Source organism: Stenotrophomonas sp. P2112, from assembly GCF_041897515.1.
GTDB lineage: Bacteria > Pseudomonadota > Gammaproteobacteria > Xanthomonadales > Xanthomonadaceae > Stenotrophomonas > Stenotrophomonas sepilia.
This window is the reverse complement of the sequence record NZ_CP169216.1, coordinates 279887-334358: the sequence shown is the minus strand read 5'-3', so window position 1 is coordinate 334358 and position 54472 is coordinate 279887. Positions and strand designations below refer to the sequence as shown.

Sequence of the window (54472 nt, the reverse complement as noted above, 5' to 3'; positions counted from 1 at the left end):
GGCTGGGGCCGGCACGAAGCTGTGCCCTGGCCGCCGGCCTGGAACTGGCCCATCGCTACCTGGCCGCCGAGCTTCAGCAGGGCGAGGCGGTCGGCAACAACCCAGCCGCGGTCGGCCGCTACCTGCAGCACCGCCTGCGCGGCCAGGCCCGCGAGATCTTCATGGCGCTGTTCCTGGACAACCGCCACCGGCTGATCGCCTGCGAGGAACTGTTCCAGGGCACCATCAATGCCGCCCCGGTCTACCCCCGCGAGGTGGTGCGGCGAGCCCTGCTGCACAATGCGGCAGCGGTGATCCTCAGCCACAACCACCCCTCCGGCGACCCGGAACCCTCCGGCGCCGATACCCGGATCACCGATGAACTGCAGCAGGCGCTGGCACTGGTGGACGTACGCCTGCTGGACCACTTCGTGGTCGGCGAAGGCCGCCCCGTTTCGTTTGCTGAACGGGGCCTGCTGTCCCCGCCCCAGCCACGCCTGTTCGGCTGAGCGGGCCTGACCAGGGCCGGGCAGGTACCCCCCACAGGCATGTTCTGGTCAGCGTGGGCGCGGGTATCTGCGCTAAAATGGGCGATTCCGCCGCTCATTCTCACAGCAGGCCTCGTGAAAAATCTCCTCCGCGCCCTGATCAGCCAAGGCATCGAAGCCTTGCGCGCCAATGGCACCCTGCCCGCCGACTCCCTGCCGCCGGACTTCGTGGTCGAGCGCCCGAAGACCCGTGACCATGGCGACTTCGCCACCAACGCCGCGATGCTGCTGGCCAAGGCCGCGCGCAGCAATCCGCGCGCACTGGCTCAGGCGCTGGTCGAGGCGCTTCCGCGCAGCGAGGACGTCAGCAAGGTCGAGATCGCCGGCCCTGGCTTCATCAACTTCCACCTGGCTCCGGCTGCGTACCAGCGCGAAGCCGCGTCGGTCATCAAGGAAGCCCACGACTACGGCCGCAACCTGTCCGGCAATGGCCGCACGGTGGGCGTGGAGTACGTGTCGGCCAACCCGACCGGCCCGCTGCATGTCGGCCATGGCCGCGCGGCGGCTATCGGCGACTGCGTGGCCCGCGTGCTCGACGCCAACGGCTGGAACGCCAAGCGCGAGTTCTACTACAACGACGCCGGCGTGCAGATCGAGAACCTGGCGCTGTCGGTGCAGGCCCGCGTGAAGGGCATTGCGCCGGACCAGGAAGGCTGGCCGGAAGGCGGCTACCGCGGTGAGTACATCGCCGACGTTGCCCGCGCCTACATGGCCGGCGCCAGCGTTGACCTGGAAGGCACGCTGGTGGTCGGCGCCAAGGACCCGGACGACATGCAGGCGATCCGTCGCTTCGCCGTGGCCTACCTGCGCAACGAGCAGAACCTGGACCTGGCCGCCTTCGGCGTCGACTTCGACATCTACTTCCTGGAAAGCTCGCTGTACGCCGATGGCAAGGTCGCCGAGGCCGTGGCCAAGCTGCAGGCCTCCGGGCACACCTACGAGGAAGGCGGCGCGCTGTGGCTGCGCAGCACCGATTTCGGTGACGACAAGGACCGCGTGATGCGCAAGTCCGACGGCACCTTCACCTACTTCGTACCGGACGTGGCCTACCACCTGTCCAAGTGGCAGCGCGGCTACGAGCGCGCGATCACCGAACTGGGTGCCGATCACCACGGCTCGCTGGCGCGCGTACGCGCCGGCCTGCAGGCGCTGGAAGTGGGCATCCCGCAGGGCTGGCCGGAATACGTGCTGCACCAGATGGTCACCGTCATGCGCGGCGGCGAGGAAGTGAAGCTGTCCAAGCGTGCCGGCAGCTATTTCACCCTGCGCGACCTGATCGAGGAGGCCGGCCGCGATGCGACCCGCTGGTTCCTGATCGCGCGCAAGCCCGATTCGCAGCTGACCTTCGACATCGACCTGGCCCGCCAGCAGAGCAACGACAATCCGGTGTTCTACGTGCAGTACGCGCACGCCCGCGTCTGCAGCCTGCTGCGCCAGGCCCAGGAAAAGGGCCTTGTGTACGAGCAGGGCAATGGCCTGGCCAATCTGGGCCGCCTGGCCGACGATGCCTCGCTGGGGCTGATGAACGAGATCTCGCGGTATCCGGAAGTGGTGGAAGCGGCCGGCGTGGCGCTGGAGCCGCACCTGGTGGCGCAGTACCTGCGTGAATTGGCGCATGCCTTCCACACGTGGTATCACGGGACGCCGGTGCTGGTGGACGACGCCACCGATCGCAACGCCAAGCTGACCCTGGCCTGCGCGGCGCGCCAGGTGCTGGCCAACGGCCTCGAACTCCTGGGCGTGAGTGCCCCGGAAAAAATGTAAGCATCAGGAGACGCAGTACACATGGCAGCACGACGCGGCAAAACCCAGGCACGACGCAACAGCAGCAGCCAGGGCACCCCCGGATGGGTGTGGCTGGTGGCCGGTGTGGCGATCGCCGCCGTGGTGTTCCTGGCGGCGCCGAACCTGTTCAAGGGCGAAGGCGATGGCTTCCTGCGTGCCGGTCCGCAGCCGAACCCGAACGCGCAGCCGGCCCCGGTCGCTGATGCCGACAGCGATGTCGGCAGCCAGCCGGCCGCGCAGCCGGCCACGCCGAAGCCGGCCGAACCGGAGAAGCCCGCCGCGACGCAGTACGACTTCTACACCCTGCTGCCGGGCAAGGAAGTGGAAATGTCCGACGCCGAACTGGCCGCCAGCGCGCGCGCCGAGGATCAGCGCCGGGCCAAGGCCGAAGCGTCGCGCGCGCAGGCCGCGCTGGAGGGCAAGCCGGTACCGCCGGCCAGTACGGCCACGCCGGCACCGACCGCAACGGCCAGCGTCGCAAGCACCGCGCCGGTAACCGCGACCAACCGTCCGTTGCCGGCACCGCTGAGCGAGCGCCCGGCCGCGGCAACCCCGTCGGCCAGCACGGCGGCCGCCACTCCGGCGCCGCGCGCGGAAAGCGCGCCCGCCGCATCGGCACCGCCGGCCGCAGCTGCACCAGCGGCCGCCGACAACGCCCGCTACATCCTGCAGGCAGGAGCCTTTGGGGCTTCCGGTGACGCCGAAGCCACCAAGGCCAAGCTCGCCATGATGGGCCTGGCGGCACGCGTGGAGTCGGCGCAGATCAACGGCAAGACCGTGTACCGCGTGCGCATGGGCCCGTACGGCAGTGCCGGCGAGTTGTCCGAAGCCAAGCAGAAGCTGGATGGCACCGGCCTGCAGGCGATGGCGATCAAGGCGCAGTAAGCCTGCCGATGTGAATGAAAAAGCCGGGCAGTGCCCGGCTTTCTTGTTTCTGTAGAGTCGAGCCATGCTCGACTCTGCAAAAAGCGATACAACTCCGGTCAGCCCTCGCGGGCGACCTGGAATCCGGCAAACGACTGGCTGACCGGCATCAGCTCCAGCCGGTTGATGTTCAGGTGCGGCGGCAGGCTGGCCACCCAGAAGATCTGCTCGGCGATGTCTTCGGCGGTCATCGGGTTGGCGCCGCTGTAGAGCTTGTCCGAGGCGTTCTGGTCGCCATGGGTACGTACCACGGTGAATTCGGTTTCGGCCATGCCCGGCTCGATCGTGGTCACGCGCACGCCGGTGCCGTGCAGGTCCGAACGCAGGCCCAGCGAGAACTGGCTGACGAAGGCCTTGGTGCCACCGTAGGCGTTGCCACCCGGGTACGGGTAGACGCCGGCCACCGACGAGATGTTGATGATCGCGCCCTTGCGCTCCACCAGCTGCGGCAGCAGCCGGTGGGTCAGGGTCACCAGCGCGGTGATGTTGGTGTCGATCATCGTGGTCCAGTCCGACAGCGTGGCGCTCTGTGCCGGCGCGGTGCCCTGCGCCAGGCCAGCGTTGTTGACCAGCAGGTCGATCTCGCCAAAGGCCGGCGGCAGCGCCAGCAGGGCCGCCTCCATCGCCACCGCATCGCGGATGTCGAAGGCGGCGGCGTGCACCACGTCCTTGCCGTAGCGCTCGACCAGCGGCTGCAGGCGTTCGCTGCGGCGGCCCGTGGCGATCACTTTCCAGCCGGCCTGGGCGAAGCGGTGGACGGCGGCGGCGCCGAAGCCGGACGTGGCGCCGGTAATCAGGACAGTGCGGGTCATCAGGCAACTCCAGGGGGGAAAAACCGGACGCCCATTCTGGCATTCCCGGCCCGTCCTGAGTTGCCCGCCGTCCAGCCGTCCCCCCGGCTCAACGCACGCGAAACACTCTGGCCTTGGGCAGGTCTTCGTCGACCTGCAGGAACCAGCGCCCGGCAATTCCAGGAACAACGGCGATCTGCGGCGACTGCAACACCTTGCGCAGCTTCATCTGTCCCTTCATCACCTGCCATTGCTGACCGTTATCAAGAGTGAACAGCGTGCCGGGCTGCCAGCCTGCGACCTCTCCGACTACACGGGCACTGACCGGTTCGTCATCCAGGCCCAGATGCATTGCTGCCGGTGCCGGCACATTGGCAGGCAGCGGCGCAGCGACCGGGGCCACCGCTGCCGTCGACGCAGCGGTCGTGCTCTCTGCCTCGCGCAGTACCCGGTTCAACGCCTGCAACTGCGCTGGGCTGAGCCCGACCTCGGCCAGTTGGGATGCACTGAGGCGCCGCTCGACGGGTACGAAGCGGTCCTGGGCGAAGGCAGCGAAGCTGCCGGCGAGCAGTAGTGCGGAAAACAGATACCGGCGCATGCAAGGGTCCCAGCGAACGAGTGCTCACGATGCTGCAGTTCGATGACAGTCCGGTGACACGCCAGGGGCCGGTACAATTGGGCCATGATCAACAATGATGTCCTGCGCAGCGTGCGCTACTCCCTGGACCTGGGTGACCAGCACGTGGTCGCCCTGTGCCAGATGGCCGACCCGGCCTTTGCCGTGGATACCGGGCAGGTGAAGGCCTGGCTGCGCCGCGAGGACGAAGCCGGTTTCGAGGCGATGAACGACAGCGCGCTGGCGCACTTCCTCGACGGCCTGATCGTGCACCTGCGTGGCCGCGACGAGAGCCAGCCGCAGCGCGCAGTGGAGACCCGCATCGACAACAACCTGGTGCTGAAGAAGCTGCGCGTGGCGTTCCAGCTGCGCGACGTGGACCTGATGGAGATCTTTGCCAGCGCAGGTTTCAATGTCTCCAAGTCGGAAGTGGGCGCGCTGTTCCGCCAACCCGGGCACGCCAACTACCGGCGTTGCCTGGACCAGATGCTGCGCAACTTCCTCAAGGGCCTGAGCCTGCGCCTGCGCGGTTGAGCACGGCGTCGACGAACGCCCGCGCCGCTGGTGTCGGCAGGCGCTGCCAGACTAGGTGCACGCGCCGGGTCGGGGTCGGCTGCAGCGGAATCTGCACCACGCCCTGAAACCCATCGGCGATCAATGCCGGCACGATGCCGACCGCCAACCCATGGCGGACGAAGCGCTCGACCAGTTCCATCAGGTTGACCTCGAAACGGACCGTGTGCGGCAGTCCGGCTGCGGCAAAAGCATCATCGGTCTGCCGGCGTGCGCCGGTGCCGCGCGGGAAGTCGACCAGTGCTTCATCCTGCAGTGCGGCCAATGGCAGCCGCTTGCGCCCGGCCAGCCGGTGCGATGGCGCCAGTACCGCCACCAGATCCTCCTCCTGCAGCACCTGATGGCAGACACCGTACAGCGCTGCCGAAGGCGCCAGGCCGACCAGTGCCACATCCAGCGCGCGCGACTGTACCTGCGCGATCAGGTCCTCGCTCTTGTCCACGCGCAACTGGAACTCCACCTGCGGGTGCACGCGCTGGAAGGCCGCCAGCATCGCCACAACGTCGATTCCGGTCAGCGAGGAAATCTGCCCGATGGCCAGCAACCCACGCACTTCGCCACTGACGGCGGCCACGTCGGCGCGCAGGTGGCGCAGGCTGGCCAGCACCTGGCGTGCGTGCACCAGCAACGCCTCGCCGGCGGCGGTGGCCCGCACCTGGCGCGGCAGGCGCTCGAACAGCGTGGCACCCAGTTCCTGTTCAAGATGGGCGATCTGGTGGCTGAGCGCGGACTGCACCACGTGGCAGCGCTCGGCGGCACGGGTGAAATTGCCCTCCTCGGCCAGCGCCACGGCGAACTCGAGCTGCTTGAGGTTCATACAACTATCTTGTTTTCAGATGGCATGGATGATGATGATTCATTTCCATCATGATCGCAGCAGGCGGACACTGTGCCCCCCCGCTTCCTGGAACATCGCGTGAGCCCGTCCCTTCCCCCTCTGCACCGTTGGCAGGTGCTGCTGATGTCGGTCGCCACCGGCGTGGCCGTGGCCAGCAACTACTACGCGCAACCGCTGCTGCACACCATCGCCGACGCCTTCGGCGTGCCGTTCGGCCAGGTCGGCATGGTGGTTACCGCCGCGCAGCTGAGCTATGCCGCCGGCTTGATCCTGCTGGTGCCGCTGGGTGACCTGTTCGAACGCCGCCGCCTGATCGTGGTGATGAGCCTGCTGTCGGCGGGCGGACTGGTGATCAGTGCCTGCGCACCGTCGCTGACCTGGTTGCTGGTGGGCGCCGCGATCACCGGCCTGTTTTCGGTGGTGGCCCAGGTGCTGGTGCCGTTCGCCGCCACGCTGGCCGCGCCGGAACATCGTGGCCGCGTGGTCGGAACATTGATGAGTGGCCTGCTGCTGGGCATCCTGCTGGCGCGCACCGTGGCCGGCCTGCTTTCCAGCCTGGGCGACTGGCGCCTGGTGTACGCGATCGCCGCTGCCACCCTGGTGCTGACCGCACTGGCATTGCAGCGCGGCCTGCCGCGATTCCACCACAGCGCCGGCCTTGGCTATTTCGCATTGCTGCGCTCCATCGGCGAGCTGTTCGTGCGGGAACCGGTGCTGCGCCAGCGCACGCTGCTGGGGGCCTGCAGCTTCGCCATGTTCGCGATCTTCTGGACCCCGCTCGCATTCCTGCTGGCACAACCGCCGTACGCCTACAGCGACGCCACCATCGGCCTGTTCGGGCTGGTCGGTGCGGCCGGGACGCTGGCGGCGGGTCTGGCTGGTCGCATGTCCGACCGTGGCCAGACCGGACGTGCCACCGCCATTGCACTGGCGCTGTTGCTGCTGTCGTGGCTGCCACTGGGGCTGTCGGCCCACTCGCTGCTGGCGCTGCTGGTCGGCGTGGTGGTGCTGGACCTGGCCGCGCAGCTGCTGCATGTCAGCAACCAGAACCTGATCTATGCGCTGCAGCCTGCGGCACGCAACCGCCTCAATGCCGGCTACATGACCGGCTATTTCATCGGCGGCTCGCTGGGCTCGTTGCTGTCTGCACAGGTCTACCAGCGCTTCGGCTGGACCGGTGTCTGCGTGGCCGGTGCCGCCGTAGCCGTGCTGGCCCTGCTGCTGTGGCTGCCCGGCGCGCTGCGTGCGCGCCAGGCGGCATCGTCGAATTAGAAACTGCCCTGCAGCGCCAGCTCCCAGCGTCCACCGGCGTTACCCGGGAACAGGCGCTTGGCCGCACTGTCGGTGTCGTGCACGGTGGCACGCAGCTCCCATGCCGGGGCCAGCGTGGCAATGGCACTGAGCTGGCCATGCAGGTAGTCCGGGCCCTGCGCGGTGGCCAGCCAGTACTGGCCCACCGCCGCTTCCAGGCGGACGCGTTCGTGCAGCGGCACACGCACACCCAGCTGGGCATAGGTGCCGCGATGGCCACCGGCCAGTGCATCGCTGGAATGGGCGACCTGCAGCCAGGCACGCTGCTTCCAGGTCAACGTGGTGTTGAGTTCGGTCCAGTCCAGCATGCGGCCGCTGCCCGGGTACACGTAGCGGGTCAGGTTCGCATCCAGGTTCCAGGCCGGCGCCAGTGCGCCGGACCAGCCGGCCACCAGGTCGAACTCGCTGCGCGCGCCATTGTCCGGTTTGAACGAAACGTTCGAACCCCACACGCTGGCGTACCATCCCGACGGGATCGAGACCTTCGCGCCGGCCTGCACCGCCGGGTCGCCATCGCTCTGCGAGCTGCCACGCCACACGTAGTCGCTGGTCAATGCAGCACTGCCACTGGCCTGCACCTGTGCCTGCGCGCTGCCGATCCCGAGCAGCCCTGCCAGGGCGGCCACCAGCGCCGCCATCGTCTCCTTGCTGTTCACTGCACTGTGTTCCTCGTCGAAGGCGATCGCGCCGCCGGGACGGCAGTGTCGGGGGCGCCGCCGTAACGGATCGAGGGCGCTGCCCGGCCTGCAGCGCAAATTCGGCGTAAATCCCGTGGATGGAGGCTACGTGCCAGCCGCGCGGTATCATGGCGCCTTGTTTCCAGGAACCAACCACGTGGACGCCATCCTGACCCCGGTATCGATCGGCGAGCTGATCGACAAGATCACCATTCTCGAGATCAAGGCCGAGCGCATCGACGATGCTGCCAAGCTGGCCAACGTGCGCACCGAACTGGATGGCCTGTTGCCCTTGCTGCAGCAGCAGCTGCAGGCGCAGCCGGCATTGGACGCGCTGAAGCAGCAGCTGAAGGCGATCAACGAACGCATGTGGGACATCCAGGACCAGCTGCGCGACAAGGAAGCGGCCCAGGAGTTCGACGATGCGTTCATCCAGCTGGCACGCGGTGTCTATGGCACCAATGGCGAGCGCGTGCAGGTGAAGAACGAGATCAACCGCGTGGCCGGTTCGGCGCTGGTGGAAGAGAAGCAGTACCAGGGCGAGTAAGGCCGCTCAGCCGCATTCGAGCAGGTGGCGGAAGCGGAACAGGTCACCATCCCCGCGGATGCCGAGCTTGCGGTAGGCCGACGTCTTCTGCGAGCTGATGGTGCTGGCCGAGCGCCCTGAGCGCAGGGCCATTTCACTGGTGCTGACGCCCTTCAGCACCAACCCGAGCACTTCACGCTCGCGCTGGCTCAGCGGCGTCAGCACCGGTGCAGATACCCGGCGTGTGCGTGGCAGCTTCAGCTCCTCGCGTAGTTCCGGTGGCACGAAGCGCCCTCCGCGAGCGACCACGTCAATGGCGCGCAGCAACGTCTCCGGTGGCATCGACTTGGACAGGAAGCCGCGCGCGCCGGCTCGCATCGCGGTGGTCACCGTACTGGCGTTGCAGTGCGCCGAGAGCACCAGCACCGGCAGCGCCGGCCAGCGCTGCGACAGCACGCGCAGCAGGGCCAATCCATCGCCCAGGTCGCCCATCGGCAGCGCATCGATCAGCAGCAGGTCGACACACCTCGGGCTGCGCTCCAGCAGCTGCAGCAGGTGCGCCTCGTTGGACAGGCTCACGCGCACCTGCACACCACTGTGTTGGCGGAGCAGAACTTCCACGCCCAACCGAAGTACCGGGTGCGGATCCAGCAGCGCCAGGCGTCGTGGCCGATCAGGCCGCAGGGGCGGGAGTGTCGGTGGCATCGCGGCCTGTCCAGGCAACATGGAACATCCACCGTAGGCCGGTGCCCGCAGCGGCGGAATCCAATTCCTTGCAATGCTCGGCCCGCGTGCGCCACCAGTCAGACGGCATTTTGTTTCGCGCCGCCACAAACGCAACAGGCCCGGCAAGAGCCGGGCCTGTCGAGACGCCTCCAGCGCGCAGGCGCGCCGGAACAGCAGTTACCAGCTGAAGCGCGGGCCGACGGTGTATTCCTTGTCGCCGTCGCGGTTCATCTTCAGTTCGCCGTTCAGGCCCCAGTTCTGGTTCAGCTTGACCTGGCCACCCAGGCGGCCGTACCACTGGCCTTCCGGATTCACGCCGTGCTTCTTGGCGTAGTCTTCGTAGCCAACCATGCCGTAGACCTCGGCGTGGGCGCCGAAGGCAGTGCGGATACCGGCTTCAGCGCTGTAGCCGTTGAAGTCCAGGCCATGCTTCTGGTCGAGCTTCTGATAGGCAACGCGGGCAACGAAGTCGGTGCTCGGAGCGATTTCAACGTTGTAGCCGGCACCGATCTTCCACTGGTCCAGCTTGACGTTGGTGTGGTCGAATTCCTGACGGCTGTACTCACCGAAAGCGTGGAAGTTCGGCAGGAAGCCGTACGAACCCTTCACACCCCAACCGTCGGACTTGAACGCGTCGTTGTCGGTCTTGGCGTAGTCGGCTTCGGCGTAGTTGTAGGACAGGTTCTCAGCAGCCGAGGCGGTGAACGGCAGGGCGGCGGCCAGGGCCAGAGCAATCAGCGAATTCTTCATGGGGGTACACCTTTACTTTCTTATGGTGTGCAGCAGCGCCAGGGCGCCATCGCATCGGGAATGTAAATTCTCCGTTATTCGCCACAACGCTCCCTGAAAACAGCAGCCTTCGCATTGCTGAATTTTTTGGGTTGATTCAGGCTGTATCTGGCATACGCGCGCGGCGCGCGTGCATTCGAGTTCCGCTGACCCTTGCAACAGGAGGTTGCCTTGCACGTGCCTGCCCCGCTGCGGTTCCCGCTCTGCGCTGTCGTCCTCGCCTTCATCGACGGGTGTTCCACTGTATCGGCTCAGCCACTGCAGCCTTCTGATTACCAGCGCGCCGAGCGCGTGCACGACAGCCACCTGCGCGGTGCATTGCGCAATGCCTCGGTCGTGCCGAACTGGCTGGCCGATGGCCGCTTCTGGTATGAGCGCGAGGATGCACGCGGTCGACGCCAGGCGGTACTGGTCGACCCGCTACAGGCCACTGGCGAGGTCCTGTTCGAGCCCGCCGCACTGGACAGCGCGGTGGCGCCCTTCGGTGCCAGCGGGCCACGCCTGCGACTGGCCAGCGTGCAGGCAACCGACGATGGCCTGCGCCTGCGATTCAGCGGCGAGGCGCCGATCGATTGCCGGTGGCCGCGCTGGCAATGCGCGCCGTCGCAGGATGCGATGCCGCCGGCAGATGCGTTGCTTTCGCCCGCTGGCGATGCCTGGCTGCAGGTGCGCGACCACAATCTGTGGCTGCAGTCGCCCGGAACGGCAGCACGGGCACTGACCACCGGCGGCGAACCCGGTCATGGTTATGGCGTACTGCCGGACTTCACCCTCCGCGGCATTCCGCGCCGCCAGGGCCGGATGCCGGTGCGGCCGTTTGCGGTCAGCTGGTCACCGGATGGCCGCTACGTGGCCGGCATCCGCTACGACGAGCGTGCGCTGCAGGACTACCCCTATCTGGAAAGCACGCCGGCCAACAGCGCGCGCCCACGCGTGCACACCGTGAAGCTGGGGGTACTGGGCGATGCACAGCAGGTGCGCGACAGCCTGTACATCGTCGATGTACGCAGCGGCCGGCAGCAGGACATCACCCTGCCCGAGGGCTGGAACATCCTGAGCGAGGCGGGCATCCTGGGCTGGGACGGTGGCCGGTTGTACGCCGCGATGGCGCACTTCGGCATGCCACGGCGCCTGCGCCTGGTAGAGATCGACGCCGGCAGCGGTGCGCTGCGCACCGTGCTGGAGGAGTCCAGTGATACCCGCCTGCAGCTCAACGTGTATTCCTACAACCGGCCAGCGGTGGCAATCCTGCCCGGCCGGGACACCGCCGTGTGGTTCTCGCAGCGCGATGGCTGGGGCCATCTGTACCGGGTGCGCCTGTCCGACGGCAAGGTGATGGGCCAGCTCACCGGCGGCCGGTGGGCGGTGCGGGACCTGCTCGGCGTGGACAGCGCAGGCGATTGGGCATACTTCAGTGCTGGCGGTGTCGAGGGCGGCGATCCCTACGTGCGTGGCCTGTACCGGGTACCGCTGCACGGCGGAGCGGTGCAGCGCCTGGCCGCCGATGGCGACGACCACCTGGTTGATGCGGGCACCGGCATGCTGTTCGGTGGACGTGCACCGCAAGCGCTGTCACCCGGCGGTGGCTACCTGGTGGATACGGTGTCCAGCCTCACGCAGCCGCCACGCACGGTGCTGCGCGCCAGCGACGATGGCCGCGAAGTGATGGTGCTGGAGGCTGCGGATGCGCAGGCGGTCATCACTGCTGGCTGGCGGCCGCCACGGCGCGAGCGGCTGCTGGCCGCCGACGGGCGCACGCCGATCTTCGCCACCATCTACCTGCCCCGCGACTATCGCGATGACGGCAGCTTCCCGGTGATCGACGCGATGTACGGCGGTGCTTTCATCAGCAATGCGCCGGTCACCTATGCCGAAGCGGTCTCGGCGCAGAACCCGGTATCCCGCGCCAGCCTCGCCGAGCTCGGCTTCGTGGTGGTCAGCATCGATGCCCGCGGCACCGGCGGCCGCGACAAGGCATTCCATGACAGCAGCTTCCTGCACGGCGCCGATGTACAGCTCGATGACCATGTGGCCGCACTGCGCCAGCTGGGCGAACGCTACCAGGGTATCGACCTGCAGCGGGTCGGCATCTATGGGCATTCGTTCGGCGGCTACAGCGCGGCGCGTGCCCTGCTGCGCTACCCCGCGTTCTACAGGGTGGCCGTGGCCTCGGCCGGCAGCCACAATTTCCAGGGCATGTACGGCGGCGCCCTGCACGGCATGGACCGGCTGTTCGGTGGCGTGGTGCCAGCTACAGCCATGGCCGATGGCGTGCCGGCCCCCTTTGCCGGTCTCGACAATGCGGCGCTGGCCAGCAACCTGCGCGGGCATCTGCTGCTGGTCTATGGCGAACTGGACGAGAACGCGCCACCCGCGCTGACCCTGCAGCTGGCCGCGGCCCTGAACAAGGCCCAGCGTCGCTACGACCTGCTGTACCTGGCTCGACAGGACCACGAACTGTTCCGCAACGACGCCACCTATACGCACCGCATGTGGGACTACTTCGTGCGCCACCTGGCCGGCCAGCAGCCACCGGATACGGCGCTGGCCCCGCTCCCGGGTGGCCCGGGCTGAACAGGCGTACGCGGGATGTCGATCCCCGCCGCGCTGGTTCGTCGTGTACTTGAAGGCCGTGCATGTGGCACGGTCCATCCGGAGGCTGGCAATGAGCTACATCGATGGTTTCGTCCTGGCGGTTCCCACCGCCAACAAGGAGAAGTTCCTCGCCCATGCACGCACAGGAGATCCGGTCTTCATCGAGTACGGCGCACTGCGCGTGGTGGAGTGCTGGGGCGATGACGTGCCGCACGGCAAGACCACCGATTTCTTCGGCGCGGTGAAAGCCACGCCGGACGAGACGGTGGTGTTTTCCTGGATCGAATGGCCCGACAAATCGACCCGCGACGCCGGTATGAAGAAGATGATGGAAGACCCGCGGTTTGATCCAACGAAGAATCCGATGCCGTTTGACGGTGCGCGGATGATCTACGGCGGCTTCGTGCCGATCTACGAGCTGACCCGCTGAACCCGGCGGACGTGCTCAGCGCGCGTCCGTTTCATCGCTGGCAGCGGCATGGCCGGCGCCCAGTGCGGCGCCGGCACCGAGGCCCATGCCGCCCATGCCAGCGCCCATTCCGCCGCCCCCACCTCCGCCACCACCCGCACGGCCGCCCTTGGCATCGCCATCGTTGCGCCCCTTGCCGCCACCACTGGCAGCGGGGCGGGTCGGCCCCTGCGGCGGAATCCGCAGGTCGGGAGGAATCGGCGCCAGGTCCAGCGCTTCGCGCACGAAGTCGCGCAGCGAGACCACCAGTTCGTGGGTATGCACCGGTCGCCCCTGTGCCAGTTCGTTGGCAGCGCGCGCGGCCAGCCGCACCTGTTCGTCGGTGCCCAGCAACAGGATGTCCGAGAGCGCGGCCTCGACCGCATCGCGGATGCGGCGCGTTCGATCTGAACGCGGTTCGGCGATGCCTTCGGCCGCTTCGCGCTGGCGCAGATCACGGCGATGGCTGGGATCCACGCCCAGTTCACCAGTGAATGAACCGCCCAGGGTCTTGTAGGCCGCCATCAGTGTGCGCAGCCGCTCGTTGATCTGCCGGTTCTCGCGCTCGCGACGCTGCTGCAGGGTCTGCATCACCAGCAGGCGGATGCCCACGCCCAGCAGGGTGATCAGGACCAGGCCGGCCAACGTGGACAGCACGCCCTGCCAGGAACTGAAATCGATACCGCGCATGCTGGGGCTCCGGCGGGAAGAATCTGCATCTTGCCCCAGACCGCGCCCCGAAAACGCGAAAGGCCCCACCACCCGGTGGGCGGCAGGGCCTTCGGTCACGGCGCGATTACTTGCGCTTGGCGACCTTGCGCACGGCCTTGGCCGGGGCCTTCCTGGCAACAGCCTTCTTGGCCGGAGCCTTCTTGGCGGCGACCTTCTTCAGCGGTGCAGCCTTCTTGGCGACGACCTTCTTGGTCGAAGCGACCTTCTTGCCGACAGCCTTCTTGGCAGCAGTGGTCTTCCTGGCAACGGCCTTCTTGGCGACGGCAGCCTTCTTGCCGACAACCTTCTTGGCGGCGGCGGTCTTCTTGGTGGCGACCTTCCTGGTGGCGGCAACCTTCTTGCCGACAACCTTCTTCGCAGCCACTGCCTTCTTGCCGGCAACCTTCTTGGCGGCGACGGTCTTCTTGGCCACAGCCTTCTTGGCGGTGGCGACCTTCTTGCCAACCACCTTCTTGGCGGCCGTGGTCTTCTTGGCAACGGTCTTCTTCGCGACAGCAGCCTTGTTGGTGGCGGCCTTCTTCACGGTGGCGACCTTCTTGCCGGCAGCCTTGGTGGCGGCCTTGGTGGCGGCCTTGGTGGTCTTCTTGGCAGCGGCGGCCTTCTTGGTCACGGCCTTGCCCGCAGCCGCCTTCTTCTTCGCCACTTCCTTCTTCAGGGCAGCAGCTTCGGCCTTGGCGTTCTTCTTGGCCGCTTCCAGCTTCTTCTTGGCGTTGGCAACTGTCTTGCCAACCGACTTGGCAGCCTTCTCGGCCTTCTTGGCAACGGTCTTCTCGACCTTGGCCACGGCCTTCTTGGCCTTGGCAACGCGGGTACCGGCAGCCTTGCTGGCGCGCTTGACGGTCTTCTTGACCGACTTCACTGCGTCTTCGGCGGCGTGGGCGATGGTCTCGCCGACGTTGGTGGCGGTTTCTTTCACGTTCTCGACAGCGTCGGTCACGACCGACACACCATTACCGTTGCTCATGTTGCCCTCCTGCGGGCCTTAAGTATCAAAACGGGGCGATGCTATACCGACATTGACGATCGTGGAACGGGGCATGTGCCAGCAATCGCATCTGTTGCGACGCCGATGGTGTACGCAGCAGCCCCCGTTGCCACCTGCGGTTCGCAGCAAACCCCTTTTTTTCAGTACTGCGCCACGCGAACCCAGCATTGCCTGGCCGTCGTCGCGCGCACATGCACGGGCGCAGCGTCCGGCATCCGTCGTGGCGCATTGCGGCACCCGCCTGCGCGGAACTGCGCAAGTATCCGCCTGTGCCAGTGCGGCGCGCGTTGGCCTTGAGTGGCGCACCCATCACCTGCCCGGGTGTCACCACAACCGCGCTTTTGGCCCCCGCGCTCCCACCTTCGAGGCCCCCGTTTTCATGGCGCATTTATCCAGATCGCGACACACTCATTCAGCTTGTTTTACCGTAGGCCCGAACAGCCCCCACCCACGCCAGCGAACCGACTCCCATGCGACCGCTTCCCACCCTGCTCACGCTCGCAATCGCCGCCGCCTTCGGTGGCTTCGTTGCCACCGGCATCAATGCCCACCTGGACAACCGTGCCGACGCCGCGCCGCTGCCGGCGGTCCTGCCGACCACCGCAGCGTTGCCGGCCTCGGTGGCCGGACAGGCGGTACCGTCACTGGCACCGATGCTGGAGAAGGCGATGCCGGCGGTGGTCAGCGTCAACACCAAGCAGGTGGTTCGCGTACGCAATCCCTTCTTCAACGACCCGTTCTTCCGCCGCCTGTTCCCGGACATCCCGCAGGAACGCATCAACGAATCGCTCGGCTCCGGCGTGATCATCGACGCCAAGGAAGGCCTGGTACTGACCAACCACCATGTCATCGAGAACGCCGATGACGTGCAGGTGACACTGGCCGACGGGCGCACGGTCAAGGCCCAGTTCCTGGGTTCGGACCGCGATACCGACATCGCCCTGATCCGCATTCCGGCGCAGAACCTGACCGACATCAAGCTCGGCAACAGCGACCAGCTGCGCGTGGGCGACTTCGTGGTGGCCATCGGCAACCCGTTCGGCTTCAGCCAGACGGTCACGTCCGGCATCGTCTCGGCGGTGGGCCGCAGCGGCATCCGCGGGCTGGGCTACCAGAACTTCATCCAGACCGATGCGTCGATCAATCCCGGCAATTCCGGTGGTGCACTGGTCGACCTGCAGGGGCAGCTGGTCGGCATCAATACCGCCAGCTTCAACCCGCAGGGCAGCATGGCCGGCAACATCGGCCTGGGCCTGGCGATTCCATCGAACCTGGCGCGCAGCGTGGTCGACCAGCTGGTCAAGCACGGCGTGGTGGTGCGCGGCACGCTGGGGGTGGAAAGCCAGAACCTGACCGCGCAGATTGCGCAGGGACTGGGCCTGGCCGAAACACGTGGTGCGCTGATCACCCGCGTGCTGGCCGGCTCGGCCGCTGCCGCAGCCGGGCTGAAGCCGGGCGACGTGGTGGTCTCGGCCAACGGCCAACGCGTGGACAGCGCCGAAGCCCTGCACAACGTGGAAGGCCTGGCCGCCGTCGGCAGCCCGATGACGCTGGACGTCCGCCGCGAAGGCAAGCCCGTGCAGATCAAGGCAACGCTGAAGGAACAGGCACGGGCGGTCACCGGCGAGAGCCTGGACCCGCGGCTGACCGGCGCCACCTTCGTCGACCTGCCCGAGTCGCTGCGGCAGTCGGGGGTCGGCGGCGTGCTGGTCAGCGAGGTCAAGCGCGGCAGCCGCGCGGCCAGCAACGGCCTGCAGCAGGGCGACATCATCACCGACGCCACCGTGGGTGAATTCGCCGACCTGGCCAGCTGGCGTGCCAATTTCCAGCAACGCCCGCCGACCCTGGTGGTGCGCGTGCTGCGCAACAATGGCCAGCAGCAGGGCCAGCTCGTGATGCGCTGATCGCCCTGCCGTAACACCCCCTATACCCCAGCAATGCTATTGCTGTCAGTCCAGGTCGGCACCGCCGACGCCCGTTCCCCCATCGCAACAGGAGTGATTCGATGAGCCCCACCAATACCGAGAACCTGAAGGAACACCTGGGTGAAGCCGGTTCCCACCTGAAGCAGGCCGCCACGGCCGCCGGCGGTGCGATCAAGGGCGCAACCGGTGCCGCGACCGACGAACTGCGCATCGGCAAGGCCAACGTCAAGGCTGAACTGTCCGACAGCGCGCTGTCCGGCCTGGCCGCCGCCGAGTTCGGCGGGGCCGCTGCCAAGGAACAGGTCGATGCACTGATGGACAAGGGCAAGGACCTGATCGACAGCGCCGCCGAGCTGATCCGCGAACGTCCGCTGGCCTCGTTCGGCGTGGCCTTCGCTGCCGGCTGGATCATCGCCAAGCTGGCCCGCAGCAGCAGCGACAAGTAAGCCGCGGCGTGAGCGAAGACAACGCGCAAGCCCCTGATCCGGCGGCCACCCCGCCGCTGGATGAGAGCATCCGCCAGGTCGGCGCGGCCGGTCGTGCCGCTGCCGATTCGGCCAAGCACTCGCTGCGTTCGCTGCGCCGGCTGGCCTCGGCCGACTTTGCGCTGGCTCGCAGCGCATTCGGCCGTGCACTGGCCTGGGCCGGGGTAGCGATCGTATTCGGTGCGTCGGCCTGGCTGCTGATGGCCGCCACCCTCATCGCCCTGCTGCAAAGCTGGGGCCTGAGCTGGCTGCAGGCGCTGCTGATCACCTCGCTGCTGAGCCTGGCCGTCACCGGTTATGCGATCTGGCGGGTGTCCTACTTCTTCCACCACACCGGCATGCACGCCACCCGGCGCCAGCTGTCCCGCCTGGGCCTGTTCGACGAGCCCAGCGAAGACGACCCCGATGCCGATGTGCAGCTGCCAGAGGGCAAGCCATGAAGTTCGGTGCGCTGCAGCGGCGGGTGAAGCGCTGCGAACAGGTGGTGACCGTGCGTCTGGTCGAGACCCAGGACCACTGGTCCACGCTCAGCCAGGTCTGGCGCCAGGGCTGGTCGCCACTACGCATCGTGGTAGTGGGCCTGGCCGGTGGCTTCATTGCCGGCAAGCTGGAAATGCCGGGCAAGGTCAACGGTGCGCGCTGGCTGCAGATGGTGGGTTCAGTGTCGAACCTGTTCGCCAGTGCGCAGGCAGCGTTCGCCACGGCGATGGCGGCGCAGGCTGCGGCTACCGCCGACGATGCGGCCGAAGAAGCCGACAACGCCAGCGAACAGGCACAGGCGGCCGCATCGGCATCAGCCGCACGGCCCGCGCCAGCGGCGGCGCCACGGGCCGCCGCAGAACCGGAGCCGCGCGAACCGCGCCCGGCCGAAGCCGCCACCGAACTGTCCGAACGTTGATCCATGGAATCCGCCGCGCCGATCGCGGCCGGCGGATAATGCGCTCCCCTTTCCGGCTGATGCGTCGATGAGCGAGTCCTCCCTGTCCCTGTCACCAGCCGATCCGCAGGACCCGGAGGCACCGCTGCCGCCTCCGTCTCGCCCACGCGGGCCGATGTCGCTGGTGGTGCTGGCGACCCTGGCGGTGGGCTACACGCTGTGGGCTGCGCAGGACATCATCCTGCCGGTGCTGCTGGCGATGTTCTTCGCACTGGTCGGCAACCCGATCCTGCGCCTGCTGCAGAAACTGTGGATTCCGCGCGCGCTGGGCGCGCTGCTGATTCTCGGCGCCGGCCTGGGCGTGACCGGTTCGCTGGCGGTGCAATTGATCGGCCCGGCGATGGAATGGGCGCAGGAAGCCCCGCAGCAGCTGCGCAAGGTCGCCCGCCAGGTGCAGGACCTGACCAAGCCGGTGCAGCAGGCCAACCAGGCGGCGGAGAACTTCGCGCGCGTCGCCGGCGGCGACAGCAACCACAAGGTGCAGGTGATCCGCACCCAGCTCGACGACCCGTACCGCATGCTGACCCGCGCGCCACGGCTTGCCGCCTCGGTGCTGGCCGTGGTGCTGCTGACCCTGTTCTTCATGATCTATGGGCAGAGCCTGCAGCGCGCGGCAATCGCGCTGTTCCCGAACCGCCAGCAGCAGCGCTTCACCGCCGACATCCTGCGGTCGATCGAGCGCGAGGTCTCGCGCTACGTGCTGACCATCAGCGTGATCAACACCCTGGTCGGGCTGGTGTTCGCAGGCGTGCTGATGCTGCTCGGCATCGGCCTGCAGGAGGCGCTGCTGTGGGGCACGGTGGCCGCGCTGCTGAACTTTGCCCCGTACGTCGGTCCGCTGATCGGCGTGGCACTGATGCTGCTGATGGGCTTCGTGGAATTCCGCGACCCGCTGCAGGCGCTGCTGCCGGCGGCCGCGTACCTGGCCCTGCACACTCTGGAAGGGCAGATGGTGACCCCGATCGTGCTGGGCCGGCGCATGAAGCTGTCGCCGCTGGTGCTGATCCTGGCGCTGATGGTGTTCGGCTGGGCCTGGGGCATGATCGGCCTGCTGCTGGCGGTGCCGCTGCTGGTCTGCATCAAGCTGGTGCTGGCACGGCTGGAAGGCATGCAGGGCTGGGCACGGCTGCTGGAATGAAAGCCCGCGCGGGCAGGCGTAGAATGGAGGGGTGAATTTCCCCGTCCAAGCCATCACTCTCGACCTTGACGACACGCTGTGGCCGTTCGCTCCGATTGGCGCCCGCATCGACCTGGTCCTGCACGAGTGGATGCGTGAACACAGCCCCGCCACCGCCGCGATGTATCCGGTGGCGGCAATGCGCGAACTGCGCGAGCGCCTGTACCACGCCCATCCGCACCTCCATCACGACCTGAGCGCACTGCGCCGGCTGACCCTGCACGAAGCGCTGCACGCCAGTGGCGCCAGCCTCGATCTGCTGGAGCCAGCGTACGAAGCGTTCTACGCCGCGCGCAACCAGGTCGAGTGCTATCCCGATGCGATCGATGCGCTGGCGCGGATTGCCGCGCGGGTGCCGGTGGCAGCGCTGAGCAACGGCAACGCCGATCTGGAGCGGATCGGCCTGGCGCATCATTTCGCCTTCCAGCTGGGCGCGCGCGAACACGGCGCGGCCAAGCCGGAGGCAAGCATTTTCCACGCCGCCTGCACCCGACTGGGTGTGGCGCCGGCACAGGTACTGCATGTCGGCGACCACGCCGAAATGGACGTGGCCGGGGCGATCGCCGCCGGCCTGCGCGGGTGCTGGATCAACCGCGAAGCAGCCACCTGGACCCATCCGAAACTGCAGCCGGACCTGCAGTTCGACACCCTCACCGGCCTGGCCGACTGGTTGGACGCCAACCTCGACGCCGCCGCATCCCGGAGTACCTGACGCATGAGCGAGATCACTGGTTTCACCGCCGACACCACCGCGGCGCTGCCGCTGTACGTGCTGGACCGCGAGCAGTTCGCCGCCTGGAAGGACGGCCAACCGGCCGCCACCCAGGCCTGGCTGGCCTCGCAGGGTTTCACTGCCGGTGCGCACAGCGTGGCCCTGCTGCCCGGCAGTGAGGGCCTGGCCGGCGCGGTGATCGGTGTCGGTGATCGCGCCGATGCCTACAGCTATGCGCATGCGCCGCACGCGCTGCCGGAAGGCAGTGTCTGGCAGCTGGCCAATGAACTGCCTGCCGCCGAACAGGCGCTGCTGCAGCTGGGCTGGGGCTTGGGCAGCTACCGCTTCGACCGTTACCGCAAGCGCAACCGCGCCCCGGCGCAGCTGGTGGCCGCACCGTCCGGCGAAGTGGCCGACCTGATCGCCGCCAGCCTGCGCGTGCGCGACTGGGTCAACACCCCGACCGAAGACATGGGGCCGCAGCAGCTGGAAGACGCCGCGCGTGCACTGGCCGATGCACATGGTGCGCAGGTCGAGGCGATCACCGGCGATGAACTGCTGAAGCAGAACTTCCCGGCCATCCACGCCGTGGGCCGCGCTTCGCACCGTGCGCCGCGCCTGGTAGTGCTGCGCTGGGGCAAGGAAACCGACCCGGCACTGGTGCTGGTCGGCAAGGGCGTGTGCTTTGATACCGGCGGCCTGGACATCAAGCCGGCCGACGGCATGCGCAACATGAAGAAGGACATGGGCGGCGCCGCGCATGCGCTGGCCCTGGCCGGCCTGGTGATGGCGCGCGGACTGCCGGTGCGCCTGACGCTGCTGGTGCCGGCGGTGGAAAATGCGATCGGTCCGGATGCGTTCCGCCCGGGCGAAGTGATCGCCACCCGCAAGGGCCTGAGCGTGGAGATCGACAACACCGATGCCGAAGGCCGCGTGATCCTGTGCGATGCGCTGACCTTCGCCGGTGAGCAGAAGCCGGACCTTGTGCTGGATTTCGCCACTCTTACCGGTGCCGCACGCATCGCGCTGGGTCCGGATCTGCCGGCGCTCTTCAGCAATGACGACACGGTGGCGCAGCAGTGGCTGCAGGCCGGCGACGCAACCCGTGACCCGGTCTGGCGCATGCCGCTGTGGCGGCCCTACCTGCGCTATCTGAGCAGCGGCATTGCCGACCTGGCCAATGCCGGTTCGCGCATGGCCGGCTCGGTGACCGCCGCGCTGTACCTGGAACGCTTCCTCGAAGACGGCCAGCGCTGGGCGCACCTGGACGTGTACGCCTGGAACGACGGTGAACGCCCGGGCCGTCCGGCCGGTGGCGAAGCGCTGGCGCTGCGCTCGGCGTGGGCGATGTTGAAGGCGCGTTACAGCTGATCGGGTGGGTGCCGACCTTGGTCGGCACGCCGTCCCCGGCAAACTTGACGAAAATTTGAATACCGGGCCTGGAAGGGTTCTGCGAGGATGTGTGGGTCGACCACCCACACGCTCCGTGAAGGCAGGACTCCGACCATGTCGCTCTTCGGCTACACCCGTGCCGGCCAGACGCCGGGCGCACCGCGCAAGCATTCCCCCCTGCTCTGGATCGCGCTGATCGCGCTCATCCTGGGTACCGTGGCGCTGGCCTTCGCCTGGCTGGCCGGCTGGATGGGCGACCGTCTCACCGCGCAGCGCTTCACCGACACCATCGAGGCCACCGGCCCGGCCCATCCGGGCTTCCGCCGTGCACACAGCAAGGGCGTCTGCGTAAGCGGCTGGTTCGAACCCAGCGCGCAGGCCCCTACCCTGTCCAGTGCCCGGGTGTTCTCGCAGACGCGTGTGCCGGTGATGGGCCGCCTGTCGATCGGTGGCGGCGACCCCTACGGCGCCGACAACACCGCACGCGTGCGCAGCCTGGCGGTGCAGATGGTCAGCGATGATGGCCAGGAATGGCGCATGGCGATGAACAGCTTCCCGTTCTTCGCGGTACCCACGGCCGAGGCGTTCTACGAGCAGACCCGCGCCTCGATTCCCGACCCGGCCACCGGCAAGCCGGACCCGCAGAAGATGGCGGCAGTGCTGGCGAAATACCCCAGTGCGCAGGCGTTCCAGCAGTGGGCGAAGACAGCGCCATGGACCAGCAGCTGGGCCGACACCACTTTCAACAGCGTCAACAGTTTCTGGTTCACCAATGCGCAGGGCCAGAAGCGTGCGGTGCGCTGGCGCTGGCAGCCGCTGGCGCCGGTGGTGGAGATGGATGCGGAAGCGCGCAAGCAGGCCAGCGTCGATTTCCTCAGCCAGGAACTGCAGCAGCGCCTGGCCCGCGGCCCGGTACGCTGGAACCTGGTCGTGACCACCGCCGAGCCCGGCGATGCCATCGATGATCCGTCGGTACCGTGGCCCGAGTCGCGTGACCAGGTAGTGGCGGGCGTACTCAGCCTGGACCGCATGCAGTCGCAGGAAGAAGGCGCCTGCGGCCAGATCAACTTCGATCCGCTGATCCTGCCCAGTGGGGTGCGCGGCAGTAATGATCCGATCCTGGCGGCCCGCTCGGCGGTGTACTCGCAGTCCTTCAACCGCCGTGAACGCGAGCGCGCCGCCGGCAATGTCGAACAACCGAAGGAGGCCGCACGATGAGCACCGGCAACGGCCACTTCAACCTGCTGGCGCGGGTGCTGCACTGGTCCATGGCGCTGATGATCGTCGCCATGCTGTTCATCGGCGTGACCATGGTCGCCTCGCTGCACCTGCGTCCCGCGCTGATCGACCTGCACCGCCCGCTGGGCATCGCGATCCTGTTGCTGGCGCTGCTGCGCCTGTACAACCGGCTGCGCCATCGCCCACCGGCGCTGCCTGCCGACCTGCCGGTCTGGCAGGGGGTAGCGGCCAAGGCCTCGCACTGGATGCTGTACGCGCTGATGCTGGCGATGCCGTTGATCGGCTGGGCGATGCTGTCGGCCGGCGGATACCCGATCGTGTTGTGGGGAGGGCTGCACCTGCCGCCGATCGTGCCGCACACCCCGGCGTTGTATGCCGCCTTGCGCAATGCGCACAGCCTGTTGGCGTATGTGCTGTTCGCTACGGTGCTGATGCATGTGGGTGCGGCGTTGTTCCACCTGTGGGTGCGGCGGGACGGGGTGTTCCAGGCGATGGCGCGCGGGAAGGAGTGATGATCGGGTTCGCCGGGAGTTCCCGGCGGATCGTTTCCGCGACCGCGGGGGGTGTCACTTTTCTTTTCGCGCGAAAAGAAAAGTAACCAAAAGAAACGCGCCGCCAGAGCGCGAGCCGGTGCTGCGCACCGGTGCCCTGTGCTTCTCGGTGAATCAGGGGACGGCGCCGAACTCGCTACGCTCAAACACCGGCGCCTCTTCGCCCCTGATTCCCCTGCGATGCTCGGCTCGCTCAAGGCGGAACCAACGTCAAAGGCAGAAGCTGCACCCAGTAGATCCACGCCATGCGTGGATGCTCTTGCTGTTGATCTTGACCTTCAAGTCCGCCTTGAGCGAGCCGAGCACCGCAGGGCCGGCGAGGGCGAAGAGGTGCGGGTGTCTGAGCGCAGCGAGTTCCCGCACCGTCCCTCGACGGACCGAGGAGCGCAGGGCACCGGCGTGCGAAGCGCGCCGGCTCGCGGCCGGCGGAGCGTTTCTTTGGTTACTTTCTTTGCGCGCAAAGAAAGTAACACCCACCCGCGGTCGCGGAAACGACATCACCAGGAAAGGCAGGCCGCCCCTACAGCCACCCCTTCTGCCGCGCCAGCCGGTACGCCTCGATCCGGTTGGCCACGCCCAGCTTGCCGATGCACTCGGACAGATAGTTGCGCACTGTGCCGTGCGACAACCCCAGCTGTTCGGCGATCTCGCTGGCGGTGCGGCCCTCGCCCGCCAGCCGCAGCACGCGACGCTCACGGTCGGTCAGCGGATCGGCCTGCGACCACGCATCCAGTGCCAGCTGCGGGTCGATCGCGCGGATGCCCTGCTTCACCTTGCGCAGTGCCTCGGCCAGGTTCTCGGCCGGTGCATCCTTCAGCAGATAGCCCAGCACGCCCGCTTCCAACGCACGGCGCAGGAAACCGGCGCGGGCAAAGGTGGTCACGATCACCACCTTGATCGGCAGCTCGTGACGCGCGATGCGCTGTGCAAGCTCCAACCCGGACAAGCCCGGCATCTCGATGTCGGTCACCAGGATGTCCGGCTGCAGCTGCTGCAGCATGCGCCACGCGGTTTCGCCGTCGGCGGCGCTGCCCAGCACTTCGATATCCGCTTCCAGGCCCAGCAGCGCCGACAGTGCGCCGCGTACCATCGCCTGGTCTTCGGCCAGCAGGATGCGGATCATGCGGCACCGTCCTGCACCAGCGACGGCGGCACGCCTGGCGGCAGCGGTGTGGTCGCGGCGGCCAGTGGCACGCGCACGGTCAGCACCGTACCCTCGCCCCTTGCGGACTGCACCTGCAGGCTTCCACCCAGGGCGGCCACGCGTTCGCGCATGCCGCACAACCCATTGCCCTCGGCCTGCACGCCGCCACGACCATCGTCGCGGATCTGCATCGCCAGCATGCGTCCCTCCAGCATGAACTCCACCCGTGCCTGCGTCGCCTGTGCGTGGCGCACGATATTGGTCGCGGCCTCGCGCAGCACCAGCGCCAGCCCACGTTCGACATCCACCGGCATCGCCGGTGGGGGTGCGTATTGAAGGTGGACCTGCTGGCACTCCAGCAGCAGCCGCGCCGACGCCAGCTCACCGGCCAGGTCACTGGCGCGGATGCCGGTGACCGCGCTGCGGACCTGTGCCAGCGCTTCGCGGGCGATGGCCTCGGCCTCGCCGATCTCCACCCGCGCGCGCGCGTCGCCGCGGTCGTGCAGCTTGCGCGCCAGCTCCAGCTTCAACGTGATCAGCGACAGGGTGTGACCGAGCAGGTCATGCAGGTCGCGGCCGATGCGTTCGCGCTCGGCAGTGGCCGCCAGCCGCCGCACCTCGTCCTGCGACAGCTGCAGTGCCGCATCCTTCTGCTGGTTGAGTGCCTCCACGTTCACGACCAGGCCGACGATATAGGACACGGCGGGGATCCAGACCAGGCTCTGCCACGGGTACTGGAACAGCAGGGCGAGGCTGCAGAACAGGAGGTTCAGGCCAGTGAGCTGCAGCAGATACTGCCACCACCCTCCGCGACCGCTCACCCGCAGCAGCACGCAGCCGAACACGAAGTAGGTCAGCCCGGACGGGTACCAGGGCAGCAGCACCAGCGACATCGCGATCAGGCCCAGGGCATAGCGCGGGGCGTGATGGCGCGGCGCCACCATCACCTTGGCGTACAGCAGCAGGAACACCGGGTAGCTGGCCAGCGTCAGCAGCAGCCAGCGCAGGGTGAAGCCATGGCCAAGCAAGGGCGTCAGGAAGATCCACACTGACCACAGCAGGTGGATTGCCTCGCCCCAGGGGGACTTTCCCCGGCGCAGCGTATCGGCCACCGCCGAGTCGGGCGCGGGGCGCAGCAGCGAGGCAAGCCAGATGGACGGCACGGGCGGTTCCAGGCGGGGACGATCGCCGCCGATCATGCCAGTTCAGCCGCCTGCGCGCAGGCGCCACCGTCGGCTGGGCGGCACTCGCGCAGCCGAGCGCAGATCACGGTACGCTTGGCGGCGCCGCTGCGGCGGGCCGGCAATAGGGCGATCGGATCCATGGGCGGTACCGGTAGCGGAGACGTTGCCATCCTGTGCCGTCGTGGTCACATTTCGCAGTTGCCGCCGTCAGTGTCATCGGATGACAGCTGTCACTGCCGTCATCGCTGTACCTGCCTTCATGCTGTGCCGCACGCTCCACCGCCGGAACCGCCGTCGTCCGCGCTTCCGGCCACACCCGCCCGAACGCCTGTGATGGAACGAATGAACGCTTCTGCCGAGCTGTTGAAGGAACTCCGTATCGACCGCAAGTCGCCGCCGCCGGCCTCCGGAGGCAATGGCGGTGGTCGCCGCTGGTTGTGGATCGCGATCATCGTGGTCGTGCTGCTGGTCGCCGCGGCCGTGGCCTACCTGTTCAGTCGCGCACCGGCCGTAGAGGTGGAAACCGCTCCGGCCGTGGCCATCCAGCAGGGCAGCGCCAGCAGTTCGGTGCTCGACGCCAGTGGCTACGTGGTTGCCCGTCGCATGGCCACGGTGTCGGCCAAGATCACCGGCAAGGTGCGCGAGGTGATGATCGAGGAAGGCATGCGGGTCGAAGCCGGCCAGGTGATGGCCACGCTCGACCCGATCGATGCCGACGCGCAGCGCAGCCTGTATGCCTCGCAGCTGCAGGCTGCGCGCAGCCAGGTGGCCGGCCTGGAGGCACAGCAGAAGCAGACCGCCGCCGAAGCCAGCCGCCTGCAGGCGCTGGTTGGCCAGCAGCTGGTCTCGCGCTCGCAGTACGACCAGGCCGTGGCCCAGCGCGACAGTCTGCGTGCGCAGCTGGATACCGCGCAGCGCAACGTCAAGGTTGCCAGCGACCAGCTGGCCATCGCCGATCTGGGCGTGGACAACAACATCGTGCGCGCGCCGTTCTCCGGCGTGGTCACCGCCAAGGCGGCGCAGCCCGGCGAGATCGTTTCGCCGCTGTCGGCGGGTGGTGGGTTCACCCGTACCGGCATCGGCACCATCGTGGACATGGACTCGCTGGAGATCGAAGTCGAGGTCGGCGAGGCTTTCATCGGCCGCGTGCAGCCGAAGATGCCGGTAGAAGCCACGCTCAACGCCTACCCGGAATGGAAGATTCCCGGCGAGGTGATCGCCATCATCCCCACCGCCGACCGCGGCAAGGCCACGGTCAAGGTGCGCGTGGCGCTGAAGGTGAAGGACCCGCGCATCGTGCCGGAGATGGGCGTGCGCGTCAGCTTCCTGGAACAGGCGCAGCCGCAGGCCGCGGCCAAGCCGCAGGGCGTGCGCGTGCCCGGCGGCGCCGTGGTGCAGCGCGACGGTGCCTCGGTGGCCTTCGTGCTGGGTGACGAGAGCCGCGTGCAGCAGCGCACGGTCGAGGCCGGCCAGGCGATGGGCAAGGACCGCCAGATCCTCAAGGGCGTGAGCGCAGGTGAATCGGTGGTGGTGAACCCGCCGGACACCCTGCGCGATGGCGCCAAGGTGCAACAGAAACAAGCGCAGTAACGGCCTGGCGCCCGTGGGCGCGGCCGGCAGCATCGCTCGACGCACGCCTGCGGCCGCCGCAGGTGCGCTTCCCCGTTTCCCGCCTCCCGTGGAGAACCACCCATGTCGACCCTGGTTTCACTGCGCAACATCACCAAGACCTACCAGCGTGGCCCCGAGCAAGTGCAGGTGCTGCACGGCATCGACCTGGACATCGCCAGCGGCGACTTCGTCGCGCTGATGGGCCCGTCCGGTTCGGGCAAGACCACCCTGCTCAACCTGATCGGCGGCCTGGACAGCCCCACTGGCGGCGAGATCAGCATCGAGGGCGAGCGCATCGACCAGATGAGTGGCGGCCAGCTGTCGACGTGGCGCAGCCACCATGTCGGCTTCGTATTCCAGTTCTACAACCTGATGCCGATGCTGACCGCGCAGAAGAACGTGGAACTGCCGCTGCTGCTGACCCACCTCAGTGCGGCGCAGCGCCGCCGCAATGCCGAAATCGCGCTCACCCTGGTCGGCCTGGCCGACCGTCGCAGCCACCGCCCGAATGAACTGTCCGGCGGCCAGCAGCAGCGCGTGGCGATCGCCCGCGCGATCGTCTCCGACCCGACCTTCCTGATCTGCGACGAACCAACCGGCGACCTCGACCGCCAATCGGCCGAGGAGATCCTCGGCCTGCTGCAGCAGCTCAACCGCGAGCACGGCAAGACCATCATCATGGTCACCCATGACCCGAAGGCCGCCGAGTACGCCACGCACACGGTGCACCTGGACAAGGGCGAGCTGGCCGACGCGCCGCTGGCCCACTGACGGAGGCCACAGCGATGAAATACTTCTCGTTGGTGTGGGCGCAGCTGTTCCGCAGCCGCACGCGCACCTTGCTGACCCTGCTGTCGGTGGTGGCCGCGTTCCTGCTGTTCGGCATGCTCGATTCGGTGCGCGTGGCGTTCTCGTCGGGTGGCAGCGTGGAAGGCGCCAACCGCCTGGTGGTGGCCTCGCGGCTGTCGATCACCCAGTCACTGCCGATCCGGCTGGAAGCACAGGTTCGGCAGGTGGCCGGCGTCCGTGACGTGGCTTATGGCATGTGGTTTGGTGGCATCTACCAGGACCCGAAGAACTTCTTCCCGAACTTCTCGGTGTCACCCAACTACTTCGATGTCTACCGCGAACTGCAGATCGATCCGGCACAACTGGAGGACTGGAAGCAGACCCGCACCGGCGCCATCGTCGGCGAAACCCTGGCCAAGCAGTTCGGCTGGAAGATCGGCGACACCATCCCGCTGCAGGCGACGATCTTCCCGCGTGGCGGCAGCAACGACTGGCCGCTGGTGCTCAAGGGCATCTACCGTTCCAAGGACCGTGCGCTGGCCGCCAACGAAGAACGCCAGTTGATGATGAACTGGAAGTACTTCGATGAATCCAACGACTACATCAAGAACCAGGTGAGCTGGTACACGGTGACGCTGGACAACCCGGACCATTCCTCGCGGGTGGCACAGGCGATCGATGCGATCTCGGCCAACTCCGACCACGAGACCAAGACCCAGACCGAATCGGCGTTCCAGCAGGCCTTCGTCAAGCAGTTCGCGGATATCGGCATGATCGTCACCTCGATCATGGGCGCGGTGTTCTTCACCCTGCTGCTGTTGACCGGCAACACCATGGCGCAGGCCGTGCGCGAGCGCGTGCCGGAGCTGGCCACGCTGAAAACGCTGGGCTTCAAGGACAGCACCGTGCTGACCCTGGTGATGGTGGAGTCGGTGCTGCTGATCGGCCTGGGCGGCCTGATCGGCATGGGCCTGGCCGCCCTGATCCTGCCGGCCATAGGCCCGAAGAGCATGGGCATGCTGCCGCCGCACGTGCCGACGCCAACCTGGCTGATGGGGCTGGGCCTGATCGTGGTGATCGGCATCATCGTCGGCCTGTTGCCAGCGCTGCGTGCCAAGCGCCTGAAGATCGTCGACGCACTGGCCGGTCGCTGAGGAGAACACCGACATGTTCAAGAGCAAACTCAAGAAGTGGCTGGGCAACGGCGTGACGGTGCTGCTGCTGGCGGTCGGCCTGGTGCTGTGGATCAGCCTGCCGTGGATCGGCGTGCTGGCCGTGGCCGTGCTGGTGGCCCTGTGGTTGCTGCTGACCCGCGGTGGACGGCTGGCGTTGGCCGCCACCCGCATCGGCGTTGCCAGCCTGCCGCAGCGCTGGGGCGCGTCCTCGGTGATCGTGGTCGGCATCGCTGGCGTGGTCGGCGTGCTGGTGGCGATGCTGGCGATGGGCGAAGGCTTCCAGGCCACGCTCAACAACACCGGCGATGACACCACTGCCATCGTGCTGCGCGGTGGCTCGCAGGCCGAGACCAACTCGGTGATCACCCGCGAACAGGTACCCATGCTGTCCACCCTGCCCGGCATCAGCCGCGATGCGCAGGGCCGGCCGTTGTTGTCACCGGAGCTGTCGCAGGTGGTCAACCTGGTGTCCAAGTCCGATGGCACCGACGTCAACGCGCAGTTCCGCGGCGTCGGCCCGCAGGCGTGGGCGGTGCATGACAAGGTCAAGATCGTTGAGGGCCGCAAGTTCGCCACCGGGCTGCGCGAGATCGTGGTCGGCCAGGGCGCCAAGGGCCAGTTCCGCGACATGGAGGTCGGCAGGACGCTGACGCTGGGCAACCAGACCTGGACCGTGGTCGGTGTGTTCGCCACTGGCGATGCGCATGATTCGGAACTGTGGACCGACGCCGATACGCTGGCCACCACCTACCAGCGCAGCGCCTGGCAGTCGATCAGCGTGCGTACCGATGGCAAGGCCGGCTTCGATCAGTTCAAGGCGGCCGTCGCTGCCGACCCACGCCTGAAGCTGGACGTGGAAACCACCCGCGTCTACTACAGCAAGCAGGGCGGCGGGCTGACCAAGCTGATCGACATTCTGGGCAAGGTGATCGGCACGATCATGGCGGTCGGTGCGGTGTTCGGCGCGCTCAACACCATGTATGCGGCCGTGGCCACGCGCGCCCGCGAAATCGCCACCATGCGTGCGATCGGCTTCCGCGGCCTGCCGGTGGTGACGGCCGTGATGCTGGAAACGATGCTGCTGGCGCTGCTCGGTGGCCTGCTCGGCTGTGCGGTTGCATGGCTGCTGTTCAATGGCTACAGCGTGTCCACCATCGGCAGCAACTTCAGCGCGGTGGTGTTCAAGTTCCACGTATCACCGGAACTGCTGTGGACCGGCCTGAAATGGGCACTGGGCATCGGCCTGGTCGGCGGCCTGTTCCCAGCGCTGCGCGCGGCGCGCTTGCCGATCACTACGGCGCTGCGCGAAACCTGAGCATCATGCAGCGGTGGACTGCGCATCACGCAGGGGGACGGAGCGAAGGCTCCGTCCCTTTTTCGTTGCTGAACTCAGGCATCCATCGCCGCAACATCGGATGGTGGGTGCCGCAGGGCCAAATGCCGGCGAACAGCCTCCTCCGGCGCGTACGCCGTGCCCAGCGCGTGCTGCTCACCCGTATGCCTGTCGATGAAGATCGGGCCATTGCCGGCCAGCGCGTCCGAGATCTCGCCGGATTGCAGGTAGCGCAGCGACTGGAAGCAGAACAGCCAGCCTTCGACCATCTCATGCTCGTGCGTGATGGCAACCGGCTCATCGTCGCTGGCAAGTGCAGCCTGCACGCGACGGCGTGCTTCGTCGAGCTGGATCATTCCTTCGCCTCTTGTTTTCGATGACAGCGCGAAGAGCATTTCATGCGGGTGGATGCATCGCAACGGATAGGCACCTGCGTACAAGTGCGCACTGCAGCGTGTTGTCACAACAGCTCAAGCGTGGCGGTTCTGTGCCGCTATCGATGCCTCTACTCATCGCAGACGCAGTGCGCGTGACGCTGCGCACAGTGCATCTGTGGATTGTTGGTTGCGATTCATCTTCGCGCACTTCCAGCGGCGTCGAGACAAACAGTTACGAATGAAAACATTCTAGAATCGCGCCCCCCACGTTGGTTTGCAGCACCCCACGCGCCCATAGAACGGGCGCATGTTTTTACTGAAACACGAGATTTCACGGATGTCCCTGAAAACCAATCCGCTGCGCAACGCGATCGTCATCGCGCTGGCCGCCAGCTGCACCACCCCCGCCTTCGCACAGAGCGCCGGCGATACCCCGACCAACCTCGACCGCATCGAAATCACCGGCTCGCGCATCCGCCAGGCCAGTGTCGAAACCGCACAGCCGGTGGTCGCGCTCAACCGCGCCGAGATCGAGAAGAAGGGTTACGTCAACGTCGCCGACATCCTGCAGGACATTCCTGCCGCCGGTGCGCCGAGCATGAGCCGCGCCTCGTCGCTGACTTCTTCGCGCGATTTCGGCGGCATGTACGTCAGCCTGCGCAACCTTGGCCCGGAACGCAGCCTGGTGCTGATCGACGGCCGCCGCATGGGCGTCAGCGCCGGCGGCTACTCCGACCTGGCCTCGATCCCGTCGTCCATCGTCGAGCGCGTGGAAGTGCTGACCGACGGCGCCTCCGCGCTGTACGGCTCCGATGCCATCGCCGGTGTGGTCAACATCATCACCCGCAAGAATTTCGATGGTGGCGAGGCCAGCGTCTATGTCGGCCAGTACGGCCAGGGTGACGGCCAGAAGCGCGCATACAGTGCAACCTTCGGCAAGACCTTCGAGCGCGGCTGGTTCAGCGTGGGCGCCGAGCGCACCAAGGAAGACGAGGTGCTGGGCAAGGACCGCGAGTTCAGCCGTTACACCAACGGCCCGCGCCACCCGAACGATGGCCTCAACGGCAACACGCCGTGGGGCTACGTCACCGTCGGCGGCAAGAACCTGACCGTGGGTCCGGGCGGCGACCCAAGCAAGGCCGGCAACTTCCATGCGCCGAACCCGGCCGATGGTGCCAACACCAAGTCGAACATGAGCCTGCTGACCGGCCTGGAGCGCACCTCGGTGTTCGCCAACGGTGGCTTCTCGATCACCGACAACCTGCGCATCGTCGCCGACGCGCTGTACAGCAAGCGCGAGTCGACCAAGCACCTGGCCGGCTACCCGTACTCGGTCAGCGCCGCGCAGGCCCGCAATGGCAGCCGTGCCGCCCTGTCCAAGGACAGCGCGTTCAACCTGTGGGGCCAGGATGCGCTGTTCGCGCACCGCACCGAAGAGCTGCCGCGCGGCACCGAGAACAACCTGGAAACCAAGCGCGCCAGCATCGGCCTGGAAGGCAGCTTCGAAACCGGTTCGCGGTACTGGGACTGGAACATCAACTACATGTACAACCGCAACGAAGGCGAGCGCATCGGTACCGGCAGCATGTACCAGCCGCACGTCAACCTGGCCGTCGGCCCGTCCTTCATGGACGGCAACGTGGCCCGTTGCGGTGCGCCGGGCGCGGTGATCGCCGGCTGCGTGCCGTGGAACCCGGCTGCCCCGATGGGTTACACCGGCCCGGGCTCGCTGAGCAACCAGGACGTGCAGGACTACCTGTTCACCCGCTTCGTCGACAAGATGCAGAGCACCACCAAGGTCGCCAGCGGCAACATCTCCGGTTCGCTGTTCACCCTGCCGGCCGGCGACATCCTGGCCGCGATGGGCTTCGAGCACCGCAGCGAGGAGGCCAGCTACACGCCGGACATGAAGGTGCAGAAGGGCGAGATCGCCGGCACCAGCGGCCAGCCGACCCGCGGCAACTACTCGCTCAACGAGGCCTACCTGGAACTGCAGGTGCCGTTGCTGGCCGACCTGCCGTTCGCCCGCGAACTGTCGCTGGACGTGGCCGGTCGCTACTCGGACTACAACAACTTCGGTTCCACCACCAACAGCAAGTTCGGCCTGAAGTGGAAGCCGATCGACAGCCTGCTGGTGCGCGCCACCTACGGCACCGGCTTCCGTGCGCCGACCGTGGATGACCTGTATGGCGGCACCGTCAGCAGTCGCGACTCGTTCACCGACCCGTGCGATACCTCCTTCGGCACCGCCGCCAGCAGCCCGGCCGTCGCTGCCCGTTGCCAGGCGCTGAAGGTGCCGGCCAACTTCCGCCAGCTCAACAGCGATGGCAGCGTGGCCACCAAGCCCGGCCAGCAGGCCACCACCGATTTCAGCTCGGGTTCCAACCCGGACCTGAAGCCGGAAACCGCCAAGACCTGGACCGTGGGCCTGGTCTACAGCCCGGACTTCGTGCAGGGCCTGGACGTCAGCCTGGACTGGTGGAAGATCCGCATCGACAACGCCATCGTCGGTGAGTCGGCCACCAACATCCTGGAACAGTGCTACGTGCAGGGTTCGGATGCTGCCTGTGGCCGCTTCACCCGTGGCAGCAACGGCCAGGTCAACTCGCTGGACCGCTCGCTGGTCAACGCGGGCTACCGCGAAACTGCCGGCTATGACATCAACGTGCGTTACCGCCTGCCGGAAACCGCGTTCGGCAAGTTCGCCGTCAACTGGAACACCACCTACACCGATTATCTGGAGCAGCGCAACGACAGTGCCGCCACCACCCCGGTGGAACAGCGTACCGGTTGGGCGGGCGACTTCCGCGTGCGCTCCACCTTCAACCTGGATTGGCAGTATGGCGACCTCGGCATCGGCTGGACCGCGCGCTACTACTCCAGCATGAAGGAGAAGTGCTCGTACATGGACGAGTGCAACATGCCGGGCTTCAACTCGTCGTACACCAGCGCCTCGCCGACCAACAAGGTGGGCTCCAACACCTTCCACGACCTGCAGGTGCGCTACAGCCTGCCGTGGGATGGCACCGTGTCGCTGGGCGTGAACAACGTGTTCAACCACCAGGGCCCGATCATGTACAGCCAGCCGAACAGCAGCTTCACCTACTACGGTGGCTTCGACATCGGCCGCTTCATGTACATGAAGTACCAGCAGCGCTTCTAAGCCTGCAACCGCGTTCCCGCCACGGCCATCCCTCTCTCCTGGCCGTGGATGGAAGCAGAACGGCGCCCCTCGGGGCGCCGTTCTTTTTTGCGTGGAAGCAGGGTCGGATCCCCGCCGGCGCTAGCGCTTGGCGCGCATCGTGCGGATGTTGTCGCCGACGAACAGCACCAGGCCAGCCCAGATCGCTGCAAACCCGATCGCCTTGGCAGTGTCGAATGCCTCATGGAAGAAGAACACACCCAGCAGCAGCTGCAGGCTCGGTGCGATGTACTGCAGGATGCCGACCAGCGACAGCGGAATGCGCTTCACGCCGTAGGCGAAGCCGATCAGCGGTACTGCGGTGACCGCGCCGCCGAAGATCAGCAGCAGGTCGTTGCGCCAGCCCCAACCATGGAAGAACGCACCGCCGTGGCCGTTCTCGGCCCAGATCGCAAACGCCAGCGCCGGCAGGAACAGGTACATGCTCTCCACGCCGAGGCCGGCCACCGGGTCGACCGAGACCAGCTTGCGCAGCAGGCCATACAAGCCGAACGAACAGGCCAGGCCCAGCGCGATCCACGGTGGCGTACCTGCATCGATGGTCAGCCAGGCCACGCCCACCGCCGCCATTGCCACCGCTACCCACTGCAGCCGGCGCAGCCGTTCCTTCAGCACCAGCACGCCCAGCAGCACGTTCACCAGCGGGTTGATGAAGTAGCCCAGGCTGGTCTCGATGACATGACCGGCGTTGACCGCCCAGATGTACAGGCCCCAGTTGAACGCGATGGTCAGGCTCGACACCAGCAGGATCGGCAGCGCGCGCGGCTGCGCGGCGATCTTCCGCCACCAGCCCAGGCGCGCACTGATCAACAGCCAACTCAGCACCAGCACCGTGCTCCAGATGATGCGGTGGGCGATGATCTGGAACGAGGGCACCTCGTTGAGCAGGTGCCAATAGACCGGCACCAGGCCCCAGATCACGAAGGTGGATGCAGTGACCAGCAGGCCCCGGCGTTGTTCTTTCTCGTCCATGCTCACTTCTTTCTCGTCCTTGCCATTGTCAGCACCACCACACCCAGAAGAATCACCGCCATCGCCAGCAGGTCGCGCCAACCGAAGCGCTCACCGTTGAGCAGCGCGCCCAGCAGCACCGCGATCACCGGATTGACATACGCGTAGCTGCCCGCGAGCGCCGGGCGCACGTTCTGCAGCAGCCACACGTAGGCAGTGAACGCGACGATGGAGCCGAACACGCACAGATAGGCCATCGCCAGCAGGCCACCGGTATCGGGCAGCGTGGTCGGGCGCTCGCCCACCGCCAGGCCGATCAGCACCAGCAGCACGCCGCCGCAGATCATCTGCCCGGCCGCGGTCATGAACGGACCCGGCAGGTCCAGGCCGCGTGCCCACACAGAACCGAACGCCCAGCCGATCGGCGCGATCAGCAGCAGCACCAGCCCGGTCGGCGAGCCGGTCAGGCTGCTGCCGGCGTTGAGCCAGACCACGCCGAGGAAGCCGATGGCGATGCCCAGCCACTCACCACGGCTGGCATGTTGCCCGCGCAGCGCCGAGAACAGCGCCATCCACAGCGGCACCGAGGCCACCGCCGTGGCGGCCAGGCCCGAGGACACCTCGCGCTCGGCCAGCACCACCATGCCGTTGCCCAGCACCAGCATGGTCACACCCATGATGACCAGGTTGCGCCACTGCCGCAGCGTCGGGTTCGGCAGCTTCCAGAACAGGCGCAAGGCCAGGAACATCAGGCCGCCGGCAATGATGAAGCGGCTGCCGGAGACCATCGTCAGCGGCAGTGCGCCGCCGTGCAGGGCCTTGGCGATGCCCAGATAGGTCGAACCCCAGACCACGTAGACCAGCAGCAGTGCCAGCGCGACAAGGCCACCCCGGGGGGCAGCCGCAGACGAAGAGGGGGGAGCCGACATGACACACCAGGGAGCCGGGGGAAGGCGGATTCTAGGACGTTTTGAGTATGGTCCGGGACCCCATACGGTGGCACGCTGTCATCCATCCATGCACCCTGCTCTGGTCTGCTACCCCGTGTTGACGGCCGATGCAGTACCAAGAGGGCTGCCCGGCCGCGCCGCCCCAAGGCCGGACGCCGTTTTCCCTGCGCACGGACGCGCCGCATCGAGGATTTCCACCCAGATGAGCACCACGTCCCAACCTGTTGTCCCCGCGAACGACCGTGCCGCCTTGCGGCGGTCGATCTCCAACACCCTCAAAGGCTCCGCCGGCAACCTGGTGGAGTGGTATGACGTCTACGTGTACTCGGTGTTCGCCGTGTACTTCGAATCGCAGTTCTTCTCGCCGGACGACAAGAACTCCACCCTGTACGTGTGGGCGATCTTCGCGGCGACCTTCCTGATGCGCCCGATCGGCGCCTGGTTCTTCGGCCGCTTCGCCGACCGCCACGGCCGCCGCCTGGCGCTGACCGTCTCGGTCACGTTGATGGCGCTGTGCTCGTTCCTCATCGCCATCACCCCCACCGCCGCCAGCATCGGCATCTGGGCCGCCGTGATCCTGTTGTTCGCGCGCCTGCTGCAGGGCTTCGCCACTGGCGGCGAGTATGGTGCCAGCGCCACTTACATGTCCGAGGCCGCCATTCCGGGCCGTCGCGGCTTCCTGTCCTCGTTCCACTACGTCACCCTGGTCGGCGGCCACGTGCTGGCCCAGCTGACCCTGCTGCTGATGCTGACCTTCTGGGGCAAGCCGGAGATCTCCGAGTGGGGCTGGCGCATCGCCTTCGGTATCGGTGGCATCGCCGCGGTGGTGGTGTTCTGGCTGCGCCGGGGCATGGACGAATCGCTGTCGGAGTCGTCGATCGAGGCCGCGCGCGAGGGCAAGGCAAAGAAGTCCGGTTCGATGTACGAGTTGTTCGTGCACCAGTGGCGGCCGCTGCTGCTGTGCTTCCTGATCACCGCTGGCGGCACCGTGGCCTTCTACACCTACTCGGTGAACGGCCCGAAGATGATCCAGAGCGCCTTCGCCGGCAACGACCCGATGACCGGCACCCTGATCAACCTGGGCGTGCTGGCCTTCCTGATGGTGCTGCAACCGGTCGGCGGCTGGCTGTCGGACATCATCGGCCGCAAGACCCTGCTGGTGTTCTTCGGCGTCGGCGGCGTGCTGTACAGCTGGTACCTGATCACCCAGCTGCCGCACCAGCATGACGCCACCCTGGCCTTCCTGACCCTGGCGCTGGCATTCGTCATCCTCACCGGCTACACCTCGATCAACGCGGTGGTGAAGGCCGAGCTGTTCCCCACCCACGTGCGTGCACTGGGCGTGGGCCTGGGCTATGCGCTGGCCAACTCGCTGTTCGGCGGCACCGCCCCGCTGCTGTACCAGGGCGCGCTGAAGACCGGCCACGTCGACTGGTTCGCCATCTACGTGACCGCCACGATCGCGGTATCGTTGGTGGTCTATGTGTTCTTCCTTACCAACAAGGGCCCGAACTGGCTCGACGGCACCCGCAAGTAAGCGCGTTGCCGTGATCGCGGCCACTGGCGCAATGCCGGTGGCCGCTACGTCTCCCGCCACCACGCTGATGTGGATCGCGGTGACGCTGGCCGCAGCCACGGCATTGGCCTGGGTGCTGCGCCGCCCCAACGCGCAGGCCACGTGGCCGCGCACGGGTTTCGGGATCGCCCTGCTGGTGTTCTGCGCCGCGCTGGCGCTGCAGCTGGCGATGGACCTGGGCAGCGGCCACAGCTCGCTGCACCTGCGGCTGCATCGCGGCGTCAACGCGGGGCCGCTGGTCGGCCTGCGCACGATGGCGGCGTGCTATCTGGCCGCGCTCGCCGCCGGCGGCTGGGGCGCGTGGAAGCTGCTGCGACGGCGCGGGTAGTGCCGGCCGCTGGCCGGCAACCTCATGAACCTCCGGAAAGAGCAGGGAGTTGCCGGCCAGCGGCCGGCATTACTCAGCGGCGGGCCGCTTCGCTCTTGTCGCGCGCGCCGCGGAACTCCGATTCCTTTTCCCACGTCGGCCAGCGGCGGCTGTTGGCCAGCTCGGCACCCAGGTCGTAGACCAGCAGCGTGTCGGCAGCGTGGCCGCTCGGGTCCCAGCTCGGCGTCCAGGCATCACAGGCCTGGTGGTAGCAGTCGGCGAAGTACTTTTCGCGCAGCGCGCGGCCGCCTTCAACGCCACCGTCCAGCTTGTCCAGGCCCGGGCCGATGGTGATCGCCGGCACGCCCAGGCGGGCGAAGGCAAAGTGATCGGCACGGTAGAAGAAGCCGGCTTCCAGGTTCGGGTCCGGACTGTAGCTGCGGCCACGGGCCTTGGCCACGCGCTCCAGATCGCCTTCCAACGACACCCGGCCCTTGCCCCACGAGGCAATGTCGCGGGTCGGGCCATCCGGGCTGAACATCTCGATGTTCAGCACCGCAGCGGTCTTGTCCAGCGGCGCCAGCGGGTGCGCAGCATAGTAGCTGGCCCCCAGCAGGCCCTTCTCTTCAGCGGTCAGCGCCACGAAGTACAGCGTGCGCTGTGGCTGCGGGCCGGCAGCGAACACCCGACCCAGCTCCAGCACCGTGGCCACGCCGGTGGCGTTGTCGATCGCACCGCGGCGGATGCGGTCCCCCTTGGCGTCGGGCTGACCGATGCCGAACGCATCCCAGTGCGCGGAGAAGATCACGGCCTCGTCAGCATGTTCACCACCGGGCAGCTTGGCGACCACGTTGCGGGTCACCACCTGCTCGCGCTTGAGCGCGAAATCCACGCTCAATTTCGCGTTGTCCAGTGCCACCGGGCGGAAGTCGGCACGCATCGCCTTGCGCTTCTCCGCATCGAAGTCGAGGCCGGCGTCGGCGAAGATCGCCTCGGCCAGCTCGCGCTGCATCCAGCCGCGCAGCGGGGTGTGCTGCGCCATCGCTTCGGCGTGGCCGCGCTCGATGTCGAACAGCGGCGAAGTGCCCGAGCTCTTTACCGTGGCCCAGCCATACGCGGCCGGCGCGGTCTCGTGCACGATCAGCACGCCTTCGGCACCCCGGCGTGCGGCTTCCTCGAACTTGTAGGTCCACCGGCCGTAGTAGGTCACCGCCTTGCCATCGAACGCGCCCGGCGCGTCGGCCTCGAAGTCGGCGTCGTTGATCAGCACCACGGCGATCTTGCCGTGCAGGTCCACGTCCTTGTAGTCGTTCCAGTGGCGTTCCGGTGCGTCGATGCCGTAGCCGACGAACACCAACGGTGCATCCTTGATCTGCACGCGCTTGCGCGGCTGCAGGCTCTGCAGGGTCACGTCCACGCCATTGGCCAGCGCACGCTTGCCCTGCTTCAGCGACAGGCTGGCCTTGGCCTCACCCTCCAGCTGCGCGCGCACCAGCGGCACCGGCTGCACCCAGCTGCCGTCCACGCCGCCCGGCTGCAGGCCATAGCTGCGGAACTGCTCGATCAGGTACTGCACCGTGCGCTCTTCGCCCTCGGTGGCCGGTGCGCGGCCCTCGAACTCATCCGACGCCAGCACACGCACATGCCGCGACAGTGCCTGCGGATCGATGCCGCCACCCGGCAGGTCGTTGGCCGCATGGGCCAGGCCCCCGACGAACAGGCAGGACGACAGCAGCAACACGCGCATCGGATTCACGGCAGTACCACGGCTAGCTTGGAAGTCACCAGAGTGTAACGTGGTCGTGACACCACGGCGCGGCTTGGGCCTGTGTCATCCACGCATCGCGTTGATCTACCTGCTGATGCGATCCAGCCAGCAGGCCAGGCCCTGTGCGTTGAGTTCGATGTCCATCGCCAGCACGGCAATCACCGCCGCATCGTCCAGCGCACAACCATGCTGCTGCGCCCGTTCCAGGTACAGCGCCTGCAGTGCGGCCAGCAGGCAGCGGTGGCGGTCCGGCCGGCCATCGCACTGGCGGCCGATCGCGGCCATCGCATCGATCTGTTCGAACAGGTCGTTGGCCAGTTTCTGCACCTGCTGCACGCGCCCATAGTGGGTCAGGTACATCGCCTGCGGGCCGTAGCCCAGCATGCGTCGGATCGAGGCCTTCATCGCCTCCGGGTCGAACTGCACCGGCGAGGAAGTCGGGAAGATGAAAGCGCCCTGCGCGCTGTCCAGCTCGCGGTAGGAGATGCCGAACGTATCGCCAGTGAACCAGCTGCGGCTGCGCGCATCCCACACGCAATAATGGTGCAGTGCGTGGCCCGGCGTGTGCAGCAGCACCAGCTCGCGGCCAGCGAGATCGATGCGGTGGCCGTCTTCGGCCACCACCACGCGGTGTTCGGGAATCGGCTCGATGCGGCCGTAGCTGCGCGCGATCTCCTCGGCGCCGTACACCGCCGTCGCACCCGCAATCAGCCGGGTCGGGTCGATCATGTGCGGCGCACCGCGCGGATGCAGCACCGCCTTTGCGTTGGGCAGCTGCTGCATCAGCAGTCCGGCGCCGCCGGCGTGGTCCAGGTGCACGTGCGTGAGCAGCAGCCAGTCCACGGCATCCACGCCCAAGCCAGCGTCCACCAGCGCCTGCAGCATCGCCGGCACAGACAGGCCGGTGCCGCAGTCGACGAAGGCCGCGCGGCCGTTTTCAACGATCAGGTAGGCCGCGTCGAAGTCCGGGCGCTGGAAGCCGGTATCGATGGTGTGGATGCTGGGATCGGCGGTCATCGGCACGCACCTGGCAGTCTCGGAAACAGACGCCCATGGTAGGCGCGCAGGCGGCCCGGGTTCGATGCGGCTTTGGTCGGGTAGTGCCGGCCGCTGGCCGGCAACCTCGGGATGGCCGGGAGAATGCATGTGCCGGCCAGCGGCCGGCACTACCGATCAGCCAGAGCGCAATCCGAACCGCGGCCGCAGCAGCAACGCCAGCACCAGCACCGCCAGGAACGCGCCATAGGCATACAGCACCGCCAGCACCTGCGGCCAGATCGGGCCGGCGCCGGGCTGCACCACGCCAATGCGGTAGCCCCACAGCATCGACACGATGCTCAGCGCGAACGCCACGACCAGGGTGGTGCCATCGAACAGGCGCCGCCGCGCGCTGCGCGGCTGGCGCGGAAACAGCCAGTACAGGCTGCCCAGCAGCAGGAACCAGGGCAGGAACAGCAGCAGCGACAACCAGGCCATCGCAGACTCCATGTCATCGCGCCAGAGGCGCGCGGACATCATGCCATGGGTGCTGTGCCACGGTCGTGCCGGCGGGGGTCTTCCCTGTAGAGCCGAGCCCATGCTCGGCTGGGTAGCAAAGCAGCCGAGCGTGGGCTCGGCTCTACAGAGGCGGAGCCGGGTCGAGCATGGCTCGACTCTACAAAGGGCAGGCAGGCCCGGCGATCAGGCCGCTTCGCGCAACGCAGCCAGGGCGGCCAGCACGGCGTCCACCTCGGTTTCCAGCTTGAACAGCTCGCTCTGCAACTGGTCGCCCTGCTCGGCCTGCTTGATCACCGCAATCAACTGGCCGGCATCGCGTGGCGAATCGAAGCCTTCGCTCTGGATCAGCAGCGTGCCGTCACCGGCGGTCAGCTTGAAGTAGAAGCGGCCGTCCTTTTCGCGGTACTGCTTGAACTGCGGCGGCGCCACGCGGGCCACGCCGGCATCTTCGCTGGCGATGTCACCGGCACTGGACAGGTCACGCAGGCCCACCGCATGACGCAGCTCGTCCAGCAGCGGTGCCGCCAGCTGCTCGCGCAGCTGCTGGCCACGGCGCTTGAGCAGCGCTTCGATCTTCTCCGGCTCGGCCATCAGCGCGTTGTAGCGCTCGCGCAGCGGCGACAGCTCGCTGTCGATACGCTCGAACAGCTGCTGCTTGGCGTCGCCCCAACTGATGCCGGCGGCGAAGGCCCTGGCGAATTCCGCGGTCTGTTCCGGCGTCGCGAACGCCTGGTACATCTGGAACAGCGCCGAGCCCTCGGTGTCCTTCGGCTCGCCCGGTGCGCGCGAGTCGGTCAGGATCGAGAACACCAGCTTCTTCAGCTCCTCGCGCGGCACGAACAGCGGAATGGTGTTGTGGTAGCTCTTGCTCATCTTGCGGCCATCCAGGCCCGCCAGCGTTGCCACCTGCTCATCGATCACCACGTCCGGCAGCGGGAAGTACTCCTTGCCGTACACGTGGTTGAAGCGCTGGGCGAAATCGCGTGCCATCTCGATGTGCTGGATCTGGTCACGGCCCACCGGTACCTGGTTGGCCTTGAAGATCAGGATGTCGGCGGCCATCAGCACCGGGTACATGAACAGACCGGCGCTGACGCCTGCGTCCTCGTCCACGCCTTCCTCGCGGTTCTTGTCCACTGCCGCCTTGTAGGCGTGCGCGCGGTTGAGGATGCCCTTGCTGGCGATGGCGGTCAGGAACCACATCAGCTCGGTGGTCTCGCGGATGTCGCTCTGGCGGTAGAACCACACGTGTTCCGGGTCCAGGCCGCAGGCCAGCCAGCTGGCCGCGATCTCCAGGGTCGCGCGCTGGGTGCGCTGCGGGTCCTGCGACTTGATCAGGCTGTGCAGGTCGGCCAGGAAGAAGAAGCTCTCGATCCCCGGCGCGCGGCTGGCCGCGATGGCCGGACGGATGGCGCCAACGTAGTTGCCCAGGTGGGGCGTGCCGGAGGGGGTGATGCCGGTAAGGACTCGGGTCGTCATGACTGCGTGGGGTAACCTTCGATGAACGGGGCCAGTTTACCTTGCACGCCACCAACCCCGTCAGGGCCTGCGGCGCGTTCATTCACGCAACCCCGCTGGAGACGCCCGATGAAACGCCTGCTGCCCCTGCTGCTGATCCTGCCCCTGGCCGGTTTCCGCCCGGCTCCCCTGCCGCCGCCGGTGTACGACGGCGGCCCCGTGCGCATGGCCCTGGTCGACCGCGACCGCGGCACCGAACTGCGCAGCTACCCCGCCGAGGGCCAGCGCTGGGTGGCCGGCGAGCGCGGCCACCGCTACGCCGTGCGCCTGTACAACGACAGCCCTCGCCGGGTACTGGTAGTGCTGTCGGTGGACGGCGTCAACGCCATCTCCGGCGAGGATGCCGATCCCTCGCAGACCGGCTACGTGCTCAATCCCGGCCAGCGCGCCGACATCACCGGCTGGCGCAAGAGCCAGGACGAAGTGGCGCAATTCGTGTTCAGCAGCCCCAGCGGCAGCTATGCCAGCCGCACCGGCCGCCCGGACAACATCGGTGTGGTCGGCGTGGCCGTGTTCGAGGAAGCGCGTCGCTGGCGCCCCGAGCCGATCCTGCGCCGTGGCCTGCCGCCGCCGGCTCCAGCCGCACAGGCCGAAGCGGCGGCCGACGCCAGTGCCAGCCGCATCGAGGGTTTCGCCAGCAAGTCGCAGGCCCCGGCGCTGGGTACCGGCCATGGCGCACGCGAGCAATCCTCGGTACGCGACACCGACTTCGAACGTGCCAGCCGCAGCCCTGCACAGGTATTGCAGCTGCGCTACGACAGTGCCCGCAACCTGCGTGCGCGCGGCATCCTGGTCGATGCGCCCTCGCGCCTGCCGCGCGAACCGCAGGCGTTCCCCAACCGCTACGTGCCGGACCCTCCGGCCCGCTGATCGTCCCGCGCAGACAACACGACGCCCGCAACCTCACGGTGCGGGCGTCGTGATGTGGGGGAAACCGAAGCGCTTACTTGTAGTCCGGGTAGTCCTTGCTCACCGCGTCCTGGAACTCACGCACTTCCTTCTCCGCGCGGTCCTTGGCCCAGCCATAACGTTCCTGCAGGCGGCCGGCCAGATACTCGGCATTGCCTTCGGCCACATCGAAGTCGTCGTTGGTCAGATCGCCCCACTTGGCCTGGGCCTTGCCCTTCAGCTGCGACCACTTGCCGGAAATGATGTCTTTGTTCATTGCTGGGAGTCCTTGGTTGCAACGGCGTTCTTACCGTGGCTCCAGCTTCGCGCAGTCGCTGTTGAGTACCGGTCAACCGGCAATGAAATGCACGCTCACCTGCTTGAATGGTTCACTACGCTTCGACACGTACGCTGCAGAAAAACGCGCAAGCAAAAAGGCCGGGGAGATCCCCCCGGCCTTTTTGCTTTCCGTTCCACTTCAGGCTCAACGGCCCTTGGCGGCGTCCTCAACCTTTTCACCGGCCTTCTGCACGTCCTTGCCGGCACCGGCCACGGTGTTGCAACCGGCCAGCAGGGCCACCGAGAACATCGACAACAGCATCAGGGCAACTACGCGCTTCATGGGCTTCTCCTTGGGTTCGCCGCTATACCGCTTCATTCGCGGATGGGATTCTTTCGCTCGGCGGGAGGGCACCAATGCCCACTGCCGCCGCGTGAAGTGCAATCTGGCGGCAGGGGCGTGGAGCGGGCGTGAACGGTCCGGCGATCCGTTCAGCAGGGGGCGGTCAGTCGCGCATCAGGGTGGACTTGCCGAACAGGCTTTCCACCAGGTCCACGGCCAGTTCGGCGGTGGCATTCTGCTTGTCCAGCAAGGGGTTGAGCTCGACGATGTCCAACGAACCCATGCGCCCGGTGTCGGCGATCATTTCCATCACCAACTGCGCCTCGCGGTAGTTCACCCCGCCCGGCACCGTGGTGCCCACGCCCGGCGCGATGCTGGGGTCGAGGAAATCCACATCGAAGCTGACATGCAGATGGGTGTTCTCATCAATGCCGGCCAGCGCCGCTTCCACGGCACGCTTCATGCCGTTCTCGTCGATGTAGCGCATGTCATAGACATCCACCTTGTGGGTCTTGATCAGGCGCTTCTCTTCCGGGTCCACCGAGCGGATGCCGATCTGGTGCATCTGCGCCGGGGTGATCGCCGGTGCGCTGCCGCCCAGACGGGTCAGCGCGTCCGGGCCGAGGCCGCACAGGCAGGCCACCGGCATGCCGTGGATGTTGCCCGACGGCGTGACATCGCTGGTGTTGAAGTCCGAATGCGCATCCAGCCACAGCACGCGCAGATTCTTCCCCTGCTCGCGGCACCAGCGCGCAACGGCGGTGATCGAACCGATGCCCAGGCAATGGTCGCCACCGAGCATGATCGGCATGCGCCCGGCCTGCAGCTCGGCGTAGCTGGCTTTCATCAGTGCGCGGTTCCAGGCCACCACCTCATCCAGGTGGCGGTAGCCCTCCACCGGCGCGGTCCACGGGTTGCGCGGGCCATCCAGGTTGCCCACGTCGCGCACGTCCACGCCGCGCGCTTCCAGCGCCTCCGGCAGGCCCGCCACGCGCAGCGCCTCCGGCCCCAGCCGTGCGCCGCGATGGCCCGCACCGACATCGGTGGGAACGCCAATCAGGGATACGGAAATGGGATGGGCCATGGGTGCCTCCTGCGGTGCGGAGAAAGAAGCACAGTCTAGCCAGAGCTGTGTGACACCACTCGCGGCGGTGCAGCAGGGCATGGGTCAGATCGCCGCGGCCTGCCAGCCGTATCCGGTCAGGCATTCCAGCGCTGGGTCGTCAGGAATTGGACCTTCCGCGATCCACCTCACATCCCGGTCGGTTTCGCCTCTTACGCAAGGCTGTTGTTGTGTCCACGCTGCGCAGGCACCCTGAAGGTGCCGCCTCACTTCCTCAATCATGGAGCTCCACGCGCATGAAACATGCACTCAATGGACTTGCGGTACTGGCAATTGCCCTGGGCGGACTGTTTCCCGCCGCTGCCAGTGCACCCTCGCAACGCATCACGCATACGGTGACCTCCGATGCGTATCCCATGCAGACGGCAGGCGCACGCCAGGTACTCGACTGGGTGGCGCAGCGGGTAAAGCCGTCGTTCGCTCCCCAGGGCTACGGCAACGTACAGGTGGAACGACAGGCAGTCTCCGTAGGCCGCGCGTCTGCACGCTCGGATGAATCGATACCTGGAAAACTGCCAGACCAGGGCATTCCCGGTGAGATCTACCGGGTGGAAAACCTGCTTCCCGACGGTTCCATCCAGACGTGGGAATTCACCTGGGTGGAACCCTCTTCCGGCCATGGCGGCGGCTGGGACGTCACCGGCTACACCTACAAGAAGGGAAATGACCCGGTGAACCAGCAGTAGCGGAACGGGGGCAACGCGCACCGCGCTGCCCCCTTAGACACGCCGCCGCCGCGCCTCAACCGCCGCGGCGGCGAACCGGCGTCAGGCTCTGCACCTGACCGTTGTTGCGCATCATGCACAGGAAACGGCCGTCGGGATAATCGATGATCAGTTCCTGGTAATCGCTGCCCACCGGCATCTGGGTGACCAGCGCGCCCTGAGCGCCCTTGCGCATGTTGCAGGCGCCCAACGCGGTATCGCCTGCCGGCGCCGGGGTGGTCACCGAAGACACATTGCGGAACACCGCGCGGCAGCCGCCATTGACCCACACCGAGTGCCGCGACAGGCCCCAGTTCCTGCCTTCCTCGCAGCGGGTGCGGCTGAGCTGGCGCACGATTTCCACATTGCCGCGGGTATTCAGATCGCACGACACCTGCTGCTGGCCGGTGGATTCGCAGGTGACTTCGCGCGGTAGCGCGGCATCCCCGGCGGCACCGTCGCGAGAGCGTTCGCCGTTTGCGGCGGGCGCAGGCGTGCCGCTGGCGCTGACTTGGCAGATGCCATTGGCGCCGCCACGGCCGGTGTAGCTGACTTGCGGCGCGCCGTCATCGTTGCGGCTGATCGACAGGGTGATGCCGCTGTTGGCATCGCGTGCTTCGAAATAGCGGTCGTTGAAGCGCTTCAGCGCCGTCTCGCGGCCCTGCACGTAGACCGGCCCGCCATCGTCTGCGTGAACATCGATGCCGCCCGGGCAGCTGGCGTTGAAGAACGGCACGGCGGCCATGGCCGGGGCTGCGAAGGTTGTGACCAACAGTGCGACGGTGAGCGGCAGGGCGTGGCGACGCATGGGTGGGTCCCGAAGGGCATGTGTCCCCAGTATGTGTCGGGGGTCTGCAAATGGTCTGTGAATCAAAAAGCCGGCAGCGCATTCGGGCGTTTGTGTTTGCTATGGTAGATGTGGAGCCTTGCCCGGGCTGTTAAGTCACCTTTACTTCGTGGGCCAGCTCAGGGCATGCGGCAGCGATGGTTCGGGCAGATTTCTCGCTGATGGCGCCACTGCGCAATCTGTCGCTTCTGGCATTGCGATGCCCGAAACGGGCCAAACGCGATAATTCATTTTTCCTTTCAGATCTCCCGATGCCATCGAAACAAACGACTGGCAGGCGGTGATTTCACGTGCGCATGATGAATCGCCACCTGCAAAGGTGGCCGGGTCTTCCAAGCCCGCGTAATCGATGCTGTATACGCTTGCCAGCCGGCGCCGTCTTCCCAAGCGGCGCCGGCTGGCAATCCGTTCGCCGATCGACGGCGGGCGGTGCGTGGGGGCCCCGTGCCCGCCGGCTCATCGATTCCCGGTCTTGGAAGCCACGCATCGCCCGCCACCCTACCGTGGCGGCACCTCTGTTCCTGACGAGGATGCCCGCATGTCCAGAACCCCTCACCCGTACCTGACCGCCACCCTCGGCGAGGCGGCTCTGCGCCTGCCACCTGAACTGGCCCAGCCGTTGGAAGCCGCTTTCGCCGCCGCGAACGAGGCGCCCGCGCCGATCAACCTGCCCGGCTGCCTGCAGCGCATCCAGGCCGGTGACGCCGCCGATGGACAGCCGTGGCCGGGGCCCGCCAGCACACCCGGCCAGGCCGTGGCCGCCGCGCGCCGGGATCGCGCCGCAGTGGGCCTGGTGTCACTGCTGGAGCTGTACCACGCCGCCGAGCGCGTGCGCGTGGACGGGGAAGAGAAAGACGACATCGGCGACGGCACGCGCGAAGGACTGATGCTGGCCTGCCGGGGTCTGGCGGAGTATGTGGCGTTGCAGGTGCGTAGCTGAGGCTGCTGCGGTCGCAGTGTGTGTGCGGCGTTGATCGAAGGATCTGCCCACGTCATACATTGAGCTGACTCACCGGGTTGGGGCGAGAAGACCGGCGAAAGGCGGTTTCTTCATTTTCGTTCCCCCGCCTTTGCGACCGGCGCCGCGCCGACGCATCATGCTCGGCGCATGCCCATGCTGCTCTGGCATGCAAGCGCACACCCAAGGCACGGATCACGGACCCAATCCGCAGTCAAAAGATGCTGTGCTAGATTCAAGAGCGTGACAGTGGCGCGAGAGATGCTTTCATGGATGCGTGGGTCGAGAAATGCGATTCTTCATCAAAACGCGGACTTCGGCGCCGCCTCTGGATCGCAGCGCGTCGTCGCCTCGCGATCGTTATTCCGGCGCTGGTGCTGACAGCATGTTCGAGCGCCGCGACGCCGCCCCCATCAGATCATGTGAATCAAAGACAGGCCATCAAATCAGGGAGTGAAGCTGGTATGGAGCGATTCAAGAACAGCATCGAGCGATTGTCCAATGTGCGTTTTGGCGATATCGATGCGTTGAACGAACAGCTTCACACGCATCTTGGAAAACCGACCCGGCAGGGCCTGAGAGACGAGCGAACCGCAGAACGTGGAATGTTGGGCGGCCTTGAAGTTCGGAACATCTCACTGAGAAGTGCTGTCGATAATCCTGCGCAGGCGAAGCTGACCTTCGATGTCGCGCCACCGAGCGTCGCGCTCAAAGAAGTCATCTGGGAGGGAACCGCGCAATATCCACCTCGGCCTGATGCCCCTGACTCACGCCCTTACTGGACCGCGCCAGTGAACGGTGCTGAGGTTGTACTCACTCTGGCCCCTGACAATGCGACATTGACCCACGTATTGATCAGTCAGCGTTGACCCCCAGGGCAGGAGCTCCAACATGGAACGTACTGAAGACTCTGTACTGCCGCAGCCGCAGGGGGGGCCTCGCCCAGGACCCGAACGTCGGCCGGACTCCCCGTTAGCTGACCCCTCGCTGGCGCCGCTTCTAGCGAAATCCCCAACACTTCGGGCGGGTCTCGCACAGGCCGAGCGCGACGATCTGGAGGTTGTCTGGGGACAAGCCGGTAGGGGCACCTATCTTGTTCCCGGTGAGAAGATCGTTATTGACGAGAACGCGGTTGGACAAGGCTCCAGAATCGCGCGCTCTCTTTCACACGAGGTGGGGCACCATCTCTTCACCGAACGTCCCGATCCGACGTCCAAGCAAACCTATGTAAACACCCTGCTACGCGGAGAAGCCGCTGCGACGCTCAGTAATGTCCAGGTCCAGCGTGAACTCATTGCGGCCGGTGGACCGGACATTGGCGTGTCGGGTACGGGTAATCGACCGCAACAGTATGGAGCCATTGCCGTTGAACTCCAGGCCGGGCGGATCAATCGAAACCAGGCACTTGGACAGATCGCTGAGGTGTTCAAAACGGAGGCTCCTTCTGTTGGTCCTCATGCGACATACGAGCTTTACTATGGCGCGCACTATGATCAGCACATAGCACCCACGCAGCGTCGACGTAGGCCCGAGCCAGAATTTGACGCCGAGCGCACTTCGGCTGCGGAAAGAGACGCCGTGGTCGCCGACGACTCACTCTCAGTGCAGCGAACAGCTTCCTCAGTAGCTGAACTCGGAAACGCTGACCGCTCTCTCTACATGCAGATAAGAGCGGGTGTGGAACGCTTGGACGCCGAGAGCGGGAAGCAGTGGGATGAGTCGAGTCAGCGCATATCCGCGAGTCTGTTGGTGCTCGCGAAGGAGCAGGGGTTTTCAAGAGTTGACCACGTTGCATTGAACAACCCGACAGAGTCCCTTGCACGTGGCGAGAAAGTATTCATCGTCGAGGGGGCGATGGACGATCCTGCCCAACGCCGTGGAACCATGAATATGATGGACGCGCTTCGCGTTCCTGAAGCAGAGTCCCTTCATCGCGCTGAAGCGTTGGCCGCAAATCTTGAACAGCAGCCGGCGCAGCAGGTTCATGCGCAGGACGGGCCATCGTTTTCAAGGTGAGGCTGTCGAGAAAACAGCTCTGCCGCCCTTCGAACCACCGGGCAGGTACCTAGAGCAGCGCAAAGAGGCGCTGAATCTTGGGGTGGTGCCGCTTATCCGAATCGAACGGATGACCTACTGTTTACAAGACAGTTGCTCTACCAACTGAGCTAAAGCGGCATGGGTGGTGCACCGGCGGCAGGGCCGCGGTCCGGGGATTCTAGCGCAACCTTGCGCATTCCAGCGACCGGCTCTGTGCTGCCCCGCTGCGCTGCTGGGCCTGGGCCCGCTGCGTGCCTGCCGCCAGCTGCCCTTCCAGCCACCATTGGCCGGCGTCGCCGCTGGTCACCAGGCGCGGCTGGAACCCGGCGGCCTGCACCGCCGCCATGCGCCGTTCGGCGCCTTCGCGGTTGCGGTACTGGCCCAGCGCCACGGCGTTGGCCTCCTCGCCCTGGCTGATGATGTAGTAGTCGCTCAGGCCGGCGGCGACAATGCGTTTCACGGTGGCCTGGGCTTCATCACGGTTGGCGGCGGCCGGCAGCATCACCCGGTAACGGGCGCTGCCGCTGGCAGCGGGCTGTTCGCGCAGGTGCACCTGGCTGAGCAGCGTGCCGGCCTTGCCCTGCGCGCTGCTCGCGGCGGCGCGGTCGGCGAACGGGCCCAGCGCGACGCAGCGCGGCGGCTCGGCGGCCGCGGGCGGGGTGACGGGCTTTTCCGGTGCCGGAACGGGTACAGGCGGTGTTCCCGGCTTGGCAGCGTCAGCAACCGGCGCAGCCTCAGCCACCTGCGACTTGGCGATCTCCGGCTTGGCCGGCGCAACGGGCGCGGGCGTCGCAGCCACCGCGGTCTTCGCCGCCGGTTCGCGCTCCATCAGCGGTGCGGTCGGGGCGGCCGCAGTGGCCTCGGCTGCGGCATTCTCATCCGCGCCACCCGGCACCCACCGCAGCTCGGCGACGCCAGCCGGTTGCGGCGCAGGCGCAGGCTTCTGCGGCGCATCGCGCAGCAGCCACCAGCAGGCGACGCCGAGATTGAGAATGGCCAGTACGACGATCAGGGCACGGGTCAGCATGCGCGGATACTAGCGCGCGGGCTGGTGCACCGCCCAGCGGGCGAGGCCATCCAGCACCAGCGAGGGGTGGTAATCGGCAGCGGGCAGCAACGGCATCAGCGCCGATGCGCCGCCACCGTGCACGAGCAGCGACGGTGCCACGCCCAGCAGCGTGTGCGCGTGCTGTGCGCTGCGTTCAATCAGCGCCACCGCAGCGCCATCGCAGCCGGAGGCCAGCGCGTCGGCGGTGTCGTTGGCGAACTCGCTGTAGCCGCCACCGGTCGCGGGCAGCTGCACGGCACGGGCGTGCAGTGCTTCGCGCATGGTGGTGGGCGATGCGGAGATGCGGCCACCGTGGTGCTGGCCGTCGGCATCGAGCAGGTCAATCGTCAGCGCGGTGCCCACGCCGACCACCAGCACCGGGCGTTGTGCCTTTGCGGCAGCCAGCAGGGCCAGGAAGCGGTCGACGCCGTACTTTTCCGGCTTGGCATAGGCAATGCGCACACCGGCGCATTCGGCGCTGGTGCGCACCACGTGCACGTTTTCGAAGCGGCGTTGCAGCTGGTCCAGCATCGCGCTGGTCAGCGACGGTGCGGCCACGCTGGCCACGAACGCGGTGCGGCCGCTGGGCAGGCTGTGCGGCGGCTGCCCGGCCATGCCTTCGGCGCCATGCGCCCAGGCCTGTACGTCACCGGCACGGTCACCCTGCAACGGCGCGAACTTGAAGCGCGAGTTGCCGAGGTCGAACAACCAATCGCTCATGCCGCCCTCACGCTGACTTCGCCGGCGTGCAGCAGGCGTTCCTGGCCATCGATGCGCACGCGCAATGCGCCGTCATCGGCCAGGCCAAGCGCAGTACCGTGCTGCCACTGCCCGTCCAGTTCCACGCGCACTTCGCGGCCGGCCAGCATGTCGAAGGCAGCGTAGCGCGGCAGGAACGGAGCGAGGCCTTCGCGATCGAATTCCTCCAGCGCCGGCAGCAGGCGCGCCAGCACGGCAGCAACCACCCCATTGCGGTCCACCGGCTTGCCGGCCAACGTGTCCAGGTCCACCCACGGCTGGGTGATCTGCTCGCCGAACGACGGCGGCATGTGGGTGTTGATGCCGATGCCGATCACCGCGCGCGCCGGGCCGGCGTATTCGCCACCGCCCTCGGCAAGCAGGCCGACCAGCTTTCGCTTGCCATCGACGATCAGGTCGTTCGGCCACTTCAACTGCGCTTGGGTGTAGCCCAGGTCGTGCAGCGCTTCGGCCACGGCGATGCCGGCCACCAGGCTCAACCCGGCCAGGCGCCCCAGGCCGCCGGAGTACAGGCGCATCACCGACAGGTAGATATGCGCGGCCAACGGCGAGGCCCAGGTGCGGCCACGACGGCCGCGGCCGCCAGTCTGGCGTTCGGCCAGCAGGACGCTGACTCCGCGCTGGGGCGCGCTGCACCGCAGCAATTCGGCGTTGGTAGAGTCCACCGTCCAGGCCACCTGCAGGTCGTGCAGCAGGGCCTGGGCATCGGCGGGCAGGCCGGCGCGGATCGCCGCCGGGTCCAGCAGGTCGACCGGGCGGGTCAGGCCATAGCCCTCGCCAGCACGGCCCTCGATGTCCACACCTGCGGCCCTAAGCCCTTGAATACGCTTCCAAATAGCCGCCCGGGTCTGGCCCAGCTCTCGGGCCAGGGCGTCGCCGGACAGGCGACCGGCAGCGAGTTTGGCCAGCAATTGGCGATCGTCCACGGCAGCTTCCACGAAGTCAGGAAGGAATTATGCGGGAAAGCCGCCAGCGACGCCTGCCACGCTGGGTTCCGCAGGGGCTTCCAACGGGGCGCCGGGTTCGGGCTAGAATCGGGAACTCACCCTCCCTTAACGTGGATGTCGTCAATGCGCCGTTATGCCCATTGCCTGATCCTGCTGATGATGCCCTTCGCGGCGTCTGCAACGGCAGCGCTGGACGACAGCCGCGGCGCCTGCGTGTCCTCCAACGGTGATGCCGCCTCGCAGCGCGCGCCGACCGCGACCGCCTCGGCTGCGACCACCAAGCCGGCACCGGTACGCCCTGCGGCCAGCAGTGCCACCAGCACCGGGGGCGGCGGCAGCGACGACGACGTGCTGCAGCGCATCCGTGCGCCGAAGTGGCACAGCTACCTGCCGGGAATGTTCCGCTGATCAAGTCGTTGCTGCAGTGGCTGCGGCCCTCGCCGCGGCCGATCGACGATGCGCTTTGGGAAGACGCCTGCCGCCGTGCGGCCTGGCTGCACGGCCTGGACGACGAACGCCGCGCGCGACTGCGCGTGCTGGCCACGCGCTTCCTGCATGAGAAGACCATTACTCCGATCGGTGAGCTGCAGTTGCAGGCCGGCGACGGCGTGCTGCTGGCCGCGCTGTGCTGCCTGCCGCTGCTGGAGTTCGGCGCGGTGGGGCTGGAGGGCTGGTCGCAACTGATCGTCTACCCGGATGCGTTCCGCGTGCACCGCAGCCACATGGATGCGGCCGGCGTGCTGCACGAGTGGGATGACGAGCTGATCGGCGAGTCGTGGGACAGCGGTCCGTTGATCCTGTCCTGGGCCGATGTGCAGGCCGACCTGGCCGCACCGCACGACGGCTACTGCGTGGCGGTGCATGAGATGGTGCACAAGCTCGATGCGCTGGATGGTGCAATGGACGGCACACCGCCGCTGCCGCGGCAATGGCAGCTTGAGTGGGCAGCCACGTTCCAGCGCGCCTACGACGCCTTCTGCGCGCAGGTGGACGCCGGCGAAGAGACCCTGATCGATCCGTATGCGGCCGAGGCGCCGGAGGAGTTCTTCGCGGTGGCCAGCGAGTACCACTTCTCGGCACCGGATCTGCTGCAGCAGGCGTTGCCGGAGGTGGCCGCGCAGCTGCGGCGGTTCTATGGCGAGCCGCCGAAGATCGAAATGCCGTAGTGCCGGCCGCTGGCCGGCAACCTCATGATCTTCGATGGCATTGCTTGGTTGCCGGCCAGCGGCCGGCACTACCGATCAACGAGGTTTACGGCCCCGGCGGCAAGCGCACTTCGAAGCGGGCGCCACCCAGTTCGGCTGAACGGCCCACGGTCAGTTCGCCGCGGTAGTCCTTGATCAGGTCCTGCACGATCGACAGGCCGATGCCGTGGCCCTGCACGCGCTCGTCGCCACGCACGCCACGCTGCAGCACCTTGCCGATGTCGTCCGGGGCGATGCCCGGGCCATCATCGTCCACCGCCAGCAGCAGGCCGGCACGGCGTGCGTTCGGCGCCGGCAGCGGCTGCGCGGTCAGCAGCACGCGGCGGTTGGCCCACTTGAAGGCGTTCTCCAGCAAGTTACCGAGCAGTTCCTGCAGGTCCCCCGGTTCGCCGTGGAAGCGCGCGGCCGGGTCGATATCGAATTCGCACAGCACGCCCTTGGAGGCGTAGACCTTTTCCAGGCCACGCACGATTTCCTCGGCGTTGGACTCGATCGGCAGCGGCGCGGAGAACAGCTTGTGGCCCGACGAGGCCGCGCGTGCCAACTGGTACGAAACCAGGTTGTTCATGCGCTGCAGCTGCACGTCCAGTTCTTCGCGCAGCGCACCGTCGCCGGCACCGCTGTCCATCTGCGTGCGCAGTACCGCGATTGGCGTTTTCAGGCTGTGCGCCAGATCGGCAAGGGTATTGCG

General features: G+C 67.1%; 57 protein-coding genes and 1 tRNA gene (2 of these 58 cut by a window edge). 31 read left to right on the top strand and 27 right to left on the bottom strand.

Features of this window, described 5'->3' with window-relative positions; genetic code table 11:
- From radC to ACEPA4_RS01580, 3 genes are all read left to right on the top strand, one after another.
- Positions 1-488, top strand: partial view of a DNA repair protein RadC gene (gene radC, locus ACEPA4_RS01590; RefSeq protein WP_014035697.1) — the 3' portion only. The gene continues 217 nt to the left of window position 1, outside the view; 488 of the gene's 705 nt are visible here — the last part of the coding sequence; its start codon lies off the left edge, out of view; it ends in the stop codon at positions 486-488.
- Positions 489-602: 114 nt separating this feature from the next.
- Positions 603-2291 (top strand): arginine--tRNA ligase, encoded by a 1689-nt coding sequence (gene argS, locus ACEPA4_RS01585; RefSeq protein WP_005420518.1) that lies wholly within the window; start codon positions 603-605, stop codon positions 2289-2291.
- A 21-nt stretch (positions 2292-2312) separates the two neighbouring features.
- The gene (locus ACEPA4_RS01580; RefSeq protein WP_065185647.1) at positions 2313-3197 is read left to right on the top strand and encodes an SPOR domain-containing protein; all 885 of its coding nucleotides are present in this window, start codon (positions 2313-2315) and stop codon (positions 3195-3197) included.
- Positions 3198-3295: 98 nt separating this feature from the next.
- Here ACEPA4_RS01580 and ACEPA4_RS01575 read toward each other — a convergent pair whose 3' ends face one another.
- Both ACEPA4_RS01575 and ACEPA4_RS01570 read right to left on the bottom strand, forming a co-directional pair.
- Positions 3296-4048 carry an SDR family NAD(P)-dependent oxidoreductase gene (locus ACEPA4_RS01575; protein WP_005420523.1) on the bottom strand — a complete coding sequence of 251 codons (753 nt, stop codon included), beginning with the start codon at positions 4046-4048 and terminating at the stop codon, positions 3296-3298.
- 88 nt (positions 4049-4136) lie between these two features.
- Entirely contained in the window at positions 4137-4625 is a 489-nt protein-coding gene (locus tag ACEPA4_RS01570; RefSeq protein WP_005420525.1) for a hypothetical protein, read from the bottom strand.
- A gap of 84 nt (positions 4626-4709) precedes the next feature.
- Here ACEPA4_RS01570 and ACEPA4_RS01565 point away from each other — a divergent pair, with 84 nt between their 5' ends.
- Entirely contained in the window at positions 4710-5177 is a 468-nt protein-coding gene (locus ACEPA4_RS01565) for a DUF1456 family protein (protein ID WP_005420526.1), read from the top strand.
- Here ACEPA4_RS01565 and ACEPA4_RS01560 read toward each other — a convergent pair.
- Positions 5146-6033: a LysR family transcriptional regulator gene (locus ACEPA4_RS01560; protein ID WP_065178999.1), complete on the bottom strand. Its 888-nt coding sequence runs from the start codon at positions 6031-6033 to the stop codon at positions 5146-5148. The two genes, ACEPA4_RS01565 and ACEPA4_RS01560, sit on opposite strands and share 32 nt — an antisense overlap.
- 144 nt (positions 6034-6177) lie before the next feature.
- Here ACEPA4_RS01560 and ACEPA4_RS01555 point away from each other — a divergent pair, with 144 nt between their 5' ends.
- Complete coding sequence (locus ACEPA4_RS01555) at positions 6178-7326, top strand: MFS transporter (protein ID WP_329953246.1); 1149 nt, start codon at positions 6178-6180, stop codon at positions 7324-7326.
- Here ACEPA4_RS01555 and ACEPA4_RS01550 read toward each other — a convergent pair.
- Positions 7323-8021: a TorF family putative porin gene (locus ACEPA4_RS01550; RefSeq protein WP_262089817.1), complete on the bottom strand. Its 699-nt coding sequence runs from the start codon at positions 8019-8021 to the stop codon at positions 7323-7325. The genes ACEPA4_RS01555 and ACEPA4_RS01550 overlap by 4 nt on opposite strands.
- A gap of 178 nt (positions 8022-8199) precedes the next feature.
- On the opposite strand from ACEPA4_RS01550, the gene ACEPA4_RS01545 reads away from it, so the two are divergent.
- Positions 8200-8589: a DUF6165 family protein gene (locus tag ACEPA4_RS01545; protein ID WP_005420531.1), complete on the top strand. Its 390-nt coding sequence runs from the start codon at positions 8200-8202 to the stop codon at positions 8587-8589.
- A gap of 6 nt (positions 8590-8595) precedes the next feature.
- On the opposite strand, the gene ACEPA4_RS01540 is transcribed toward ACEPA4_RS01545, so the two are convergent.
- The gene (locus ACEPA4_RS01540) at positions 8596-9273 is read right to left on the bottom strand and encodes a response regulator transcription factor (RefSeq protein ID WP_032954668.1); all 678 of its coding nucleotides are present in this window, start codon (positions 9271-9273) and stop codon (positions 8596-8598) included.
- Between the two features lie 198 nt (positions 9274-9471).
- Positions 9472-10044: an Ax21 family protein gene (locus ACEPA4_RS01535; RefSeq protein WP_005420534.1), complete on the bottom strand. Its 573-nt coding sequence runs from the start codon at positions 10042-10044 to the stop codon at positions 9472-9474.
- A 210-nt stretch (positions 10045-10254) separates the two neighbouring features.
- Between ACEPA4_RS01535 and ACEPA4_RS01530 the strand changes: the two genes are divergently transcribed.
- Positions 10255-12657, top strand: coding sequence for a DPP IV N-terminal domain-containing protein (locus ACEPA4_RS01530; protein ID WP_134955421.1), 2403 nt, complete (start codon positions 10255-10257; stop codon positions 12655-12657).
- A 91-nt stretch (positions 12658-12748) separates the two neighbouring features.
- Complete coding sequence (locus ACEPA4_RS01525) at positions 12749-13108, top strand: DUF1428 domain-containing protein (RefSeq protein ID WP_005420538.1); 360 nt, start codon at positions 12749-12751, stop codon at positions 13106-13108.
- A 15-nt stretch (positions 13109-13123) separates the two neighbouring features.
- Here ACEPA4_RS01525 and ACEPA4_RS01520 read toward each other — a convergent pair whose 3' ends face one another.
- Both ACEPA4_RS01520 and ACEPA4_RS01515 read right to left on the bottom strand, forming a co-directional pair.
- Complete coding sequence (locus ACEPA4_RS01520; RefSeq protein ID WP_065178993.1) at positions 13124-13816, bottom strand: hypothetical protein; 693 nt, start codon at positions 13814-13816, stop codon at positions 13124-13126.
- A gap of 106 nt (positions 13817-13922) precedes the next feature.
- Positions 13923-14822: a histone gene (locus ACEPA4_RS01515; RefSeq protein WP_139726629.1), complete on the bottom strand. Its 900-nt coding sequence runs from the start codon at positions 14820-14822 to the stop codon at positions 13923-13925.
- Positions 14823-15313: 491 nt separating this feature from the next.
- On the opposite strand from ACEPA4_RS01515, the gene ACEPA4_RS01510 reads away from it, so the two are divergent.
- The 9 genes from ACEPA4_RS01510 (at position 15314) to ACEPA4_RS01470 (ending at position 23222) form a co-directional block, all read left to right on the top strand.
- A complete protein-coding gene (locus tag ACEPA4_RS01510; RefSeq protein WP_005420544.1) occupies positions 15314-16747 on the top strand; it encodes a Do family serine endopeptidase in 1434 nt (477 codons plus the stop codon).
- Between the two features lie 101 nt (positions 16748-16848).
- Positions 16849-17214 carry a hypothetical protein gene (locus ACEPA4_RS01505; RefSeq protein WP_262089810.1) on the top strand — a complete coding sequence of 122 codons (366 nt, stop codon included), beginning with the start codon at positions 16849-16851 and terminating at the stop codon, positions 17212-17214.
- A gap of 8 nt (positions 17215-17222) precedes the next feature.
- Positions 17223-17693 (top strand): phage holin family protein, encoded by a 471-nt coding sequence (locus ACEPA4_RS01500; RefSeq protein WP_004153834.1) that lies wholly within the window; start codon positions 17223-17225, stop codon positions 17691-17693.
- Entirely contained in the window at positions 17690-18151 is a 462-nt protein-coding gene (locus tag ACEPA4_RS01495; RefSeq protein WP_065185642.1) for a protein sip-5, read from the top strand. The genes ACEPA4_RS01500 and ACEPA4_RS01495 overlap by 4 nt, the downstream gene beginning before the upstream one ends.
- A 67-nt stretch (positions 18152-18218) precedes the next feature.
- Positions 18219-19328 carry an AI-2E family transporter gene (locus ACEPA4_RS01490; protein ID WP_065178990.1) on the top strand — a complete coding sequence of 370 codons (1110 nt, stop codon included), beginning with the start codon at positions 18219-18221 and terminating at the stop codon, positions 19326-19328.
- A gap of 31 nt (positions 19329-19359) precedes the next feature.
- Positions 19360-20079: an HAD family hydrolase gene (locus tag ACEPA4_RS01485; RefSeq protein WP_053499497.1), complete on the top strand. Its 720-nt coding sequence runs from the start codon at positions 19360-19362 to the stop codon at positions 20077-20079.
- A gap of 3 nt (positions 20080-20082) precedes the next feature.
- The gene (locus ACEPA4_RS01480) at positions 20083-21450 is read left to right on the top strand and encodes a M17 family metallopeptidase (RefSeq protein WP_053499499.1); all 1368 of its coding nucleotides are present in this window, start codon (positions 20083-20085) and stop codon (positions 21448-21450) included.
- 135 nt (positions 21451-21585) lie between these two features.
- Positions 21586-22689: a catalase family peroxidase gene (locus ACEPA4_RS01475; RefSeq protein ID WP_065196038.1), complete on the top strand. Its 1104-nt coding sequence runs from the start codon at positions 21586-21588 to the stop codon at positions 22687-22689.
- The gene (locus ACEPA4_RS01470; protein WP_005420561.1) at positions 22686-23222 is read left to right on the top strand and encodes a cytochrome b; all 537 of its coding nucleotides are present in this window, start codon (positions 22686-22688) and stop codon (positions 23220-23222) included. The genes ACEPA4_RS01475 and ACEPA4_RS01470 overlap by 4 nt, the downstream gene beginning before the upstream one ends.
- Positions 23223-23781: 559 nt before the next feature.
- Here ACEPA4_RS01470 and ACEPA4_RS01465 read toward each other — a convergent pair.
- The 3 genes from ACEPA4_RS01465 to ACEPA4_RS01455 are packed head-to-tail and all read right to left on the bottom strand — an operon-like array spanning position 23782 to position 25729.
- Complete coding sequence (locus ACEPA4_RS01465; protein WP_005420563.1) at positions 23782-24384, bottom strand: response regulator transcription factor; 603 nt, start codon at positions 24382-24384, stop codon at positions 23782-23784.
- A complete protein-coding gene (locus ACEPA4_RS01460) occupies positions 24381-25604 on the bottom strand; it encodes a sensor histidine kinase (protein ID WP_065185640.1) in 1224 nt (407 codons plus the stop codon). The genes ACEPA4_RS01465 and ACEPA4_RS01460 overlap by 4 nt, the downstream gene beginning before the upstream one ends.
- The gene (locus ACEPA4_RS01455; RefSeq protein ID WP_374082959.1) at positions 25601-25729 is read right to left on the bottom strand and encodes a hypothetical protein; all 129 of its coding nucleotides are present in this window, start codon (positions 25727-25729) and stop codon (positions 25601-25603) included. Before ACEPA4_RS01455 ends, ACEPA4_RS01460 begins: the two co-directional genes overlap by 4 nt.
- Before the next feature lie 202 nt (positions 25730-25931).
- On the opposite strand from ACEPA4_RS01455, the gene ACEPA4_RS01450 reads away from it, so the two are divergent.
- The 4 genes from ACEPA4_RS01450 (at position 25932) to ACEPA4_RS01435 (ending at position 30479) form a co-directional block, all read left to right on the top strand.
- On the top strand, positions 25932-27179 hold the full coding sequence (locus tag ACEPA4_RS01450) for an efflux RND transporter periplasmic adaptor subunit (RefSeq protein ID WP_139726627.1): 1248 nt from the start codon (positions 25932-25934) through the stop codon (positions 27177-27179).
- A gap of 102 nt (positions 27180-27281) precedes the next feature.
- Complete coding sequence (locus ACEPA4_RS01445; RefSeq protein ID WP_005420572.1) at positions 27282-27971, top strand: ABC transporter ATP-binding protein; 690 nt, start codon at positions 27282-27284, stop codon at positions 27969-27971.
- A 14-nt stretch (positions 27972-27985) separates the two neighbouring features.
- Positions 27986-29143 (top strand): ABC transporter permease, encoded by a 1158-nt coding sequence (locus ACEPA4_RS01440; RefSeq protein WP_005420575.1) that lies wholly within the window; start codon positions 27986-27988, stop codon positions 29141-29143.
- Positions 29144-29156: 13 nt separating this feature from the next.
- Positions 29157-30479 (top strand): ABC transporter permease, encoded by a 1323-nt coding sequence (locus tag ACEPA4_RS01435; RefSeq protein ID WP_005420576.1) that lies wholly within the window; start codon positions 29157-29159, stop codon positions 30477-30479.
- A 74-nt stretch (positions 30480-30553) separates the two neighbouring features.
- Here ACEPA4_RS01435 and ACEPA4_RS01430 read toward each other — a convergent pair whose 3' ends face one another.
- A complete protein-coding gene (locus tag ACEPA4_RS01430; RefSeq protein WP_139726626.1) occupies positions 30554-30853 on the bottom strand; it encodes a YrhB domain-containing protein in 300 nt (99 codons plus the stop codon).
- Positions 30854-31211: 358 nt separating this feature from the next.
- On the opposite strand from ACEPA4_RS01430, the gene ACEPA4_RS01425 reads away from it, so the two are divergent.
- A complete protein-coding gene (locus tag ACEPA4_RS01425; RefSeq protein WP_065196034.1) occupies positions 31212-34037 on the top strand; it encodes a TonB-dependent receptor in 2826 nt (941 codons plus the stop codon).
- Positions 34038-34157: 120 nt separating this feature from the next.
- Here the strand turns inward: ACEPA4_RS01425 and rarD are convergent, their stop codons facing one another.
- A complete protein-coding gene (rarD, locus tag ACEPA4_RS01420; RefSeq protein ID WP_065185636.1) occupies positions 34158-35054 on the bottom strand; it encodes an EamA family transporter RarD in 897 nt (298 codons plus the stop codon).
- Positions 35051-35956 (bottom strand): drug/metabolite exporter YedA, encoded by a 906-nt coding sequence (yedA, locus tag ACEPA4_RS01415; RefSeq protein WP_005420582.1) that lies wholly within the window; start codon positions 35954-35956, stop codon positions 35051-35053. Before yedA ends, rarD begins: the two co-directional genes overlap by 4 nt.
- A gap of 223 nt (positions 35957-36179) precedes the next feature.
- On the opposite strand from yedA, the gene ACEPA4_RS01410 reads away from it, so the two are divergent.
- Together ACEPA4_RS01410 and ACEPA4_RS01405 are read left to right on the top strand one after the other, a co-directional pair.
- Positions 36180-37514: an MFS transporter gene (locus tag ACEPA4_RS01410; protein ID WP_005420583.1), complete on the top strand. Its 1335-nt coding sequence runs from the start codon at positions 36180-36182 to the stop codon at positions 37512-37514.
- A 67-nt stretch (positions 37515-37581) separates the two neighbouring features.
- Entirely contained in the window at positions 37582-37881 is a 300-nt protein-coding gene (locus tag ACEPA4_RS01405; protein ID WP_065185670.1) for a hypothetical protein, read from the top strand.
- 73 nt (positions 37882-37954) lie between these two features.
- Here the strand turns inward: ACEPA4_RS01405 and ACEPA4_RS01400 are convergent, their stop codons facing one another.
- The 4 genes from ACEPA4_RS01400 to ACEPA4_RS01385 form a co-directional block, all read right to left on the bottom strand.
- Positions 37955-39607, bottom strand: coding sequence for a M28 family metallopeptidase (locus ACEPA4_RS01400; protein ID WP_053498772.1), 1653 nt, complete (start codon positions 39605-39607; stop codon positions 37955-37957).
- A gap of 105 nt (positions 39608-39712) precedes the next feature.
- Complete coding sequence (locus tag ACEPA4_RS01395; RefSeq protein WP_065185635.1) at positions 39713-40645, bottom strand: MBL fold metallo-hydrolase; 933 nt, start codon at positions 40643-40645, stop codon at positions 39713-39715.
- Positions 40646-40801: 156 nt separating this feature from the next.
- Positions 40802-41104 (bottom strand): hypothetical protein, encoded by a 303-nt coding sequence (locus ACEPA4_RS01390; protein ID WP_032954673.1) that lies wholly within the window; start codon positions 41102-41104, stop codon positions 40802-40804.
- A gap of 204 nt (positions 41105-41308) precedes the next feature.
- The gene (locus tag ACEPA4_RS01385) at positions 41309-42604 is read right to left on the bottom strand and encodes a tryptophan--tRNA ligase (RefSeq protein ID WP_065178978.1); all 1296 of its coding nucleotides are present in this window, start codon (positions 42602-42604) and stop codon (positions 41309-41311) included.
- Positions 42605-42712: 108 nt separating this feature from the next.
- Between ACEPA4_RS01385 and ACEPA4_RS01380 the strand changes: the two genes are divergently transcribed.
- On the top strand, positions 42713-43513 hold the full coding sequence (locus ACEPA4_RS01380; RefSeq protein ID WP_262089794.1) for a hypothetical protein: 801 nt from the start codon (positions 42713-42715) through the stop codon (positions 43511-43513).
- 73 nt (positions 43514-43586) lie between these two features.
- Here ACEPA4_RS01380 and ACEPA4_RS01375 read toward each other — a convergent pair whose 3' ends face one another.
- The 3 genes from ACEPA4_RS01375 to rocF form a co-directional block, all read right to left on the bottom strand.
- Positions 43587-43808, bottom strand: coding sequence for a CsbD family protein (locus ACEPA4_RS01375; RefSeq protein ID WP_004153772.1), 222 nt, complete (start codon positions 43806-43808; stop codon positions 43587-43589).
- Between the two features lie 207 nt (positions 43809-44015).
- Complete coding sequence (locus ACEPA4_RS01370; RefSeq protein WP_005407710.1) at positions 44016-44153, bottom strand: entericidin A/B family lipoprotein; 138 nt, start codon at positions 44151-44153, stop codon at positions 44016-44018.
- A 163-nt stretch (positions 44154-44316) separates the two neighbouring features.
- A complete protein-coding gene (gene rocF, locus ACEPA4_RS01365; protein ID WP_262089793.1) occupies positions 44317-45237 on the bottom strand; it encodes an arginase in 921 nt (306 codons plus the stop codon).
- Positions 45238-45512: 275 nt separating this feature from the next.
- Between rocF and ACEPA4_RS01360 the strand changes: the two genes are divergently transcribed.
- The gene (locus tag ACEPA4_RS01360) at positions 45513-45962 is read left to right on the top strand and encodes a hypothetical protein (protein ID WP_053498765.1); all 450 of its coding nucleotides are present in this window, start codon (positions 45513-45515) and stop codon (positions 45960-45962) included.
- Positions 45963-46017: 55 nt separating this feature from the next.
- Here the strand turns inward: ACEPA4_RS01360 and ACEPA4_RS01355 are convergent, their stop codons facing one another.
- On the bottom strand, positions 46018-46788 hold the full coding sequence (locus ACEPA4_RS01355; RefSeq protein ID WP_111176962.1) for a DUF3011 domain-containing protein: 771 nt from the start codon (positions 46786-46788) through the stop codon (positions 46018-46020).
- 577 nt (positions 46789-47365) lie between these two features.
- Between ACEPA4_RS01355 and ACEPA4_RS01350 the strand changes: the two genes are divergently transcribed.
- From ACEPA4_RS01350 to ACEPA4_RS01340, 3 genes are all read left to right on the top strand, one after another.
- Positions 47366-47767, top strand: a complete 402-nt coding sequence (locus ACEPA4_RS01350) for a hypothetical protein (protein WP_164229725.1) — start codon at positions 47366-47368, stop codon at positions 47765-47767.
- 287 nt (positions 47768-48054) lie between these two features.
- Entirely contained in the window at positions 48055-48654 is a 600-nt protein-coding gene (locus tag ACEPA4_RS01345) for a hypothetical protein (RefSeq protein ID WP_139726619.1), read from the top strand.
- A gap of 22 nt (positions 48655-48676) precedes the next feature.
- A complete protein-coding gene (locus ACEPA4_RS01340; protein WP_081280423.1) occupies positions 48677-49801 on the top strand; it encodes an XVIPCD domain-containing protein in 1125 nt (374 codons plus the stop codon).
- A gap of 83 nt (positions 49802-49884) precedes the next feature.
- On the opposite strand, the gene ACEPA4_RS01335 is transcribed toward ACEPA4_RS01340, so the two are convergent.
- The 4 genes from ACEPA4_RS01335 to birA form a co-directional block, all read right to left on the bottom strand.
- Positions 49885-49960: transfer RNA gene (locus ACEPA4_RS01335), tRNA-Thr, on the bottom strand.
- A gap of 40 nt (positions 49961-50000) precedes the next feature.
- Positions 50001-50849 (bottom strand): SPOR domain-containing protein, encoded by an 849-nt coding sequence (locus tag ACEPA4_RS01330; protein ID WP_262089789.1) that lies wholly within the window; start codon positions 50847-50849, stop codon positions 50001-50003.
- A gap of 9 nt (positions 50850-50858) precedes the next feature.
- Positions 50859-51590, bottom strand: a complete 732-nt coding sequence (locus tag ACEPA4_RS01325; RefSeq protein ID WP_262089788.1) for a type III pantothenate kinase — start codon at positions 51588-51590, stop codon at positions 50859-50861.
- The gene (gene birA / locus ACEPA4_RS01320; protein ID WP_053498755.1) at positions 51587-52555 is read right to left on the bottom strand and encodes a bifunctional biotin--[acetyl-CoA-carboxylase] ligase/biotin operon repressor BirA; all 969 of its coding nucleotides are present in this window, start codon (positions 52553-52555) and stop codon (positions 51587-51589) included. The genes ACEPA4_RS01325 and birA overlap by 4 nt, the downstream gene beginning before the upstream one ends.
- Positions 52556-52699: 144 nt before the next feature.
- On the opposite strand from birA, the gene ACEPA4_RS01315 reads away from it, so the two are divergent.
- Positions 52700-52984: a hypothetical protein gene (locus ACEPA4_RS01315; protein WP_014645622.1), complete on the top strand. Its 285-nt coding sequence runs from the start codon at positions 52700-52702 to the stop codon at positions 52982-52984.
- A complete protein-coding gene (locus tag ACEPA4_RS01310; protein WP_176556894.1) occupies positions 52951-53742 on the top strand; it encodes a zinc-dependent peptidase in 792 nt (263 codons plus the stop codon). Before ACEPA4_RS01315 ends, ACEPA4_RS01310 begins: the two co-directional genes overlap by 34 nt.
- Before the next feature lie 85 nt (positions 53743-53827).
- Here ACEPA4_RS01310 and ACEPA4_RS01305 read toward each other — a convergent pair whose 3' ends face one another.
- A protein-coding gene (locus ACEPA4_RS01305) for a sensor histidine kinase (protein WP_014645620.1) crosses the window boundary here: on the bottom strand, positions 53828-54472 show its 3' end. 780 nt of this gene lie beyond the right edge of the window; only the last 645 of its 1425 coding nucleotides appear in the window; its start codon lies off the right edge, out of view; its stop codon occupies positions 53828-53830.

Coding starts and splice junctions, on each gene's coding strand:
- ACEPA4_RS01380 (WP_262089794.1), top strand. CDS start 42,713: ATGAAACGCCTGCTGCCCCTGCTGCTGATCCTGCCCCTGGCCGGTTTC.
- ACEPA4_RS01355 (WP_111176962.1), bottom strand. CDS start 46,788: ATGCGTCGCCACGCCCTGCCGCTCACCGTCGCACTGTTGGTCACAACC.
- ACEPA4_RS01445 (WP_005420572.1), top strand. CDS start 27,282: ATGTCGACCCTGGTTTCACTGCGCAACATCACCAAGACCTACCAGCGT.
- ACEPA4_RS01400 (WP_053498772.1), bottom strand. CDS start 39,607: ATGCGCGTGTTGCTGCTGTCGTCCTGCCTGTTCGTCGGGGGCCTGGCC.
- ACEPA4_RS01435 (WP_005420576.1), top strand. CDS start 29,157: ATGTTCAAGAGCAAACTCAAGAAGTGGCTGGGCAACGGCGTGACGGTG.
- ACEPA4_RS01465 (WP_005420563.1), bottom strand. CDS start 24,384: ATGATCCGCATCCTGCTGGCCGAAGACCAGGCGATGGTACGCGGCGCA.
- ACEPA4_RS01345 (WP_139726619.1), top strand. CDS start 48,055: ATGGATGCGTGGGTCGAGAAATGCGATTCTTCATCAAAACGCGGACTT.
- ACEPA4_RS01390 (WP_032954673.1), bottom strand. CDS start 41,104: ATGGCCTGGTTGTCGCTGCTGCTGTTCCTGCCCTGGTTCCTGCTGCTG.
- ACEPA4_RS01340 (WP_081280423.1), top strand. CDS start 48,677: ATGGAACGTACTGAAGACTCTGTACTGCCGCAGCCGCAGGGGGGGCCT.
- ACEPA4_RS01535 (WP_005420534.1), bottom strand. CDS start 10,044: ATGAAGAATTCGCTGATTGCTCTGGCCCTGGCCGCCGCCCTGCCGTTC.
- ACEPA4_RS01375 (WP_004153772.1), bottom strand. CDS start 43,808: ATGAACAAAGACATCATTTCCGGCAAGTGGTCGCAGCTGAAGGGCAAG.
- rocF (WP_262089793.1), bottom strand. CDS start 45,237: ATGGCCCATCCCATTTCCGTATCCCTGATTGGCGTTCCCACCGATGTC.
- ACEPA4_RS01455 (WP_374082959.1), bottom strand. CDS start 25,729: ATGGATCCGATCGCCCTATTGCCGGCCCGCCGCAGCGGCGCCGCCAAG.
- ACEPA4_RS01490 (WP_065178990.1), top strand. CDS start 18,219: ATGAGCGAGTCCTCCCTGTCCCTGTCACCAGCCGATCCGCAGGACCCG.
- ACEPA4_RS01525 (WP_005420538.1), top strand. CDS start 12,749: ATGAGCTACATCGATGGTTTCGTCCTGGCGGTTCCCACCGCCAACAAG.
- ACEPA4_RS01560 (WP_065178999.1), bottom strand. CDS start 6,033: ATGAACCTCAAGCAGCTCGAGTTCGCCGTGGCGCTGGCCGAGGAGGGC.
- ACEPA4_RS01570 (WP_005420525.1), bottom strand. CDS start 4,625: ATGCGCCGGTATCTGTTTTCCGCACTACTGCTCGCCGGCAGCTTCGCT.
- ACEPA4_RS01515 (WP_139726629.1), bottom strand. CDS start 14,822: ATGAGCAACGGTAATGGTGTGTCGGTCGTGACCGACGCTGTCGAGAAC.
- ACEPA4_RS01480 (WP_053499499.1), top strand. CDS start 20,083: ATGAGCGAGATCACTGGTTTCACCGCCGACACCACCGCGGCGCTGCCG.
- ACEPA4_RS01450 (WP_139726627.1), top strand. CDS start 25,932: ATGAACGCTTCTGCCGAGCTGTTGAAGGAACTCCGTATCGACCGCAAG.
- ACEPA4_RS01495 (WP_065185642.1), top strand. CDS start 17,690: ATGAAGTTCGGTGCGCTGCAGCGGCGGGTGAAGCGCTGCGAACAGGTG.
- yedA (WP_005420582.1), bottom strand. CDS start 35,956: ATGTCGGCTCCCCCCTCTTCGTCTGCGGCTGCCCCCCGGGGTGGCCTT.
- ACEPA4_RS01510 (WP_005420544.1), top strand. CDS start 15,314: ATGCGACCGCTTCCCACCCTGCTCACGCTCGCAATCGCCGCCGCCTTC.
- ACEPA4_RS01430 (WP_139726626.1), bottom strand. CDS start 30,853: ATGATCCAGCTCGACGAAGCACGCCGTCGCGTGCAGGCTGCACTTGCC.
- ACEPA4_RS01565 (WP_005420526.1), top strand. CDS start 4,710: ATGATCAACAATGATGTCCTGCGCAGCGTGCGCTACTCCCTGGACCTG.
- ACEPA4_RS01505 (WP_262089810.1), top strand. CDS start 16,849: ATGAGCCCCACCAATACCGAGAACCTGAAGGAACACCTGGGTGAAGCC.
- ACEPA4_RS01350 (WP_164229725.1), top strand. CDS start 47,366: ATGTCCAGAACCCCTCACCCGTACCTGACCGCCACCCTCGGCGAGGCG.
- ACEPA4_RS01575 (WP_005420523.1), bottom strand. CDS start 4,048: ATGACCCGCACTGTCCTGATTACCGGCGCCACGTCCGGCTTCGGCGCC.
- ACEPA4_RS01315 (WP_014645622.1), top strand. CDS start 52,700: ATGCGCCGTTATGCCCATTGCCTGATCCTGCTGATGATGCCCTTCGCG.
- ACEPA4_RS01425 (WP_065196034.1), top strand. CDS start 31,212: ATGTCCCTGAAAACCAATCCGCTGCGCAACGCGATCGTCATCGCGCTG.
- ACEPA4_RS01385 (WP_065178978.1), bottom strand. CDS start 42,604: ATGACGACCCGAGTCCTTACCGGCATCACCCCCTCCGGCACGCCCCAC.
- ACEPA4_RS01460 (WP_065185640.1), bottom strand. CDS start 25,604: ATGATCGGCGGCGATCGTCCCCGCCTGGAACCGCCCGTGCCGTCCATC.
- ACEPA4_RS01440 (WP_005420575.1), top strand. CDS start 27,986: ATGAAATACTTCTCGTTGGTGTGGGCGCAGCTGTTCCGCAGCCGCACG.
- ACEPA4_RS01580 (WP_065185647.1), top strand. CDS start 2,313: ATGGCAGCACGACGCGGCAAAACCCAGGCACGACGCAACAGCAGCAGC.
- ACEPA4_RS01395 (WP_065185635.1), bottom strand. CDS start 40,645: ATGACCGCCGATCCCAGCATCCACACCATCGATACCGGCTTCCAGCGC.
- ACEPA4_RS01360 (WP_053498765.1), top strand. CDS start 45,513: ATGAAACATGCACTCAATGGACTTGCGGTACTGGCAATTGCCCTGGGC.
- ACEPA4_RS01330 (WP_262089789.1), bottom strand. CDS start 50,849: ATGCTGACCCGTGCCCTGATCGTCGTACTGGCCATTCTCAATCTCGGC.
- ACEPA4_RS01475 (WP_065196038.1), top strand. CDS start 21,586: ATGTCGCTCTTCGGCTACACCCGTGCCGGCCAGACGCCGGGCGCACCG.
- ACEPA4_RS01325 (WP_262089788.1), bottom strand. CDS start 51,590: ATGAGCGATTGGTTGTTCGACCTCGGCAACTCGCGCTTCAAGTTCGCG.
- ACEPA4_RS01470 (WP_005420561.1), top strand. CDS start 22,686: ATGAGCACCGGCAACGGCCACTTCAACCTGCTGGCGCGGGTGCTGCAC.
- ACEPA4_RS01370 (WP_005407710.1), bottom strand. CDS start 44,153: ATGAAGCGCGTAGTTGCCCTGATGCTGTTGTCGATGTTCTCGGTGGCC.
- ACEPA4_RS01405 (WP_065185670.1), top strand. CDS start 37,582: ATGTGGATCGCGGTGACGCTGGCCGCAGCCACGGCATTGGCCTGGGTG.
- ACEPA4_RS01555 (WP_329953246.1), top strand. CDS start 6,178: ATGTCGGTCGCCACCGGCGTGGCCGTGGCCAGCAACTACTACGCGCAA.
- ACEPA4_RS01540 (WP_032954668.1), bottom strand. CDS start 9,273: ATGCCACCGACACTCCCGCCCCTGCGGCCTGATCGGCCACGACGCCTG.
- ACEPA4_RS01520 (WP_065178993.1), bottom strand. CDS start 13,816: ATGCGCGGTATCGATTTCAGTTCCTGGCAGGGCGTGCTGTCCACGTTG.
- ACEPA4_RS01410 (WP_005420583.1), top strand. CDS start 36,180: ATGAGCACCACGTCCCAACCTGTTGTCCCCGCGAACGACCGTGCCGCC.